Here is a 56,966-nt window from a genome sequence, read left to right as displayed (position 1 = left end):
CGGCAACGACTGCGCGGCATGTTGTGGTTGGCGGCCGCCCTGGCCGGCGCGTCCGCGTTCACCGGGCTGCATGCGAGCCTGTGGGTGGTCGGCATCGGCGCCTTCGGGATGTCCTGCGCCCTGTCCCTGGTCAACGGCGTCTACACGACCATCGTCCAGGTCAAGGTGCCGCAGCGGTTCCACGGCCGGGTGTTCGCGCTCAATACCCTCGTCGCGTGGTCCACGCTGCCGATCGGGCACGGGATCATCGCGCCGCTGGGCGCGAAGCTGTTCGAGCCGTTGATGTCCGACGACGGGCCGCTCGCAGGCTCCGTCGGCACCGTGATCGGCCACGGCGAGGGTCGCGGAATCGGCCTGCTGTACCTGGTGTTCGGCGCCGCGATGGTCGCGCTCGTGGTGATCGGCCTGCGGCTGCCGGTGCTGGCCCGCTTCGACCGGGACGTGCCGGACGCACCACCGGACGACGAGGTCGGCATCCAGGAACGCGAACGCCGGCTCCGGGCCCGGGCGGCCGATTCGGCGCCCGCCCTCGCGGAGGTGTCGAGATGAGCACCGGCACCCGCCCACGCCCGGTCCCGGCCGCCCGCCGGGCGCCGGAGAGCCTGTCCGCGCTGCTCACCCACCGCGCCGAGCTGGAGCCGGAGCAACCCGCGATCCTCAGCGGCCGGGAGAAGTTGACCTTCGGCTCGTGGCACGAACGCGCCGACGCCGTCGCCGCCGGGCTGAGCACGCGCGGCATCGGGCACGGCGACCGGGTCGCGCTGCTGTACGGCAACGGCGACTGGATCGACTACGCGACCGCCTACCTGGGCGCGCAGCGGGCCGGCGCGGTCGCGGTGCCGATGTCGGATCGTCTCGCGCCCGCCGAGGTGCGGCACCTGCTGCGGCACAGCGGAGCCGCGGCCGTGCTGCACCGCGCCGAGCTGACCCCGCCGGACGCCGGCACCGGCGCCTGGACCGCACCGGTCGAGGACATCGAGACCTACCCCGGAAGCGAACTCCCGCCGCCCGCACCCGGCGACCTCGCCCAGATCCTGTACACCTCCGGCACCACCGGCACGCCCAAGGGCGTGGCCGCAACGCACGCCAACCTCGCGCACGGCTGCACGCTGGACGCCCGCCGGCGCCCGCTGGGCCACTCGGCGCACTTCCTGCACGCGTTCCCGGTCGGCACCAACGCCGGGCAGACCATGCTGGTCAATGCCCTGGACGCGAAGGCGACCGCGATCGCCGCGCCGCGCTTCACTCCCGGCCACTTCGCCCGGCTGATCGAACGGCACGCGGTGGGCAGCGTGTTCGTGGTCCCGGCGATGGCGATCGAACTGCTCGGCGCGGAACAGGTGCGCCGCTGCGACCTCTCCGACGTGCGGCTGCTGGGCTCCACCGCCGCCGCCCTGCCGCAGAGTGTCGCGCTGGGCCTGTCCCGGCTGTTCCCGCAGGCCCAGATCGTCAACTACTACACCTCGACCGAGGCCGCGCCCGCGCAGACCACGATGCTCTTCGATCCCGAACACCCCGACTCGCCCGGGCGGCCCGCGTCGCTGCGCGACCTGCGGGTCACCGACGACGCGGGCCGGGTGTTGCCGGTGGGCGAGACCGGCGAGGTGTGGCTGCGCTCACCGACCACACCCAGGTCCTACTACGGCGAGGACCGCGATTCCGGGGTGTTCTCCGGGCGTTGGGTGCGGATGGGTGATCTCGGCTACCTGGACGCGGACGGCTTCCTGTACCTGGTCGACCGCGAGCGCGACGTGATCAAGTCCGGGGCCCACAAGGTCTCCACGCTGCAGGTCGAGGACGCCCTGCACGAGCACCCGGCGGTCGTCGACGCGGCCGCCTTCGGCGTGCCGCATCCCGTCCTCGGAATGACCGTCGCGGCGGCGGTGGTACCACTGGGCAATCTGACCGCGACCGAGCTGCGGGTGTTCCTGATGGAGCGCCTCGCCGCACACGAACTGCCCGGACACGTGCTGTTCCGGGAATCCCTGCCGCGCAACGAGGGCGGCAAGATCCTCAAGCGTGAGCTGCGCCGGCTCCTGGACGACGAGGTCCGACCATGACTGTCACCAACGATCAGATCCCCCCGACGACCGAGGGCGACGGCACACCCGCCGCCGCTGCGCTCGCCGCCGAGCCGCCCTTCGCGCCGCTGTCCGCCGCCCAGTTGGGCGTATGGGTGACCGAGCGCACGCTGCCCGCCGAGTCCGCCTACCACCTCTCGGTGCTGCTGCGCTTCGACGGCCCGCTGGACGTGACCGCGCTGGCGGCGGCCTGCGCGGCCACCATCGCCCGCCACCCCGTGCTCGCGACGGCCGTCGGCGAAGCCGACGGCGTCCCCGGGCTGGTGCCGGTCGCGCCCGCGCCGATGCGGCGCGTGCCGGCCGACGACGCCGCGATCGAGGCGCTGATCCGGGCCGAACTCGCCCGCCCGTTCGACCTGCTCGCCGGGCCTCTGGCGCGCTTCACCCTGTTCACCCTGGGCCCGGACCGCCACACGCTGCTGGTGACAGCGCATCACTTGGTCTTCGACGGGACCTCCAAGGAGATCGTCGTGGCCGGCCTGGCCCGGGCCTATCGGGCCGCCCGGGACGGCACGAACCCGGCGGGCACGGCGCCGGACGCGCGCGGGCCGGCGGAGGCGGTCGAGGCCGGTACCGCCCCGGACCGGCCGGTCACGGACGGCACCGGCGTGTGGGCCAGGCACCGCGAGGAGCCGGGACGGGCCGTACTGCCCGGCCTGCTGCCCGGTACGCGCGCCGGCAGCGAACCCGCGCCGGGCACCTCGATACCGTTCACCCTCGGCCCCGAGGCGGTCGCCGCACTGGAAGAGACCGCGCTGCGCCTGGGCGTCACCCACTTCGAACTGCTGCTGGCGGGCTGGCATGCGCTGCTGTTTCGCTACGGCAACGCGCGGGTGCGCACCGCACTGGAGTTGTCCACCCGCACGCCGGCCGACATCCGCCTGGTGGGCCTGTTCGTCAACGAGCTCCCGGTCTCCTCCAGGCCCCGCGCGGAACAGGAGTTCGGCGCCTTCGCCCGCGAACTGCGCGCGGAACTGCGGGCCGTCTACGCGTTCCGCGACGTGCCCTACAGCCACACCGTGCGCGGCCTGGGCCCCAGAACCGCGTTGACCGACCTGACCGTGAGCTACCGGCGACGCACCCGAGCGGTCGAACCGGTGTTCCCTGGTGTCGAGGTGCGGGTCGAGTGGATCGTCCTGCCGCCGACCGCACGCAACACCGCGCACCTGCAACTGGTCGAGGGCCGGGACCGGATCGACGGCGCGCTGAACGTGCCCACCGACGCGTTCGCCCCCGCCGTGGCCGCGCGCATCCCGGGCCACTTCGTCACGCTGCTCACCACCGCACTGGCCGACCCCGACCTGCCCATCGGCGACCTGCCGCTGCTGCCCGAGGCCGAACTGGTCCGGGTGCTGCACGCGGACAACGCCACCGACACGCCGTACCCGGCCCGGGACACCGTCGTCGACCTGTTCGCCGCCCGCGCCTGGGCCGCCCCCGACGCAGTCGCCGTGGTGTGTGCCGGTCGGTTCCTGACCTACCGCCAGGTGGCCTCCGCGGCCTACCTGTTCGCCCGGCGGCTGCGCGCGGCCGGCATCGGCGCGGGCGACCTGGTCGCGATCGAACTGGGACGCACCGGTGAGCAGGTGGCCGCCGTACTCGGCGTGTTCGCCGCCGGCGCCGCCTACCTGCCGCTGGACCCCGGCTATCCGGCCGAGCGGCTCGCCTTCATCCGCGCCGACGCCCGGATCGCGGCACTGGTCACCGACCGCGGCGAACGCCCCGCCGACACCGCCGCCGAGGTCCAGGTGCTGACCGGGCCCGATCTGTACGGCCCCGACCTGTTCGGGCCCGAACCCGCCCCGGTGGAACCGCCGGCCCGGCCCGAACCGGGCGATCCGGCCTACGTCATCTACACCTCCGGCTCCACCGGCCGGCCCAAGGGCGTCGAGGTCCCGCACCACGCCCTGGCCAACCTGCTGGCGAGCATGCGCGACCGGCTCGGCGCCGGCCCGGCCGACCACTGGCTCGGACTGACCTCGCTGTCCTTCGACATCTCCACCGTCGAACTTCTGCTGCCGCTGGTCACCGGTGCGCGCGTGGTGCTCGTGCCCGACGACCGGCACCGGGACGGCCCCGCGCAACTGGCCATCCTGGAGCGGTATGCGATCACCCACGTACAGGCCACGCCGAGCGGCTGGCGGGTGCTGCTCGCGGCCGGCCTGCACCGCCCCGGACTGACCGCGATCAGCGGCGGCGAGGCGCTGCCCGGCCCACTGGCCGGCGAACTGCGCCGCGCGGTGGGCCGTTTGATCAACGTGTACGGCCCCACCGAGACCACGGTGTGGTCCACCTACGCCGAACTGCACACCGACGAGCCACCCGGGATCGGCCGCCCGCTGGCCAACACCCGCGCGTACGTGCTCGATGCCCGGCTGCACCCGGTGCCCGAGGGCCTTCCGGGCGAGCTATTCCTGGGCGGCGACGGCGTGGCGCACGGCTACCTGGGCCGTCCGGGGCTGACCGCCGAGCGGTTCGTGGCCGACCCCTTCGGGCCGCCCGGTGCTCGGCTCTACCGCACGGGCGACCTGGTCCGGCACGCGCCCGGCGGCGGCCTGGACTACGTCGGCCGCACCGACGCGCAGGTCAAACTGCGCGGGCACCGCATCGAGATGGGCGAGATCGAGAGCCTGCTCGCCGCGCACCCGGGCATCGCCCAGGCGGCGGTCCGGCTGCTCGACCGGGACACCGAACACGCCCGCCTGGTCGGCTACGTGGTCCCCGAACCCGGGCAACCACCGGTGAAGTCGGACCGGTTGCGGACCCATCTCGCCCGTACCCTGCCGCCCGCGATGGTGCCCACCACCTTCCTCGTCCTGGACGCGTTTCCGCTCACCCCCAACGGCAAGCTGGACCGCGCCCGGTTGCCCGAACCGGTCCCGGTCCGCCCCGAACCGGTCGATCCCACCGATCCCGCCGGATCGCCGGGTGCGCCGGCCGACGAGGTCACCGAGATCGTCCGGGCGATCTGGGCCGAGGTGCTGCAGTTGGACGATCTCGGCGTGGACGAGGACCTGTTCGACCTCGGCGGCCACTCGCTGACCATCACCCGGATCGCCGCCCGCATCCGCAAGCGGCTCGGCGTCGAGGTCCCGCTCGACGTCTTCTTCGACACCCCGACCGTCACCGGCGTCACGGACGCCATTCGCGAACTCCAGGAGCAGCGATGAGCACCGACACCGAAACCAACGAGGAGCAGTACCGCGTGGTCGTCAACGACGAGGAGCAGCACTCGTTGTGGCCGCTGCGCACCGACCCGCCCGCCGGGTGGGTACCCACCGGCTTCGTCGGCACCCGCGAGGAGTGCTCGGCGCACATCGACCGGGTCTGGCCGGACATCCGTCCGCTGAGCCTGCGCCGGCGCCTGGCCGGGGACGCGGCATGAGTGCGGAGCGGTTGCGCGAGCGGGTGGCCACGCTGATCGCCGAGGTCAGCGACGGCGAGGTGAGCGCGCGCGAAGTGCTGGACAGCGAGGGCTCGTTGACCGCCGCCGGGGTGAGTTCGCTGACCTTCCTGCGGCTGATCGACGCGTTGGAGGGCGAGTTCGACGTGTTCTTCGACCTGGACGCCGATCTGGACTTCGTCGAGGACCTGGACACGCTGGTCGAACGATTGACCCGGCAGGGCGTGGCGGTGGGCGATGGTTGAGCGCGACGCGGCGAGAACCCCGGTCGCGGCCGGTGATCCGACCGCGGCCCCGCACGAGGTCCGGGCGCCGTTCGCGGTCGCCGCGGGCGGCCCGGTGGAGGCACCGCTGACCTGGGGTCAGCGGGCCATCTGGCAGGCCATTCGACGCACCGCACCCAGCGACCACTACTTCAACATGACCCGGGTGTTGCCGATCGCCGATCGCGGCGGGCCGGTGGACGTCGCGCAGGCGAGCGCCGCACTGGGCCGGCTGATGGAGCGGCACGACGCGTTGCGCACTCGCCTGGTGACCGGCGACGGCGAGCCCCGGCAGGTCCGGCACGCGGCGGGCAGCCTGCCGGTGCAGGTGTTCGAGGCCGCGCTGATCGAGGACGCGGACACGGTCGCGGCGGCGGTGGCGGAGCGGCTCGGCGCGACCCGCTTCGACTACTTCGGCGCGTGGCCGATCCGGGCCGGGCTGATCGTGCAGGGCGGCCGGGTCCGCTACGTGGCACTCGCCCTGTGCCATGTGGCCACCGACGGGCACGGCGTCGAGGTGCTGGTGCGCGACCTGCGGCTGCTGATCCGGCGCGGCTCGGCCGGCGGCCCGACCTCGGCCGGACCGCTGGATCTGGCCCATGAGCAGTCCTCGGCGACCGGGCTGCGCCGGGGTGAATCGGCGCTGGCGCATTGGGAGACGCACTACCGGCGGATCGCCCCGACAGTGTTCGCCGATGTGGTCGCCGAGCCCGCCGCGCCGCGTTTTCGCACCGTGCGCCTGGTGTCCGCGGCGCTGGCCCGGGCCACCGACGCGGTCGCGCTGCGGCACCGGATCAGTCCGTCCGCGGTACTGCTGGCCGGTGCGGCGGTGTTGGCCGCGCGTGCGGGTGGTCGGGACACGGCGGTGATGTTGCCGATCGTGGCCAATCGTTTCCGTGCGGACAGCCGCGACCTGGTGACCACGCTGTCCCAGGAGGGCCTGTTCGTGCTGGACCTGGACCCGGCCGCGTACTTCACCGACCTGCTGCCCGCCGCGTGGCAGGCGTCGTTGCGCGCCTACCGCAGCGCCGGCTACGACCCGGATCGGTGGAACGAGTTGATGCAGCGGATCGCGGCCGAGCGCGGCACGCCGATCCGGCCGTTCTGCTGCTTCAACGACATGCGCCTGGTGGACCGGCCGCCGACGGCCGGCCCGGCGCCGACCACCGCCGAACTGGACGCGGCGCGCAGCCACAGCCGGGTCGAACCGGCGGGCGGGCACGAGTTCATCGCGTGCCGGTACTGCATGCACGTGGTCTCCGAGGGCGATGCGCTGGTGGTCAGCGTCACCGGCGACACCGCGTATCTGCCGGTGCATGCGCTGGAGGCGCATCTGGTCGCGTTGGAGGACCTGTTGATCCGTGCGGCGAGCGGACGGGAGGTGCCGATCGGCGCGTTGACCGGCTTCGCGGAGCGGGTGGCGGAGCCGGTCGCATGAGCGTTCTGGCGTATGCCGGCGCAACGTCCGTGGTCGCGGGCGGACGGCTGCGCTTTCACCTCGCCTCGACCGACGGCGGCCCGGTGAACGGCGAGGTCACGGTGATCGACGCGACCACCGGACGCGTGCTCACCCGCGCCCGAGTCGACGGCGTGCTGTGGGAGTTGGCCGTGTCCGAGAACTGGCCCAGCTCGCTCTACCGGGCCGTGTTCGACGACGGCACCCCCCTCGCCGGGGTCGAACCGCTGGACCACGAGGCGTGGTTCGTGGTGCGTGCGGCCCGCCCGGGCACCACGGCCCGCATCCTGGTGTCCGTACCGTTCGCCACCTGGCAGGCGTACAACCGCTCCGGCGTGCCCGGACAGGGCCTGTACTACGCGGAACAACCGGACCGCGCCGCCCGGGTCTCCTTCGACCGGCCCGGCGGCGGCCCGCCGCCGGAGCGCTGGGAGGAGGGCCTGTTGCGCTGGTTGCGGGCCACCGGTCGGCGGGTCGAGTTCTGTTCCGGTCTGGATCTGCACGGCGGCGACGACCTGCTGGGGCACTACCGGCTGTTGGTGATCAACGGTCACGACGAGTACTGGTCGAAGGAACAGCGGGACACGGTGGAGGACTTCGTTCGCCGTGGCGGCAACCTGGCGATCTTCGCGGCCAACACGGCGTGGTGGCAGATGCGTCTGGAGGACGACGGGCGCACCATGGTGTGCCATCGGGACGCGGTCACCGACCCGATGGCGGCGATCGATCCCGAACGGGTCACCGTGGAGTGGTCCAGCGCTCCGGTGTACCGCCCGGAGAACAGCATGACCGGGCTCAGTTTCCGACGCGGTGCGGGCGCGTGGGGCGAGGGCATGAAGGTGATCCGGGAGGAGACCTACACCGCCCGGTTCACCGACCATTGGGTGTTCGCGGGCACCGGCCTCGCGGACGGCGACAAGTTCGCGCAGGGCGCGCTGGGCTACGAGACCGACGCGACCGAACTGGACTGGAGCGGCGGGGTGCCCCGTGCCACCGGGCGCGACGGTACGCCGGCGTCCTTCGTCGTGCTGGCCACCGCCGACCTGCGGCACTGGGCCCGCTACGGGCAGGGCGGGGACGCGGTGATGGGCACGTTCCGGCTGGGCGCGGGCACGGTGTTCAACGCGGGCACGATCAACTGGGGCAGTGCGCTGGCCGATCCGGTGGTGGACCGGGTCACCCGCAACGTGCTCGATCGGCTCGGCGCGGACCGGCAGCCGCAATGGGAGGTGATCGGGCCCTCCGGCGACATCCGCGCGCTGGCGGCCTGCGAGGACGTGCTGTTCGCGGTGGACACCGAGGGCGCGCTGGTCTGCCGCGAGGTGAGCGGGCAGAACCTGCCGTGGCGCACGATCGGCACCGCACGACCCGTGCTGGCACTGGCGGCGGCGCGCGAGGCGTCCGGGCCGCTGCCGTTGGTGCTGTACGCGGCCACGGCGGACGGCCGACTGTTGCGTCGGCCGCCGGTGACCGGGCCGGCGCCGTGGACCTGGGTGGCCCGGCTGCCGGCCGGCACGATCGCACTCGCCCTGTGCGACGGCGGCCTGTTCGCGGTGTGCGCCGACGACACGCTCCACCACGTGTACGCCGCCGACCTGCCCACCGACCCGGACGCGTCGGCGCCCTGGCGCGAACTGGGCTCCGCGGGCGGCGCGATCGTCCTCACCGCGATGAACGGCAGGTTGTACGCGGCCGATCGGCGCGGCCGATTGTCCACCCGCCTACCGATCACCGCCACCGCGCCCTTCACCCCGCTCCCCGGAGAGCCGGCCGCCCCCGACACATGCCGGGCACTCACCGGCCACGCAGGCAGCCTGATCGCCACGGCACCGGGCTCGCGGGTACGCCGCCGGGCGGCGGTGCCCACGGCGAGAGGGTAGGTGTCCGGCCCACCACGCCCGGCCGCCGCCGGCCCACGTCCCGTCCCGGCACGACCCGTCGGCATCCCCGGCCCACACCCACCCCGGGGCGCGCCGGCGTCCCCGACCCGGCCTCACCCGGCAGTCCCCCGGCGGGTCACCGCCGGGCCCTCGCCCTACCCGCCGAGGTCCACCCAGTGGTTGTCGTGCCGCAGGAAGAACTGCGCACGCTCCTTGTCCGTGAGATGTGCGAGCTCGGGCACACCCTCGAAGTACGCTTCGCGCGGCGCACCCGGGGCGAACTGGAGCAGCATCGAGGCCGGCTCGCCGGATTCGTTGCGGAACGCGTGCAGGCCGCCGACGGGCACGTACAGGAAGTCGCCGGCCTTGGCGTCGCGCCATGCGTTGCCGTCGAACAGCCGGATCGTGCCGGACAGCACGAAGAACGACTCGGAGATGGTCCGGTGGAAGTGCGTGCCCGGGCCGCTGGGCACGGCGTGCATGTCCACCCGGTACAGCCCGTACTCGCCGTCCGTGGAGTCGGTCGTGGCCAGGTAGTGGAAGCTCGCCCCGGCCGTGGTCAGTTCCGGCGGATGCCCGGCCGGGCGGAAGCGGGCACTGACTTCGCCGCCCTCGCCGTGGTAGCGGGCCTCGGGGTAGGTGGGATACGACATGTCGTGACTCCTCGTGAGCAGTGTCGGGCGGGGAGTGTGTGGCTCGCCGTCGGGGTGGGAACCTCCGAAGGATCCCTCCCGCACCGATGAGTTTCCGGCCGACCGGCGATCGAAGCGTGTGACGGCACGGAAACCACGAAGGCATTGCCACGAAGCTCGTCCTCACCACCTTCGGGGCCTGGCCGGCGCGCTGCTGCGGCTCGGCCCGATCGACGCGATGCAGCTGCTCACGTTCCGACCCACGATCTCCGCAACGGAGGGTGACCATCAGTCGCGGAACGTAAACGCCGCCGGACACGGCCTGGCCACCCCGCCGCCCGCGAGGCCCGGGCCGGATGGGCGGGCTGCCGCCCCGGCCGACGCGGCTCGGCCGACCGGCGGGCGGGAGGCCCGGGTCAGGGCGCCGTGTGCGGGGTGACCGTGCTCGCGAGAACGGGGGTGTTGCCGGGCGTGGGAGCGGCGGCTGCGTAGAGCACTTCGCGCAGGCCGGGGACGGACTCCCGGTCGGGGCGCCAGACCAGTCGCAGGGACAGATCGGGGGCGTCCAGGGCGAGTCGGATCAGCGTGCCGGAGGCGAGTTGGTCGGCGACCGCGAAGGTGGGCAACAGAGCGACACCCAGGCCCTGTTCGGCCCACGCCCGAATGACCGCCACGCCGCCGACCCGGACCTGTTCCACCTCCGCACCCAGGAGTCGATCGCCGGCCAGCCGGAACGTGCAGGCCGCCGCGTTGACCAGGAGCCGGTGGCCGCGCAGATCGTCGCCGGCGATCGGTGAACGGCCGCCGAGCGGGTGGCCCGGCGCGGCGACCAGGACCAGTCCGACCGGCTCCAGGTCGACGAACGCCAGTGCGGCGGGCGGTGGTTCGAAGCCCAGTTCGCCCAGCCAGGTACCGGTGTCCAGGATCAGGGCGGCATCGAGGCGGCCGGCGGCCACCGCGGCCAGCAGGTCGTCGCGCGTACCGTCCGAACGGACCTGGACCCGCAGGTCGGGCCGGCGCGCGCCGAGCCGGGCCAACACCGGGGGCACGTGCGTCGCGGCGATGCTCTCCAGCGCGCCCAGCCGCAGCAGCGGCGCGGCCTCGGCGACCTCGCGGCGGGCCTGTTCGGCCTGGTCGAGCAGGCGGTGCGCCCATTCCCGCATGCGCTCGCCGGCCGAGGTGAGCGTCATCCCCCTGGGGCCTCGGTCGAACAACGCGACGCCGACCGACTTCTCCAGAACCCGGATCTGTTCGGAGACCGACGAGGGCGCGATGCCGAGCACGTTGGCGGCGGCGGTGACGGTCCCGGTACGGGTGACCGTCTCGAACGTGCGGAGCTGGCGAAGTTCCATGGCCCGACAACCTCGGCAGCGCGTTCGGATATTCCGAACGCGGCATGCGGCACAGCCGGTCGAGCCGAATCCGCCGCGGCCGCACAGTGGTTGTCCTCGCACCGTTTCCTACCGCCGAAGCCCGGCTTCGGCGGTGCGTCCGTGTCGAGCCCTGCCGGCCGGACCGCGCGGGCTCGGACCGTCGCACGAGCGCCGCGCCGTGCGATGGCCCTGCCTTCGCCGGGTTCGCGCCCTTCCCGTGCTTGGAGAACTCTCGATGACTGTCGTCGATTCACCCGTTTCCACCCGGCCCACGCCGACGGCGCGCTCGCGTACGGTCGCCCTCCTCGGCATTGCGCTCGGCTACTTCATGGTGCTGCTCGACCTGACCGTGCTCTCGGTCGCCGAGCCGGATCTGGCGCGCTCGCTGGGCAGTTCGGTGGCGGGTCTGCAATGGGTGGTGTCCGGGTACACCGTCGTGTTCGGCGCGCTGCTGCTGACGGCGGGGGCGGTGTCCGACCGGTTCGGTGCCCATCGGGCGTTCCGGGTGGGCATCGTCGCGTTCGGCCTCGGCTCGCTGCTCAGTGCATGGGCACCGGACCTGTGGACCCTGGTGGCGCTGCGCGGACTGCTCGGCGTGGCCGCCGCCGCGTGCGTACCCGCGTCGATGGCGATGGTCACCACGCTGTATCCGGTGCCGGCGGAGCGGGCCAGGGCAGTCGCGGTGTGGGCCGCGCTCAGCGGCGCCGCACTCGCGGTGGGACCCATTGCCGGCGGACTGCTGGTCGACGCGTTCGGCTGGCGGGCCATCTTCCTGATCAACGTGCCGCTCGCCGCCCTCACCCTGGCCCTGACCGCCGGACGCACGGTGCACTGCCCGAAGGGCGTACGGCCGATCGACTGGACTTCCCAACTCGCCGCGTGCGTCGCGCTGGCACTGGCCACCGACGCCCTGATCGCGGCCGGCTCCGGCGGCGCGACGCACGCGGTCGCCTCGGGTGCGGGTGCGGCGCTGGCCGGGCTGCTGTTCGCCGGATCCGAGCGGCGCAGCGCCAACCCGGTGCTGGCCCGGGCGATCCTGCGCTCGCGGGGCACGGTGTCCGCGTTGCTCGCGGGGGCCGCGGTCAACTTCGCGATGACCGGGCTGCTGTTCGTCCTGCCACTGCTGTTTCGGCAGAACCTGCACATGTCGCCGCTGGAGACCGGTGTCGCGTTCCTGCCGATGACCCTGCCGTTCGCGGTCAACCCGCTGCTCACCGGCCGGATCGTGGCCCGGTCGGGAGCACGCGGGCCGATGCTGGCCGGGTTGGGTCTGCTGACCGCGGGCAGCGTCGTGTTCGCGGTGGCGGTGCTGACCGGTTCGGCGTACCCGGTCTTGGCCATCGGCCTGGTGTGCACCGGCTTCGGCGTCTCCTTCGCACTCCCCGCACTGGTCACCACGGTCATCACCACGGCCCCCGAGGGCACGGCCGGCGCCGCCGGGGGCCTGCTCAACGCGGTCCGCCAGATCGGCGCGACGGTCGGCGTCGCCGCGATGGGCGCCTTCGTCAGCGTCGACGGCGCGGCCGACCCGCACGACCTGGCCTGGGCTCTGCTGCTTCCGGCCGTACTGTGCGCGGCCGTGACCCTCGCGGTGTGCCGCCGCCGCTGACCCGCGGGGCACCGGCGGCGGTGGCGGCGGCCGGGGCGGCGGCAGTGGCGGTCGCGGCGCCGTCACCCGGTTCCGCCTCCCTTCCGCTCCCGCACCGGGACGTCACCGGCCCGGTGCGGGAGCGGGTGTTCGGCCGACCGGCCTCAGCAGCTCGTGAGGATGACGAGTTGCCGGGTCGCCCGGGTCATCGCGACGTAGCGGTCGACCGCTCCTTCGATACCCATGCCGAACGCCTCCGGGTCGATGAGGACGACCAGGTCGAACTCCAGCCCCTTCGACAGCTCCGGGGTCAGCGACCGCACCCGGGACGTCGCCCGGAACGTGGGATCGCCGATGACGCAGGCGATCCCCTCGGCATGTGCGGCGAGCCAGGTGTCCAGGATCGAGTGCAGTTCCGCGGTGGATCCGTGCACGACGGGGATGCCGCTGCTGCGAATGGAAGTCGGCACGTTGGCGTCCGGGAGCACCGCCCGAATGACCGGCTCGGCCTGCGTCATGACCTCCTCGGGTGTCCGGTAGTTGATGCTCAGGGAGGCCAGGTTGATCCGGTCCAGCCCGATCCGTTCGAGCCGTTCCTGCCACGACTCGGTGAACCCGTGCCGGGCCTGGGCCCGATCCCCGACGATGGTGAAACTGCGGGACGGGCACCGGAGCAGCAACATCTGCCACTCCGCGTCGGTCAGTTCCTGGGCCTCGTCCACGACCACGTGCGCGAACGGACCGGCGAGCAGGTCCGGTTCGATGCCGGGCCGGGCCGACTCGTCGACCAGGGAGGTCCGCAAGTCCTCCCCGCGCAGCATGGTCACCACGCCCTCACCGTCGTCGTCGGCCTCCAGCAGGGCGTCCACGACGTGCGACATCTGCTCGCGTTCGGCTGCGGCGGCGGCCTGGTGCCGGCGCCTGTGGCGCGCCGCGTCCGGGTCGCCGAGCCGCTGCCGCGCCGCGTCCAGGAGCGGCAGGTCGGACACCGTCCAGGCGTGGGCGTCCGCGCGCTGCAACGTGCGCACTTCGTCGGGTGCCAGCCAGGGAGCACACATCCGCAGGTAGGCGGGTACCGTCCACAGGTCCCCGACCACGTCGGCCGCTTCGAGCAGCGGCCACGCGCGGTTGAAGGCCGTGAGCAGTTCCCTGTCCCGCGCCAGGGACCTGCGAAGCAGGTCGGCCGGGACCTCGTCGTCGTCGTGCTTGTCCACCAGGATCGTGAGCAGTTCCTCCCACACCTGCTCACGCGCCTCGTTGTGCGCCGTACCGGGTTCCGCCGCCTCGAACGCCTCCGCCCAGTCGGCCGCGGTCAGCCGGATGTCCGACCAGTGGGTCGTGATCGTCATCCCCTTCGTGGGCGGCTCCTCATAGAAGGTGACGGCCTTCTCGATCGCCTTCACCAGGTCCGCGGACGACTTCAGGAGGGCCACCTCCGGGTCGGCCTCGATCCCCGCGTCGGCACCCTCGGCGACCAGGTCCCGCAGGGTGCAGGTCTGCACACCCTCCTCGCCGAGGCTGGGCAGGACGTCGGCGACGTAGCCCAGGTAGGGCTGGTGCGGTCCGACGAACAACACGCCGCCCCGGCGATGACCCAGGTGGGGGTCGGAGTACAGGAGGTAGGCGGAGCGGTGCAGCGCGACGACCGTCTTGCCCGTACCCGGCCCGCCGTCGACGACGAGAGCACCGCGGGAGCCGGCGCGGATGATGGCGTCCTGGTCGGCCTGGATGGTGCCGAGCACGTCGCGCATCCGACCCGACCGGTTGCCGCCCAGACTGGCGATGAAGGCGGACTGGTCGTCGAGCGCGGCGTGTCCGACGAACCCGTTCGCGGTGAACACCTCGTCCCAATAGTCGCTGATCCGGCCGCGGGTCCAGCGATACCGGCGGCGGCTCGCCAGACCCATCGGGTTGGCGTGGGTGGCTCCGAAGAACGGCTCGGCCGCGGGGGTGCGCCAGTCGATCAGCAGCTGACGACCCGTGTTGTCGGTGAGGCCGAGTCGTCCGACGTACACGGGCTCGGGGTCGTCCGTGCCGACCATGTGTCCCAGGCACAGGTCCAGCCCGAAGCGGCGCAGGGCCCGCAGCCGGGTGGTCAGCCGATGGATCTCGATGTCCCGGTCCATCGCCTGTCGGCCCTTGCCGCCGGGTGACTTGCGCTCGGCATCGAGGCGGTCGGTCAGGTCGGCGATCGATTGGTCGAGGCATTCCGCGATGGCCGCGAAGTGCCGCTCGTCACCGGCGATCAGCGTCGGGTCGGCCTTGGCGGAGAGGCGGTCGGGAAGGTCGAACGCGCTGGTGGCGGTCAGGGGGTTCACGGCATCGGCTCCGATCTGCGGTCGCGGTACGACCGTGGCGCGTGGCAAGGGGTTCGGACCGTCGGGACGAATCCGGTGGCCGGGACGGGCGGCACTTCGGCCGACGCGGCTCCATGGCTGCGGTCGGTCCCGGTCTCCGGGGAGTGCGGGTTCTCGTCCTCCTGGTCCCGGCTGGACCATCCCGCGTGGGTCACGCGGACATCGGCGGCCTGTCCCGGCCGGGCGCATCGAACGCGTCGGACGTATCGAACGCGTCGGGGGCGTCGAGCGCGTCAGGGGCGTCGAACGCGCCGCACGCGTCAAGGGCGTCGAACGCGATTCCCTGCACCGGTTGGACGTCCCCGCGCGACCCGAACGGCGACAACTGCACACGCACGTGATGACTCTCCTGTTTCCGCAGATTCCGCCCCATGCTCGGGCTCAGGTCGACGATTCTGCGGCACGACGGGGGCCTTGCCACAAGGCCCCCGGTGCGTTATAAGTTGTATATGGCGAGGAGTGGATGTTTCCCTCGCCATTTTCATGTCCGGCGTTCACGTCCGGCGTTCACGTCCGCTTTGATGTCGGGCTTTACCGTCCGGCGGACGGACGGCCTCCCGCGCGAAGCAACGGCGTACGCGCAGCAGTCGGCGGGTGCGGATTGCCGAGTCCATCGCCGGCGACCCGGTCGGCAGGCGACCCGGTGGACACCGGCGCGGGGAACACCGGCGCGGTGGGGACATGCTCTCGGCGAGCGACTGCTACGGCAACCCCGCCGCAGATATGGCCGTGGCGCGCCGCACCGGCAAGTCGGCAAGTCGGCGATTCAGTGGGCCGCGAGGGCTCCTACGTCCCGCACCACCCGCTCGGCCGAGCCGAAGCGCCCGGATCGGCGTGGCGGCGGGGCACGCTTGACCGGCCGTCCGACGGCGATCTAACCTCGCGTACGGAAAGCGCTTTCCGGTCAATGATCTGCCCGGCCGATCGGTGGCGCGGGGTCGGGCCAGGGAGTCGAGGACACACGTGAGCACACCCGAGCGTGCGAAACGATGGGCGTTCAGCACGCTCGGCGCGCCCGGCCGGCCCCTGTCCGAGCACCTCGCCCTGGCCCTGCGACACGGCTGCACGGGCCTCGAACTGCGGGTGCATCAGGACGAGTTCGTCCACTTGGAGCTACCCGTCGGGGAACGCCGGGACATCCGCGACCGAATCGCCGACGCCGACCTCGCCGTGCCGTGCCTGGCCGGCTACGCGGGCATCTGCGCGCCCACCCCCGACCCGGTCGTGCTGTCCACGATCAGCCGGCTCCTGGACCTCGCGCACGACCTGGGCGCACCGGCCGTCCGGATCTTCCCGGGCGGCACCGGCGAGGGCGACGCCGAACGCGCCTGGCACAGACTGGCAGTGCTGCTTCCGGAAGCCACCGCGCGCGGGGTGACCATGCTGGTCGAGACGCACGACTCGCACCCCACGGGCGCGGCGGTCGCTTCCCTGGTGCGACCGTTCGCCGGCGCGGTCGGGGTGATCTGGGACGCGTTGCACCCGTGGCGGCACGGCGAGCAGCCCGCCGACACGGCCGAGGCCCTCGCCGGGCTGCTGCGCTACGTGCAGATCAAGGATGCCGCATCCGCCATCGACACCACGCCGGTCCCTCTGGGCACCGGGTCCGTGCCGCTGACCGCCATCGGAACCATCCTGCGCGAACACGACTGGCGGGGCTGGGTGTCGTTGGAGTGGGAGAAGGCCTGGTACCCGGACGTGGCCTCGCTCGACGAGGTGTTGCCCGCCGCGGCCGACTGGGTGGACCGCTTCGGCTCGACGACCGAGTAGCGGAGCCGCCCGAGCACGGCGCGTGCGGTGGGCGAACGGGGCGAAGGCGTACAGCCGATGGCCGATCGCCCACGGGGCGCCGCACCGTCCGCGTGCGGTGCCTCGCGCCCACGGGGTGCCCCACCGTTCGCAAGGTGCCTCACCGTTCGCGCGGTGCGTGCCTCACCGGCCACGAGGTGCCTTACCAGCCGCCTTCGAAGAAGGCGGCGAGTCCCGGTCTCGGGTCTGTCGCGTTGCCCGTGTTCACCACCGCGACGACGATCAGGACCAGCGACGACAACACCGTGAGAACGCCGAACGCCCCCACCAGGCGCCTCGTTCGCCGGTCGGACGACTCCGTCCTCGCGAACCTCTGCCACGACACCGCACTCAACCCGATCAGGACGACCGCCAGGACCGCCCCGAGCACGGCCATCGCCAGGTGGTACCGGGCGAAGTCGTCGATCATCATGTCGAGGGGCGGCGGGGTCTGCTCGCCCGCACCCGAGGGGGCGGCCAGTCGCTGTCGGACCTGGCCCAGTGTGGCGGCGAGTTCCCCGTCTCGGGCACCGGTCGGCAACATCGACAACAGCGACGCGAAGGGCGCCACCGCACCCTGGATGTTGGCCACCGTCGTCACCGCCGCGAACAGCGCGAGGAGCGTGACGAGAACGCCGGCCGACGCGAGGCCGGCGCGCCGTCCCGCGCCGAGACCGCCGGCGCGCAGGAACGCCCTCCACACGAGAACGCCGAGCGCGACGAGCACGATCAGCAGGATCGCCGCGATCACGGCCTTGGCCACGTGGTAGCGGAACCAGTAGTCGACGACCCGTTCCATGCCCGGGGAGAAGTCCCGATTGCCGGCATTCCAGTATTCGACGAACGCCTTGCGGAAAGATTCGGCGAGGTTGCCCTCGTCCAGTGCGGCGCCCGACCCGGTCGCCGCCAACGCGCCGGGGCCGACGAAGAGGGCGACGAAGAGCGCCACGGTGAGGGCGACGAGCGCGGCGAGTGTGCGACCGGGCATACCTGCGAATCGGGGCGGGGTTGTGCGGCGTTGCCGCGGGCCCGTGGTGGGTGGTGTTGCTGTCATGCCGACCACGGTTTCGCACCGACGGCGCCCGGTCACCGGGGCAGGCCGGACACTCGGGGGTATGGCAGGCCACACCCCCGCGCCGCGCCGGCGGCCACCGGGGGGAGGCTGGAAGAGGGTCGAATCCGGATGAAGCCGACCGCCGTCGGCTCCCCGGAGGGTTCGGCCTCGGGGGGTTCGGCCACCGGGACTCGGCATCCGGGGCTCGGCAACCCGGGGTTCGGCAACCCGGGGCTCGGCATCCCGGGGCTCGGCAACCGAGACGGGTTCAGCCTCTGAGATAGGTGAGGACTGCGAGTACCCGGCGGTGCCGGGCGTCGTCGGGCAGCAGGCCGAGCTTGGCGAAGATGTTGCCGATGTGCTTCTCCACCGCGCTGGCGGAGACCACCAGTTGCCGGGTGATGGCGGTGTTGGAACAGCCCTCGGCCATCAGCGCCAGGATCTGCCGTTCTCGCGGGGTCAAGGTGCCCACGGGGCTGTCCCGGCGCTGCTCCGTCAACAACTGGGCGACGACCTGGGGGTCGAGTACCGTCGCGCCCTGGGCCACGCGCTCCAGTGCGTCCAGGAACTCGGCGACCCTGGCCACCCGGTCCTTGAGGAGGTATCCCACCGCGCCGGAACCGTCCGCGAGCAGGTCGCCGGCGTAGGAGGCCTCGACGTACTGGCTGAGCATCAGCACGGGGGTTCCGGGGAGGTGCGAGCGGGCGGTGATCGCCGCGCGCAGTCCCTCGTCCGTGTGGGTCGGCGGCATCCGCACATCGACGATGGACACGTCCGGACGGTGTGCGAGAACCGCCTCCACCAGGGAGGGGCCGTCGCCGACCGCGTCCACCACCTGGTGACCGTCCTCGACGAGCAGCCGGACCAGGCCCTCGCGCAGCAGCACCGAGTCGTCGGCCACGACGATCCGCAACGAACCGCGCACCGCACGGTCCGACGCCGATTCGGGCGCTCCTTCGTCCGGGGTCAGCAACACGGCAGCACGGCGGTGATCGTGGTCGGGCCTCCGGAGGGGCTATCGACCTCAAGCCGACCGCCGACCGCACGCAGCCGCTCGTCCAGCCCCCGCAGTCCGTGTCCCTTGGCCGGCGCCGCGCCGCCCACCCCGTCGTCCGTCACCCACACCCGCAAGGTTCCCCCACTGTGCCGTAGTGCGATCGTGCACCGCTGCGCATGGCTGTGCTTGGCCACGTTGGTCAGGGCCTCCGCGACCACGAAATACGCGGCCGTCTCGATGTCGGCGGCCGGCCGACGGTCCAGGGGAACCGTATCGAGTTCGGCCGGGACGGTGGAGCGCGCGGCCAGGGCGGTGAGCGCGTCGTTCAGGCCGCGGTCCACCAGGATCGGCGGGGCGATGCCGCGCGAGAGCGCCCGCAACTCCTCCAGCGCCTCCTGCGTCTGCACGATCGCGTCGGCGAGGGCCGCCCGGACGGTCTCCGGCCTGCTGTCCAGGTAGTGCTGGGCCCGCCCCAACTCCATCGCCAGGCGCACCAGTCGTTGCTGGGGACCGTCGTGGATGTCGCGCTCCAGTCGGCGCAGCGCGGTCGCCTCGGCCGTCACCGCGGCCACGGTCTGCGCGCGGGCGGTGTCGCGCTCCCGCTCCAGGCCGCTGATCCTGTGCTGCAACGCGGACGCGTGGGAGAGCAACGCCTGCCCCAACCCGACCTGGGCGGTGGTGCACGCCCGGGTCACCAGCGGCAGAGTGGCCAGCAACAGCAGGCCGACCGTGGTACCGAAGGCGACCCGATCGGTCGGCGACGACAACCCCAGGCTGACGGTGATGTGCGATTCGGCGCTGCCCGCATTCAGGGACAGCGGCCGCAGCGACCCGGGCGGTGCGTACCGGTAGCGCAGGCCGCACGTGACGCAGGCGAGTCCGACGAACCACCACAGTGCGATCACCGCCGACGTGACCAGAGCGACCGGGAACACCACCACCGCGTGGACCACTTCGAGCCACCGGCCGGGGGCGGACGCGGCGGCGCCTCCGGGCGGCCTCGACGGCACATCGCCGCGTTCCTCCGCCGCGGCCGGGGGACGAACCTTGGCAATGCGCCACCGTTCCAGATCGGCGCACCACCGCGCCGGCGCCAGGGCACGGACCACGACCGGCGATCCCCCGGGCACCAGCAGAGCGACCGCCGCGACGAACACTCCGCCGAGCACCGCCAGGAGCCCGGCCGCGGCGGTCACCGGCGCGGTGAGCAGGTAGAGCGATTGCACGAGCGTGTGCCGCCCCGTGCGGGAAACGACTCCCGCGCCCGACCACCACCACCGACCCCGGACCGCGGAGGAGAGCGAGTTGGTCATGGCCCTACGCTAATACGGCTGCGGAACGGCCTCCGCCGACCGTTCCGGCGTCGGCGTGGGCGTCGGCATCGGCATCGGCATCGGCGAAATGCCCAGTATCCGCGCGGCGGGCCAGGGCCGAACCCGCTCCAGGTTCAGGGCGACGTTCGCCTCGTGGTGTTCGACCCCGGCGCCCGGGGTGAGGGCGACGGCGGTCCGCGAACGTCAGCCCCGGGAACAACGCCTCGCGATGCTCGGCCAGGAACGCGAACACACTCGCGGCCGGGATCAGTTCCCGACACGTCGCCCACGCGTCCGGCCCGATCAACTCGCCCGATCATTCCCCCCGCACCATGAAAACGAGTCCGGTCCCGCCGCTGACGCGGCGGGACCGGAACGCAACATCTTCATGAGTTTTCTGGCTGGGCGGCCGTGTTCGGCCGGCAGGGCGTACCGGTGTGCATGTTGGCAGAGGCGCCGGCAACGACCGAGTCGAGCCGGTCTCGGGTGTGCGTGAGGTCCGCGATGTGCCGGTCTATGTGATCACGCTCTGCGGCCAGGCGCTCGAGAAGCTCCGGCGTGGCCTTGCCGTCGACGACGCAGGGTGTGAGTTCGGCAATGGTCTTGCTGGACAGACCGGCGGCATACAGCTCCCGGATCACGCGAACGCGGTCGACCGCAGCTTCCGTGTAGTGGCGCTGACCGCTCTCGCTGCGCTCGGCAACGAGCAGATTCTGCTCCCCGTAGTACCGAAGGGCCCTGGTGGTGACGCCCGTGCGGCGGGCGAGTTCCCCAATGCGCATTCCCAACTCCACGCCTATGTGATCCACCTCATACTTACTTGCCTTTGACGTCAACGTCAGGTCTTAGCGTAACCGAGGTGCCCTCCTCCGGGAGTTTCCTTCCGGAACACCCCGATATGCCACATCTCGATCGAACTGGAGCGTTCCATGCGTGAGCACGTCAGTGATCCGCCGCACGCACGACACTCTGGAAGAGACACAGGCATGACCACCAACCAGACGACCGGTCTCACCGGTCCCGCATCCACCCCGACCGTGGCGGTCAAGCCGCTCGTGCTGCCCGCACCGCAGCGCGGCGAGGACCTGCACGTACGCGTCTCCGCCCCGGTCACCGGCACCGATCTGCCGCTCGTGCTGTTCGCGCACGGATTCGGCTCGAACCTGGACGGCTACGCACCGCTGGTCGACCACTGGGCGTCCCATGGCTTCGTGGTCGTCCAGGCCACCCACCTCGACTCCAAGCGTTTCAACCTCGCCCCGGACGACCCCCGCAAGCCCCACATGTGGCGCCACCGCGTGCAGGACATGCAGCGCGTCCTGGATGAGCTCGAGACCCTGGAAGCGTCCGTGCCGGGCCTGGCGGGCCGGGTCGACCACAGCCGCATCGTCGCGGCGGGGCACTCCTTCGGCGGCCAGACCGCGGGCATCCTGGTGGGTCTGCGCGTCAAGGATCCGCAGACCGGCGTCGCCGAGGACCTGTCCGACTCGCGGGTCATGGCCAGCGTCCAGCTGGCCACCGCCGGCAAGGGCGGTGACGAACTGACCCCGTTCGCCCACGAGAACCTCCCGTGGCTGCGTGATCAGGACTTCTCCCACATCACCGCACCCGGACTGGTCGTCGCGGGGGACAGGGACGACCTCCCTCTCACCACCCGGGGGCCGGCGTGGACGAGTGACCCCTACACCCTCAGCCGCGGCAACAAGAGCCTGCTCACCGTCCACGGGGGCGAGCACTTCCTCGGAGGCATCTCCGGCTACCAGGTGGCGGAGACCACCGACGAAGACCCCAGCCGGGTCGCTCTCGTTCAGCAGGTCACCCTCGCGTACCTGCGCCACGTCACCGGGATCGATCACACCGACTGGGAGACGGCGCAGGGCGCACTCGCCGATTCCCACCCGCTGGGACGACTGGAGTCCAAGTAACCCCGGTGTGTGCGCGCTCGCCCCGGTCACCACAATCTCCTGTTGGCAACCGGGGCGGGAGCGGCCGCGCGACGACGGTCTCCGCACATGACAGGCGTCAGGCCCGAGTTCGTCGGTGGGCTGCCACTCGCTCGCGGGTGGCGCAGCGGCGGGAGCAGTAGCGGCGGGGCGGGCCGCTGCCCTCGTTGGTGAAGACGTGGTGGCAGGTGCCGGACGCGCACACGCCGCCGGGCGGCCGTTGTCGATCCCACACCAGGATGGTCAGCGCCAGGCAGGACGAGGCCAGGAACCACTCGCCCCACGGGGCGTCGTCGTCGCTGTCCAGATGCGGATGCCAGGGGCTGCGCCCGTCGTGCGAGGTGAGCCGGAGGGCACCTCGGCCACGACGCAGCAGCCGGTTGAGCGCGGCTGCGGCGCTGGCGACGTCCTCGGCGGCGAAGACCGTGCGCAGCAGTACGGCTGCGGCACGCAGGTCGGTGACGTCGGCCGGGGACAGGTCGATCGGGTCGGGCTCGCCATGGGCCCGCAACAGATCCGCGACGGCCGCCGGCGACGGCGTCGCCGGAGCCTGATCGGTCGCCGTAACCCGGTCCGCCGCCGGATCGTTCCCGGTCAGGGCGTTGACCAGGGCCACCGTCCGGCGGGCCACGGCCTGGACCGAGTGGCGGGTGGATCGATCGTCGTTCGTGGGAGGCACGTCTCGAATGTAACGCATCTGGCGAAGGTTTGAGTTACCTGCGTAACGTTCCGGACATGACAAAGCGTTACGGAATGTGGTCGTACACCGTAGGGGCGGCGGCCGCGCGTACGGGCGACGAGATGTCGGGGCCGGCGCTGCTCCTGGCCGGATTCGCGGTCACCGGGTCGGCGGCCACCGGGTCGGCGCTGCTCGCGGCCGTCACCGCGTCCGCGGCGCTCGGCGGCCCGCTCCTCGGTGTGCTGCTGGACCGGTCGGCACGGCCCGGCCGGCTGCTCACCGGGGCATTGGCCGGCTACGCGGTGGCGCTCGCGGTGATCGTGCTGTGCCTGGGACCGCTCCCGCTCCCGGTCGCCCTCCTGATCGCGGCGTGCGCGGGCCTGGCTGCTCCGGCCCTGGCCGGCGGCTGGACCGCGCAACTGCCGCGCGTGGTACCGGCTGCGAGGTTGCCCCGCGCCACCGCGCTCGACGCGATGACCTTCAACCTGGCCGGCCTGACCGGACCGGCCCTGGCCGGCGTCGTGGCCGGCCTGGCGGGTGCCCGCGCCGCGGTGGTCGCCTCGATCGCGCTGATCTGCCTCGCGCTGCCCGCGGCCCGGACGCTGCCCCCATCACGAGACCACACGCGGCGAGCGAGGTCGACCACGTCGATCGGTACCGACCTGGCCGCCGGCTTCCGGGCCGTCTTCCGCACTCCGCCACTGGCCCGGGCCACGGTCGCGTCGATGTCGTCCTGCGTGGGTCAGGGCATCCTGGTCGCGTACAGCCCGCTGTTGGGCGAGCAGGTCTTCGGCTCCGCCGCACACGGCACGATCCTGCTCTCGGTCGTGGCCGCCTCGGCCCTGACCACCAACGCACTCCTCGCCCGCCGGCCGCACGCCGTCCGCCCGGACACGGTGATGTGGTGCAGCGCGCTGATCCTGGCGGGGGCCTTCCTACTGGCGTCGACCGGCCGGCCGATGTTGCTGATCGCCGCGATGTTGCTCGCCGGCATCGGCGAAGGCCCGCAACTGACCGCGCTGTTCGCGATCCGCCACCGCGAGGCCCCGGACCGACTCCGCAGTCGGATCTTCACCACCGGCGCAAGCCTGAAGATCACCGCCTTCGCCCTCGGCGCGGCCCTCACCGGCCCACTGACCACCCACGCACACCCGATCCCCCTGTACGCGGCAACCACCTTCGAAGTCCTGGCGGCACTGACCTTCGCGCGCCTGCACCTGCGCCCGCGCCGACCCGACGTTCACGTGTGCTGCCGACCGACGCCGCCGGGCCCCGCGCCCGCACCCGCGCCGACCCGACCCGATTAACCCGACCCACGAACGCATGCCACCACCGCCCGCCGAGAGCCCGCAGAGCCCGCGACCGCCACCGCCACCGCCACCGAGGCTCAGCCGCTCACCTAGGCCGATTCTTCGATCCCACGCCGAGCACCGCAACGCCCGGCACCGCACCTCACCGCCCCGGGGAAACCCGAATAGAACCACCATGCGAGCGCTTCCCCGGCACACCGATACATGGCACCGGACGCCGCGGAGCCCGACCCGGGATTGCAGACCCGCCGTGGGGTGTCCGGCGGACACGGCCCAGCCCCGCCGCACCTCTACCGCGGCGCGGTCGTGGTGCTGCTGCGGACGACGAGTTCCGTGTCCAGGTCGAGGGTGCGGGGCTCGATGGTCGGGCCGGTGAGGATCATGTCCATCGCGCGGGCGCCGATGTCGGCCAGCGGCAGTCGGATGGTGGTCAATGGGGGATTCAGGTCGGCGGCGAACGGCAGATCGTCGAAGCCGACCACCGAGATGCGTTCCGGTACGCGCAATCCCAGGTCGTCGCGGAGCGCGGCCAGCACACCGGCGGCCATCACGTCGTTGAGGACCACGATCGCGGTCAGTTCGGGCGCGCGGGTCACGAGCGCGCGGGCGGCGGCCCGGGCCTGCTCGCGGGTGAAGCCGCCGTCGATCACCTGGGTCGCGGGCAACGCCACGCCCAGGGAGCGAAGTTGCCGGCGGGCGCCGTCCAACCGGTCGCGCACCGTGGTCAGCGCGCGCGGTCCGGAGACGATGCCGAAGTTGCGGTGGCCGAGGTCGTACAGGTGCCGCACGGCGAGCGCGGCGCCGGCCCGGTTGGCGGGGCGGACCGTGTCCGAGGCGATCCCGTGCGCGCCGACGGCGACCACGTGACCGCCGTCGGCGCGGTAGGCGTCCACCTCGGCGGCCAGGCGTCGGGTGAACTCGTGATCGGCGAAACCACTGCCGGCCAGCACCACCGCGCGGGCGCGTTGGGCGCGCAGCCGGGCCAGGTAGTCCAGTTCGAGTTCCGGGTCGCGAAAGGTCGCGGCGAGCATGACGAGCAGGCCGTGTTCGCGGGCGACGCCCATCGCGCCGGCGGCGATGGCGGCGAAGTACGGGTCGGCCACGTCGTGCACGACGACGCCGACCACCGTGGTCGTCGACCGGGCCAGGGCCTGGGCGGGCGCGTTGGAGACGTAGCGCAGTTCACGGGCGGCGTCCAGGACGCGGCGGCGCAACTCCTCCCCCACGATCCGGGTGCCGCTGCTGCCGTGCAGGGCGCGGGAGGCGGTGGCCGAGGACACGCCGGCACGCTCGGCCACCTGCTGCAGGGTGACGGGGCCTGCCGGGCGGGTCGCAGGCGGATCGGAGGTCGGATTCGGCATGGGCACACAGTAGCGATCGGAAAGCGCATACCCAACTTGTCGCGACGGGCATCGGCCCCCGAACCGCATGAATGCGGTGATCCCTTGACCTGATCGTCGCGCCGCCCTAACTTACGGGAAAGCGCTTTCCCAGCGGGAACCAAGGCCACGACCACCACACGCCGCGCCCGACGGCCCACCGCTTCCGTTCCGTCCGCTTCTGAGAGGCCCCCATGACCACCCACACCCTCGGCGTCGTGATGAACGGCGTCACCGGCCGGATGGGCTACCGCCAGCATCTGGTCCGTTCGATCCTGGCCATCCGCGACCAGGGCGGCGTCGCGCTCGCCGACGGGTCCAGGGTCCGGCTGGAACCGGTCCTGGTCGGCCGGGACGCGGAGAAGTTGCGCGCGATCGCCGAGCGGCACGGCATCGACGCGTGGACGACCGACCTGCACGGCGCGCTGGCCGACCCGGCCAACTCGATCTACTTCGACGCACAGGTGACCACGGCCCGCGAGCAGGCGATCCACGCGGCGATCGCGGCGGGCAAGCACGTGTACACCGAGAAGCCGACCGCCGAGACGCTCACCGGCGCTCTCGACCTGGCCCGGGCCGCCGACGCCGCCGGCGTCAAGCACGGCGTGGTGCAGGACAAGCTCTTCCTGCCCGGCCTGCTCAAGCTGCGTCGGCTGATCGAGGGCGGCTTCTTCGGCCGAATCCTCTCGGTACGCGGCGAGTTCGGCTACTGGGTGTTCGAGGGCGACTGGCAGCCCGCCCAGCGCCCGAGCTGGAACTACCGCTCCCAGGACGGCGGCGGCATCGTCGTGGACATGTTCTGCCACTGGTCCTACGTGCTGGAGAACCTGTTCGGCCGGGTCGAGGCGGTGACCGCGAAGGCGGTCACGCACATACCCACCCGGTGGGACGAGCAGGGGCGCGAGTACCCGGCGACCGCCGACGACGCCGCATACGGCATCTTCGAACTCGCAGGCGGAATCGTCGCGCAGATCAACTCCTCCTGGGCGGTGCGGGTCAACCGGGACGAACTGGTGGAGTTCCAGGTGGACGGCACCGAGGGCAGCGCGGTCGCGGGCTTGCGCCGCTGCCGGGTGCAGCACCGGTCGGCGACCCCGACTCCGGTGTGGAATCCCGACCTTCCGGTCACCGAGCCGTTCCGGGACCAGTGGCAGGAAGTGCCGGACAACGCCGGGGACGCCGGCTTCGACAACGGATTCAAGGTGCAGTGGGAGGACTTCGTCCGGCACGTGGTGGCCGACGAACCGTTCGCCTTCGACTTCCTCGCCGGGGCACGCGGCGTGCAGCTGGCCGAGTGCGGGCTGCGCTCGTCGGCCGAGGGGCGTCGGGTGGAGCTGCCCGTGCTGGACGGGAAGTCCGCATGACCGCCGACCTGTTGCTGCCCACCACGAGCGGCGCACTGGAGGCGTACCGGCCCACCGGGGTCTACCTCGGTGCAGCCCCCGGCGGGCCGGCCTTTCGTACCCGCACCGCGTACGCCGCCGCACACGTGGTGGCCGACCCGCTCGCGGACAACACCCCGGGCCGGCCGGCCGTGCCGGACTGGGACGCCACCCTCGCCTTCCGGCACCACCTGTGGTCGCACGGGTTCGCGGTCGCGGACGCGATGGACACCGCGCAGCGGAACATGGGCCTGAACTGGGCGGCCACCGCCGAACTGATCCGGCGCAGCGCCGCCGAGGCGGCCACCGTCGGCGATCCTTACACGCTGATCGCGTGCGGCGCGGGCACCGACCACGCCGACCCGGACCTGACCGTCGATCAGGTGATCGCCGCCTACACGGAACAGGTCGCGGTGGTCGAGGAATCGGGTGCCAAGGTGGTGCTGATGGCCAGCCGTCAGCTGGCCGCGGCCGCGCGCGGCGCAGAGGACTACCGCCGGGTGTACGGGGCGCTGCTCCGGCAGGTGCGGCGTCCGGTCGTACTGCACTGGCTGGGCGAGGTGTTCGACCCGGCGCTGGCCGGCTACTGGGGATCGGCCGACGTGGACGCGGCGACCGAAGTGTTCCTGGAGCTGGTGCGCGAGCACGCGGACCGTGTCGACGGGGTCAAGGTCTCGCTGCTCGACCGCGACCACGAGATCCGGTTGCGCGCAGAACTCCCGCCGGGTGTACGGCTCTACACCGGGGACGACTTCCACTACCCGGAGCTGATCCGGGGCGACGACCGGCACTTCAGCCACGCGTTGCTCGGCATCTTCGACGCGATCGCCCCGGTTGCGGCGGGCGCACTGCGCGCCCTGGACGCGGGCGACTCGGCGGGATACGACGCCCTGTTCGCGCCGACGGTCCCGCTGTCCCGGCATCTGTTCGCCGCCCCCACGTACCACTACAAGACCGGCATCGTCTTCCTGGCCTGGCTCACCGGCCACCAGCCCGCGTTCACCATGATCGCCGGCGCCCAATCGGCCCGCTCGCTCCCTCACTTGGCGCAGGCATATCGCCTCGCGGACGCGGCGGGCCTGCTCCCGGACGCCGACCTGGCGGCCGACCGCATGCGGGCGCTGCTCGCGGTGGCGGGGGTGCGCGCGTGAGGCGGGCGGGCGCACTCGGCGCGGGGCGGCCGGTGTTCGTCCTCCTTGGCGGAGGCGGAGGCGGATGCGGACGCGAGCCGCGCACGACTACGGAGACGGCCACGGAAGTGGGCACGGAGACGGGCCGGGAACGGCGTACGGCAGTGGGCACAGGCACGGGGGCGCCGGCATGAGCACGTTGGATGTACCGAGCGGACGACCCGCCACCACGGCCACTCCCGAGGCCGGTGACCCGCGGCTGGCGCGGCTCTCGCTGAACCAGTGGACGACGCGCGAATGGTCGTTGCGCGAGGCGGTGGACGGGTGTGTGCGGGCGGGGCTGCCCGCGATCGGGTTGTGGCGGGACAAGGTCGCCGACGCGGGCCCGGCCGAGGCGGCGAAGCTGGTGCGCGACGCCGGGTTGCGGGTGTCGTCGCTGTGCCGCGGCGGGTTTCTGACGGCGCGTGAGCCGGACGCGTGGGCCGAGGCGATCGCGGACAACCGCCGTGCGATCGAGGAGGCCGCGGCGGTGGAGGCGGCGTGCCTGGTGCTGGTCGTGGGCGGGCTGCCCGACGGGGACCGGGATCTGTTGGGCGCACGGGAGCGGGTGGCCGAGGCGCTGGCCGAACTCGCGCCGTACGCCGGTGCGCACGGCGTGCGACTCGCGTTGGAGCCGCTGCACCCGATGTACTGCGCCGACCGCGCGGTGTTGTCCACCCTCGACCAGGCGCTCGACCTGGCCGAGCCGCATCCGGTCGGGCAGGTGGGCGTCGTGGTGGACGCGTTCCATGTGTGGTGGGACCCGTACCTGTTCGCGGCGATCGCCCGGGCGGGCGAGCGGATCGCCTCGTACCAGGTCTGCGACTGGGTGTTGCCGCTGCCGGCCGACAACCTGCTCGCCCGGGGGATGATGGGCGACGGCGTGATCGACTTCCGGACGCTGACGGCGGCGGTCGACAGGGCCGGTTACACCGGCGACATCGAGGTGGAAATCTTCAACGCGGACGTCTGGGCCGCGAACGGCGACGCGGTGGTCGACACCATGAAGCGCCGCTACGTGACGGAGGTCCTCGCCTGACACCACCACCGACCGCGAACCGCCCCGGGGGCCGGGGTCGTTGCCGCAGCCGTGGTCCCGGGCGACCGGCCGCCCCGGTCACCCCGGCCGCCCCGGTCACCGACTCTGCACATCCGTCGGGACCACCACCCGGTCGGCTCGACGTCGAAGCCGAGAAGCGGGTACGCGTCGCCGCATGTACGCCCTCGCGTCGGTGCGCCATGCACGCCCTACCGTTGGTGGGTCATGTAGCCGTCGTGATCGTTTCGGCCCGTGCGTTCGGGACGGTGCCTCCCGACGAACCCGTCGCCCCATTCCCGGTCGCCATGGCGGCCGGCGAGCAAGAAGGTGGAATGCGTGATGCGCATCGTGATCGCTCCCGACGCGTTCAAGGGCACCGTCGCCGCCGATGCGGCCGCAGGCGCGTTGGCCGAGGGGTGGCTGGGGGTGCGGCCCGGGGACGAGGTGGTGGGGCTGCCGCTGGCCGACGGTGGTGAGGGCACGCTCGACGCCGTGGCGCGGGCGGTACCCGGAGCCGTGCGGGTGCCGGTGCTCGGTGCGCCCGGTCCGGACGGGCGGCCCGTCGACACGGCCTGGTTGCGGCTGCCGGACGGTACGGGCGTCGTCGAGTTGGCCGCCGTATCCGGGCTGCCGCTGATGGCCGCGCCGGACCCGATGGGCGCCCACACCGCCGGTCTCGGCATGGTCGTCGGCGCGGCGCTGCGGGCGGGGGTGTCCGCCCTGGTGGTCGCGGTGGGCGGCTCGGCCTCGACGGACGGCGGAGCGGGCGCACTGGCCGCGCTCGGCGCCCGCTTCCGCGACCTCGACGACAACGAACTACCGTACGGCGGACGGGCTTTGGCCCGCCTCTCGGCGATCGACACGACCGGCTTGGCGACGCCTCCACCCGGCGGCGTGCAGATCCTCACCGACGTCACCAATCCGCTGCTGGGCCCGACCGGGGCGGCAGCCGTGTTCGGCCCGCAGAAGGGCGCGTCCGCCGCCGACGTCGCCGCCTTGGACGCGGGCCTCGCGCGCCTGGCCGCCCTCCTCGGCGGCAACCCGGCCGCCGCCGGAGCCGGTGCAGCCGGTGGTACGGCGTACGGGTTCGCCACCGCGTGGAAGGCCTCGATCGTCCCCGGCGCCATCCGCGTGGCCGAACTGGCCGGCCTGCCCGACGCGCTGGCCGGCGCGGACCTCGTGATCACCGGCGAGGGCCGCTTCGACGCCACGTCCACGCACGGGAAGGTGGTCGGCACGGTGCTCGACCTCGCCCACCACGGCTCCGGCGTGCCGGTGGCCCTGGTCGCCGGATCGGTGGCCGCACCGCTGCCGGCCGGCGTCGTGGCCGCCACCGACCTGACCCGCCTTGCCGGATCGACGGCCGCGGCCCAGGCCGACGCCACACACTGGCTGCGCCGGGCCGGCGCCGTACTGGCGGAGCGCTTCGACCTCGGCAACGCGGACTGACGCTCCGACGAAGCGCCCGGGCGGATCGCCGCCGCCGGCGGTGCACCGCGCGCCGCGCACCGCACCGTGCTCCCCGCCGACCCGGGCTCGGAGGTGGCCCGCCCGCTCGGGCCCGGCCCCACCGCTCGCAGGCGGCCCCCAGGGTGACGGCTCCGATCGCTGGGCGGCCGAGTTCGGCCCCATCGACCGGCGCCCGGATCGCCGGCCCCGTCCGACCCGTCCCGCGGCGGAGCGACCGCACCCCGGCCCGACGCGCGGCCGGGGGTCGGCCCGGGCCCGGCTAGGCTGGGTGGACAATGAACCGTTTCTCTGCGCCTTCCGGCGAGTTCGAGCTCACCCGTTACCCCGAGGATCCCCGCGATCTGCTGCGCGCGTGGGACGCGGCCGACGAGTACGTGCTTCGGCACCTCGCCGGGATCGACGACGACAAGCCGACGGATCTGTCCGGCAGTGTCGTGGTGGTGGGCGACCGGTGGGGCGCGCTGGTCACCGCGCTGGCCGAGTCCCGGCCGGTACAGATCAGCGACTCCTTCCTCGGCCAGGAGGCCACCCGGGCCAACCTGGCACGGAACGAGGCGGACCCCGACTGGGTGCGGTTGTTGTCCACCCGGGACGCACCGCCGGAGCGCATCGACGTACTGATCGTCCGGGTCCCGAAGAACCTGGCCCTGTTGGAGGACCAGCTGCACCGGCTCGCGCCGAGCGTGCACGCGGACACCGTCGTGGTCGGTACCGGGATGACCACCGAGATCCACACCTCGACGCTCAAGCTGTTCGAGCGCATCATCGGCCCGACCCGGACCTCGCTCGCGGTCAAGAAAGCCCGACTGATCTTCAGCACGCCCGACCCCACGCTCCCGCGTACCGCAAGCCCCTGGCCACGCAGCTACACGCTGCCCGCCGACGTCGGCGCGGGATCCGGGATCGTGGTCACCAACCACGCGGGCATCTTCTGCGGCGACCGACTCGACATCGGTACCCGCTTCCTGCTGCGCAACCTCCCGCGCCGCACCGGTCGCGACCGGGTGGTGGACCTGGGCTGCGGCAACGGCGTGGTGGGTACCGCGGTGATGCTGGCCAACCCGCGCTCGGACGTGTTGTTCGTGGACGAGTCGCATCAGGCCGTCGCCTCGGCGCGGGCCACGTTCCAGGAGAACCTGGGATCGGATGCCGGTGCCGAGTTCGTGGTCGGCGACGGTCTGACGAACGTGGCGGCCGAGAGCGTCGATCTGGTCCTGAACAACCCGCCGTTCCACACCCATCGGGCCACCACCGAGGCCATCTCGTGGCGGATGTTCGCCGGTTCGCGTGCGGCACTGCGCTCCGGCGGCGAACTGTGGGTGATCGGCAATCGACACCTGGGTTACCACGTCAAGCTGCGCCGGCTGTTCGGCAACTGCGAGATCGTGGCCAGCGACCCGAAGTTCGTGGTGCTGCGGGCCGTCAAGAACTGACCGGAGCCGACCCGGGGGCATGCGGGGCCGGGCGCCCCGGCCCCGCATGCCGACCGCGTACGTCCCCGCCCCCGTCCCACCTCAGCCGGCGTTCTCCACCCGCAGCAACATCCGCTTCAGCAGCGCGATCAGTACGTCCTGATCCGGCCCGTCCAAGGGATCGACCATCGCGCGTTCGGCCCGGTCGAGCAGTTTCATCGCGGCCGTCCAGCGCGCGCGGCCCGACTCGGTGAGTTCGACATCGACCCGGCGACGGTCGTCGGTGCCGCGGATGCGCCGGATCGAACCGGCCTCCTCCAGGGTGTCCAGCCGGCCGGTGATCCCCGCCGGCGACACCATGAGCTCCGCGGCCAGTTCGGACGGTGTGGCCCGGTAGGGCGTACCCCGCGAGGCCAGTCGGTGCAGCGTGTCGAACTCGAAGGCCTGGAGCCCGACCTCGGCGAGCGCACGTCCCTTGACCTGTGCCAGGTGCTTGGTCAGCATCTGGATCCGGGTGACGATCCCCTCCACGCGCTCGTCGAACGGCGCCTTGCGCCGCCACCGGGCGATGTGCCGGTCGACCGAATCCTCGACGGCGATCCCCGCCTCGGCCTCGGCGGAGACGTCGACGGCACCCGCGCCGCCGGCCTCGCCCTCGGGTCCGGCCGGACCGTCGGCGCCGCCGTCTCGTGCCCGTCTCTGTTCCCGGCCCTCACCGTGCATGCGGCCATTATGCTCGGCCGATGATACTTCGTTGACGAATGATTCGCTGCCGAAATACATTCCGTGCCATGACCCCAGCCACGCGCCGGCTCCTCCTCGGCCGCACCTTCGCCGCCCTTGCGACGGCCCTGATCCCCACCACGCTGACCCTGGCTCTCGTACACACCGGCTCGGGCACCGATCTGGGTCTGGTACTGGCCTGCGAACTGCTGCCGATGTTGCTGCTGCTCCCGGTCGCGGGCGTGATCGCCGACGGCTTCCCCCCGCACCGGGTGATCCTGGCCGCCGACCTGGTCCGTGCCGGCGCCCAGCTGGCGATCGGCGCCGAACTGCTCGCGGGCCCGGTGCGCATCCCGGACCTGGCGATCCTGTCCGCACTCACCGGCGCCGCCGTGGCCTTCGGCACCTCGCCGATCCACACGCTGGTGGTCGCGGTGGTGCCCGAGTCGGAGCGGCTGCGGGTCAACGCCCGGCTCGGCGTCGCGCAGGGCCTCGCCCAGGTGGCGGCCCCCGCTGCCGCCGGCACCCTGATGCTCGCCGTCGGGGCCGGCTGGTCCTCGCTGCTGACCGGCCTGCTGTTCGTCGCGTCCGCCGCCACGTTCGGCGGCCTGCGCCCCGAACGCGTCGTGCGCAAGACCGAACGTGGGCCATTCCTCGCCGAGTTGCGCGCGGGTTGGGTGGAGACCCGGCGCCATCCCTGGTTCCTGGCCAACGTCGTCGCGCACGGCGTATGGCACCTGGCGGCCGGCTTCCTGCTCACCCTCGGCCCGATCATCGCGGTGGACCGACTCGGCGGCGACCGCTCGTGGGTGATCATCGCCCAGGTCGGCACCGTGGGCGTACTGCTCGGCGCCCTGATCGCGTCCCGGCTGCCCGTGCGCCGCCCACTGGTGGCCACCTCGATCGGCGCCGCCCTGTACGGCCTCCCGCTCGCCGCCCTCGCGCTGCGGGCACCGCTGACGGTCGTCGCCACCGCCTACTTCCTGGCCATGCTCGGTCTGGGCGTGCTGAGCCCGTTGTGGCAGACCACGCTGCAACACCGCATCCCGTCGGAAGCACTGGGCCGGGTCGGCTCGTTCGACACGCTGATCTCCTTCGCCACGCGCCCGCTGGGCCTGGCGATCGCCGCCCCCGTCGCGGCGGCGATCGGCACGAGCACCCCGCTGCTGGTCGGCGCGGTGTTGGTGGTGGCCACGAACGCGGGGTTGCTGCTGCTGCCGGACGTACGCGCGATCGCGTCCGCGCCGAAGGCCACCCCCGCCCCCGGCGCCGAATTGCACTTGCCCTCGTCCCCCGGCCGCACCTGGCGTGTGAGCGACGACAGCGGCGTGTAGCTCAGCAGTAGAGCACCGGACTTCGGATCGGCGCCTGGCGAGGTGGGCCAGGGCGGGCATTGGACGCGCGCGATGTAGCGGGCGGTGGGTGCGGGGCGTGGTCGCCTCGTCCGGTCCGTCAGGTCCGTCCGGCCCGTCAGGTTCATCCGGTCCGTCCGTTCCGGGCGGTGGGCGCGGTGGTCGCCGGTGGTGGGGCGGGTCAGCGCATCCGGGTTCCGTTGCGCCACACGCCTCGGATGCGTTGGTCGAGTGCGGTCGGGTCCAGGGTGGTGCCGGCGAGCAGGACCAGGTCGGCGCGTTTGCCGACGGCGATCTCGCCCCGGTCGTCGGCCAGGCCGAGCAGCCGCGCCGCGTCGTGGGTGGCCGCGCGGAAGGCACCGGCGGGGCCGAGGCCGAACCGGGACAGGTGCTCGATCTCGCGGAGCACCTCGGTATGCGGCCGGACCGGGTTGTCGCTGCCCATGGCGATCGGGACACCCGCCCGGATCGCCAGGCCGACCGCGTGCCGGTGGGCCTCGGCCGCGCCCTCGGGCGCCGCCGCGGGGTCGGTCTGCGTACACGACAACGTCGGCACCAGCCAGGTCCCGCACTCGGCCATCGCGTCCACCGCGGCGGCGTCGAGCCAGGTGCCGTGTTCGACGCTGCGCGCACCCGCGCGGGCCGCGAGTTCCCCCGCCCGCGCGCCGTGCGCGTGCGCCATGACGCCGCGTCCGCCGAGCCGGGCGGCCTCGTCGACGAGCGCGGCCATCTCGCCGGCGGTGAACCGGACGTCGTGCACGCCTTGTCCGCAGGCCATCGACCCGGACGGCGTCGCCTTGATCCAGTCGGCCCCGGCCCGCACCATCCGCCGCACCACGGCACGCGCGGAATCCGGGCCGTCGAAGACGGGGTCGGGCATCGCCGGGTCGGCGAAGAAGTCCACCGCACCCACCCTGGGCGTCCAGTGATCCCCGATCCCGCCGGTGGTGCACACCTGCCGCACGCTGATCAACACCTGCGGTCCCTCGATCCACCCCCGCTCGACCGCCATCCGCACGCCCGCATCGGCGCCCCAGGCATCGCGCACGGTGGTCACGCCGAGCCGCAACAGCGTCCGCAGGACCGGTACCGCCGACAACGGCCGTACCGAGCGCGGCAGTTCAAAGGGATCCCGCAGGGTCTGGGTCAGGCACACGTGGGTATGGCAGTCGATGAACCCGGGGACCACCAACTGCTCGGCGCAGTCCACCACTTCGTCCCCGTCGAGGCCGGTCCCGACGGCCACGATCCGACCACCCGCGACCGCCACATCGGCCGCGCCGACCACACCGGAGCGGACGTCCAACACCGATCCGCCCCGCAACACCACACGTCCCATGCACCCATCCTGCCTCGCTCGCAACGGTGCCGGCCGAACGACGACGGTCCGCGGGGGCTCGGCTGTCGAGATCGCCCGGGTGACGTCGCCCCGGATGCGGCCGGCAGCGCGGGCAAATCACGCACCGGTGATGGCCTCAGAGCGGGGGAGGCACGTCGCCCGCCAGGTCCGAACGGGCCTCCTCGACCATGCGCACGATGCCCTCGGCGCCGGCGGACTTCGCGATCGTGCCCGCCTCCTCGATCAGCGTCCACGCGTCGTCGCGGCGATCCTGCCCGGCCGCGATGTACGCCAGCCCGACCAGGTTGGCCGCCACGCCGGGCAGGAAGCCCAATTCGCGGCGCAACCGTAGCGATTCCTCCAACCGTTCGCGTGCCACCGGCAACCGGCCGGCGATGTGCGCCGCAATGCCCAGGTGGCGAAGCGCGTACGACATGGTCGCTTTGTCGTCGGCGCTCGTGGCCAGCTCCAGGGACCGCTCCAGCGCGGGCAGCGCGGAGGCATGGTCGCCCCGGACCACCTGATGGAACGTGCCGACCCAGAACAGCGCTTCGCCCTCGCCCCGCGCATCGCCGAGCGATCGGTAGAGCTCCGCGGCCCGTTCGAACAGGGCCCCCTCGCGGGGATCCTCGGCGCTGCGATCGGCCAGGAAGCGCGCGTGCGCCACCCGGCCTCGGGCCAGCGCCAAGTCCGCCTCCACGGCGTCCAGTTCCCGGTCGGCCACCGGAAGCCCGGTCGGGTCGCCTCCGAAGACCGCCCGTTCGTAGCACAACCCGGCCCGTTCGATCCGTTCGTCCGTGCCCATCGTCGCTCCAGCCACCCGAATCCCACGCCCCATCGGGCACGGCGCACCGCGGCAAAAACGGCGTCCCCCGCCCGAATCGAGCCGTCCGAGCGGCGAGTCTAGGCCGTGTCCGGCGAATCCTGGTGGAACGGGCGGTGCGGTCGGCCGCCGAGACGGTCGATCGATGTAAAGAAAACTAGACCTGGTGTCAGCATTGCTTTACATTGACTGCGTCCGTATGGATGTACATCGGCTCGTCTTCGCAGGGTTTCTCCGCGTCCGCTTGCGTCCGCGGGGCCTTGCATCCATGTCCACCATGTTCGAGCCGGGAGTCGCTGCGTGGCTTTTGAAGAGAAACGTGCATGGATCATGGCGGTGGTCACGGTCTGCGCATACGCGACCTACCTCGCCGTCGTGGTCGGGCGAGCGGGCGATGCCCCACTCGCCGAGGTGTCGTACGCCTCGACCCTGCTGTGGACCATCGGCGCCGCGATCCTGGCTGCGATCGTGCTGCACATCGTGGTGTCGATCGTCTCCCCCGAGGGCGCCAACCAAAAGGACCAACGCGACCGGGAGATCGGCCGGTTCGCCGAGTTCGTCGGCCAATCCTTCGTCGTCGTCGGCGCCGTGGCGGCGCTGGCCATGGCGCTGGCCGAGTTCGACCACTTCTGGATCGCCAACACGATCTACCTGGCGTTCGTACTGTCCGCCATCCTGGGCTCCGGAACCCGGATCGTCGCCTACCGCCGGGGCTTCCAACCATGGTGAAGAAGCCGCCGACCCGGGTCACCAACACGATCCGCGCCCTGCGCTTCACGCACGGCGAGATGACCCAGGCCGAACTGGCCGAGCGGGTGGGCGTCACCCGACAGACCGTCATCGCCATCGAACAGGGCCGCTACTCGCCGTCCCTGGAGATGGCTTTCCTGATCGCCCGGGTCTTCGGCGTGCCTCTCGACGAGGTCTTCCAATACCCGGACCCGGCAAGGGAGAAGCCGTGAAGGCATTCGTTCAGGACACCTACGGGCCGCTCGACGTGCTGCGACTCGCCGACATCGAGCAACCGGCGGTGGGCGAGGACGACGTGCTGGTCCGGGTACACGCGGCCGGTGTCGATCCGGGCGTGTGGCATCTCGTGACGGGCCGTCCGTACCTGCTTCGGCTCACCGGTTACGGCCTGCGCGCGCCCAAGGACCGCGTACGGGGCATGGATGTCGCGGGCAGCGTGCATGCGGTGGGCCGCAATGTGACCCGATTCCGGCCCGGTGACGAGGTATTCGGCACGTGCCGGGGCTCCTTCGCCGAGTACGCGTGCGCGCCGCAGAGCAGGCTCGCCACGAAGCCGGCGAACCTCGACGCGGTCCAGGCTGCGGCCGTACCGACCTCCGCGTTCACCGCCCTTCAGGCGCTCCGGGACAGCGGCCGGGTGCGGCCCGGGCAGCGCGTCCTGATCATCGGCGCGGGGGGCGGCGTGGGCACGTTCGCGGTGCAACTGGCCGCCAACGTGTTCGAGGCGCACGTGAGCGGGGTGTGCAGCACGGGCAAGGTCGAGTCGGTCCGCTCGCTGGGCGCGGACGAGGTGATCGACTACACGCGCGAGGACTTCGCCGACGGCACACGGCGATGGGACCTCATCCTCGACACCGCAGGCAATCGGCCCGTCGGGCTGCTCCGGCGAGCGCTCACTCCGCGGGGGACCCTCGTCATCGTCGGCAGCGAAACGAACGGGCGTTGGTTCGGCGGCGTCGACCGCATGCTCCGGGCACTGGCACTGGGCCCGTTCGTACGGCACCGGCTGTGCGGGGTGATGTCCACCGAACGCGCCGAGGATCTGGACCTGTTGCGGACGTACCTCGAAGACGGCCGACTCACACCGATCATCGATCGCACGTATACGTTCGCCGAGATTCCCGAGGCGATTCGGTACATCCACGAGGGTCGCGCACGTGGGAAGGTCGTGGCGACGGTGGCGTGAGGGATGCGGGGAGGCATCGATGCAACGACTGGTGCTCTTCGACCTGGACAACACCTTGATCGACCGATCCGCGACCTTTGCCCGGTGGTCGGCGGAGTTCGCCGACGAGCGCCGTCTCGGCGACGGGGCCGCGCAATGGCTCGCATCCGTGGACGGGGACGGCTTCAGGCCTCGGGAGCACTTCTTCGCGTCCGTACGAAGTCGATTTCGACTGCCGGAATCGGTCGAGGTGATGTGCTCGATGTACCGGGCGCGGATGCCGGAGTTGGCCCGGTGCCGCGATGAAGTCCTGGCCGGCCTCGCGGACTTGCGGGCGTCGGGTCGGCGGATCGGTGTGGTGACGAACGGCCATCCGTCGCAACAGGTGGCCACGATGCGCAGCACCGGTCTGGCCGCGCACCTCGACGGGTGGGCCGTCTCCGAGCAGGAGGGTGTCCGCAAGCCCGATCCGAGATTGTTCGAGATCGCCGCGGCCCGGTGTGGCGGGCTGTCCCCGGCCGACGGTGGCTGGTGCGTCGGGGACGACCCGGTGGCCGACATCGGCGGCGGGAGGGCGGCCGGGCTGACGACCATCTGGGTACAGCGGCTCCCGGAGTGGCCGACCGGTCCGACGGACCCGCCCGACCATCGGGTCACCGACGTGACGGATGCCTTCGAACTCCTCTCCTCCGACGGGCCATAGCGCAATCTGCCATCAGCCGACGGCAGGCCGCGCCGGTCCGAAGTCGTCGTGTTCACCACGGTCTTCCTGACCGCCACGTGGCCGCCGCCGCGATTGACGCCCCCACCTGTCGAGCCCCGGCAAGAGGAAACGCGGCAGCCCTGCGGGCTCGCGTGCGGGAGGGTCTCCGGACGCCGGTAGGGTCCGTGCCGGGAAGGGGAATTGCATGGAGCGGGCTCGGATTCTGCTGTTGGATGCGGCTCCCGGTGATTTGCTCGGTCGGGAGTTGGAGCGTCTGCTCGGGCACGGGCTGGTCGTCACGCTGAATCTTCGGCGGGTGGCCGATCGGGCCGGGGCGCGGGCTGCGTGGGCCGGCCGGGTGGACTTCACCGATTTCGATGCCTTCGACGAGTCCGCGCTGGTGGCCGAGTTCGTCCGGGACGGACTCGGCCACCACGCGGTCAAGTCGCGTGCCGGTGTACCGTTGCGCGCCGCGTTCCTCGCGGCGGCGACCGACACCGCCCTGGCCCATCGGCTCCGCGTGGTCGGCCGGGCCGGCGCGGGCACCGACCACGTCGACTCGGCAGCCGCAGCCCGGCACGGCGTCGCCGTCACCCATACCCCGGGTTCCAACGCGAACGCGGTCGCCGAGTTCGCCCTGGCCCAACTGCTCGCCCTGACCCGGGATCTCCCGGCACACAACGCGGCCGCACACCGTGGCACCTGGCGCGCACCGGCCGTACCGGCGGTGGAGCTGTCGGAATCGACCCTGGGCATCGTCGGGGCGGGACGGATCGGACTGGCCCTGGCCCAGCGGGCAACCGCCCTGGGCATGCAGGTCCAGGCCCTCTCCCGGCGCCCGGCCGAGATACCGCTCCCCTCGGCCCGCTCGCTCACCGCACTGCTGACCACCAGCGACGTGGTCTCCCTGCACCTGCCGCTCACCGCGCAGACCCGGGGGCTGATCGGCAGGGCGGAGCTGGCGCTGATGCGTCCGGGGTCGATCCTGCTGATACACCGCCCGCGGCGGGATCGTCGACGAACAGGCACTCGCCGACGCCCTGCGCGACCCCGCACACCCACTCGCAGCCGCCGCCGTCGACACCTTCGAGCACGAACACGCCGCCTTCGCCTCGCCCCTGTTCGGCCTGCCGAACGCCCTGCTCACCCCGCATATCGCCGGAATGACCAGGAACGCCATGGCCGTGGCCGCGCTCCGCTGCGCAGACCACATCGCAGCCCTGCTCGCCCACCGCCCGGACGGCGTACCCGTGGTGACCGCGTGACGACGAGCGGCTCTTCGCCGCTCCGTGCGGCGTCGGAGATTGCCGACTATTCGGCTGGGCGGCGCCGGTAGAGCACGGTGGCCGGGGGAACGAAGACGACCGGAACCCCGATCGACCAGATGAGCGTGGCGTAGACGGGGTGTTGCATGGGCCAGGCGTCGATCGAGGCCGAGGGGTTGGGGTTGCCGAGCAGTTTCCGGGCGGCGGCGGTGACGGCGCTGGGGGGCCGTGCCGACGCGGGACGGACCGGGGCCGAACCGTCGCCACGGGCGGGAACGGGCGGGAACCGGAGGCCGCAGGGCCTCCGGTCCCCGCCGGCACGGCATGGGTGCCCTCCGGCACACCCTGCGCGCGCGTGTTGTGCGATGTATGCCGGAGGGCTGCCGGGTCACATGTTGATCATGTGGCCGGCCAGGCCGTGGATGGCTTCCTTGACGGCTTCGCCGAGGGTGGGGTGGGCGTGGATGTTGCGGGCCACCTCGTGGACGGTGAGGTCCCACTGTTGGGCCAGGGTGAGTTCGGGGAGGAGTTCGGTGACCTCGGGGCCGATCAGGTGGGCGCCGAGGAGTTCGCCGTGGGTACGGTCGCTGATCACCTTGACGAAGCCGACCGGGTCGCCGAGGCCGTGGGCCTTGCCGTTGGCGGTGAACGGGAACTTGGCGACCTGGACGTCGAAGCCCTGCTCCCGGGCCTGGGCCTCGGTCCAGCCGAAGCTGGCGATCTGCGGCTGGCAGTAGGTGGCGCGCGGGATCATCACGAAGTCGAGTTCCATCGTCTCGGCGCCCGCGATCGTCTCGGCGGCGATCATCGCCATCGACTCGGCCGCGTGTGCGAGCATCAGCTTCGCGGTGACGTCGCCGATCGCGTAGATGTGCGGGATGTTGGTGCGGCCCCGGCCGTCCACGTCGATCGCGCCACGCTCGGTGAGTCGTACGCCGATGGTCTCCAGGCCGTAGCCGGTCACGCGCGGGGCGAAGCCGATCGCCTGGAGGACCTTGTCGGCCTCCAGGACCTGCTGCTGCCCGTCGCGGGTCACGGTGACCCGGACCTTGGCGTTCGGGTCGCTGTCGTCGATCGACTCGACCCGGGTCGAGGTCAGCACCTCGATGCCCAACCGGCGGTAGCGCTTGGCGAGTTCGGTGGAGACCTCGACGTCCTCCAGCGGAACGACCCGGTCGAGGAACTCGACGATGGTCACCTTCACGCCGTAGTTGTGCAGCACGTAGGCGAACTCGACGCCGATCGCGCCGGCGCCCGCGATGATGATGCTCTCCGGCAGCCGGTCGGTGAGGATCTGCTCCTCGTAGGTGACCACCCGCTCACTGAGCGAGGTGCCCGGCAGCAGGCGCGTGGTCGCGCCCGCCGCGATGATGCAGTGGTCGAACGTGACGGTCTCGACACCGCCGCCCGTGAGCGAGACGTCCAGCGTGTGCGCGTCGGTGAACGAGCCGCGGCCGTCGTACTCGGTGATGTTGTTCTTCTTCATCAGGTAGTGCACGCCGTTGACCCGGCCGTCTGCGACCTTGCGGCTGCGCTTGAACGCGGCTTCGTAGTCGAACGTCACCGAACCCTCGACGCGGATCCCGAAGGTCTTGGCCTCCTGCGTGAAGATGTGCGCGAGTTCCGCGTTGCGCAGCAGTGCCTTCGACGGGATGCAGCCGACGTTCAGGCAGACGCCGCCCCAGTACTTCTGCTCGACGACTGCGACCCGCAGCCCGAGCTGTGCGCTGCGAACCGCTGCGGTGTATCCGCCCGGACCGGCGCCCAGGACAACGACGTCAAAGTGTGTACTCATGATCCACACGATATGCGGCCGGCGCCGATGCCGGCGCGCCGCCCGGGCCCGCTCGCTACCCCGCTCCCTCGCCCACCCTCGGCCGCACCCGCCGACCCGTCACGTGCTCCGCCCGGATCCGGATGCAGACGTCCCGCCGGTCGGCCGGCCACGGGGCCTCGGCGGCCGACGGGATCTCCGTCGGGTCCGAGTCCCGCTCCGCCGTGCCGCGGATCAGGACGCTCCAGCCGATCCGGGCCGCGTCGACGATGTCGTCCACCTCGAACAGGACCGGGCCCTCGACCCGGGCCAGGACCGAGTCGGCGGCCGTACAGAACATCACGTCGCGGCCGAGCATCACGTAGTTGACCGGCAACACGAACGGGTCGGGCCCGTCCAGCGCGGCGATCCGGCCGACCAGTTGCAGCAGCAGGTGGGCCTGACACTCCTCGTCGGTCATCTCCACCAACTCCCGCCCCGGGCCCGGGTCCTGACCCGGCGGACGAGGTGGGACCCGGTGTGTGAAGCCGGCCGTTGGCGCGGAGAGCAGGTCGTCGACGGTGGTTTCGAGCGCGTCGGCGAGTCGGGACAGCGCGGGCGCGGACGGTGCGGTGGATCCGTTCTCGACGGAGCTCACCCATGTTCCGGGCAATCCCGTACGGCGGGCGATGTCCGCCACGGAGAGCCCGAGTTCGCGGCGCCGGACGGCCAGCCGGCCGGGCAGCGCATCGACGGATGGACGGACGGTACCCGCAGTCTCCTCGGTCATCCCACCAGCCCACCCCCCACGAACCGGTTTCGGCGGGCATTGCGCCGATCGGCGGCGCGCCCCGGCGACGTCCCTACGGCGCCGCGAGGGGCGCACCGCCGGCGTCCCGACGCCGCCCCGATCACCTCGCGACGCATGGGGCGCCGGCCGCGCCCGCCGGCACCCGGGACCCGCGCGCCCTCGCCGCCCCGCGCTATTCGGCCGCGGCCAGGCGGGCCGGGAAGCCGCCGGTGGCGATCGGGCCCCAACGATCGATGTGGATGCGGATCAGCGACTTGTCCTGCCTGCGCATCGCCTCCCGATACTCGTCCCAGTCGGGGTGCTCGCCCGAGATGCACCGGAAGTAGTCCACCAGCGGCTCCAGCGCCTCCGGCATGTCCAACACCTCGGCGCGGCCGTCCACCTGCACGTACGGGCCGTCCCATTCGTCGGACACGACGCAGATGGACACCCGCTCGTCCCGACGGGCGTTGCGGGCCTTGGCCCGGTCGGGGTACGTGGACACGACGATCCGGCCCGCCCCGTCCACCCCGCAGGACACCGGCGACATCTGCGGACGCCCGTCGGCGCGGGTCGTGGCCAACAGTCCGCGATGGCGCGGGCGCAGGAATGCCAGGAGTTCGTCGAGGTCGGGGTGACGCGCGGTCGCGACGGCCATGAATCTGCCCTTCGAGTGGCTCGGAACGTGTTCCTCGGGTCTCCCAACCCTAGGCATCGCGGCCCGCTTCACCGGGGCCGCAACACACCCACCCACGCGGCGCCGTTCGCATGCGGCCCGCTACAGACATCGCCCGCCCGCCGCGCTACGGTGCCCCGAACCCGTGACCGGACATCACCGAAGCCCGGCCGGGGACGAATCCGGACCCGGTACGGGAGACCCGGAACTCGGAACGGCAGGCGCAAACAGCAGTGGGCAGTGGCCGCCGCGTTCGCAGCAGCAGCCGCCGCATCGGCAGTCGCAGTCGCGGCAGCAGCCGCGTTCACAGTCGGGGAGGCACGCGTGGGCATGTTCGCGGACGGCCGGCCGGTGGCCGAGGTGCTGGCGGAGTTGACGGCCATGCACGCCGGGGACGAACCGGGACGCGGGCGGCCCGGAGTGGCCAATACGTTCGATTCAGGCGCGGCCTCCGTCGAAGCGCTCGCCGTTCGGGCGTTCGAGCTGTACCTGCACGTGAACGGCCTGTACCCGACCTCCTTCCCGAGCGTCGCGACGCTGGAGCACCAAGTGGTCGCGGCCGTCGGCGAGATGCTGCACGCACCCGCGGGTGCGGCCGGCAGCTGGACCAGCGGCGGTACCGAGAGCTGCCTGCTGGCCGCCAAGGCGGCTCGGGACGCGCGGCCCGACCTGGCGCGCCCGCAGATCGTCTTCGCCCGTTCGGCGCATGCGGCCTGGGCCAAGGCGGCGAAGTACTTCGGGCTCGACCCGGTGATCGTGGACATCGACCCGATCCACCTGACCGCCGACGTCGCCGAGATCGAGCGCGCGATCACCGACGACACCGTCCTGGTGGTCGCCTCCGCACCCTCCTACGGGCACGGCGTCGTGGACACGATCCCCGAAATCGCCGCGATCTGCGCGCGGCGCGGCGTGCGCTGCCACGTGGACGCGTGCATCGGCGGCTGGGTGCTGCCGTTCGCCGAACAGCTCGGACACGCCGTGCCACCTTGGGACTTCCGGGTGCCGGGAGTGGATTCGATCTCGGTGGATCTGCACAAGTACGGTTACGCGCGCAAGGGTTGCTCGATCGTGCTCTACCGCACCGCGGCGCTGCGTCGGACCCAGTACTTCGTCGCATCCGACTGGACCGGCTATCCGGTGGTCAATTCGACGATGCAAAGCTCGAAGTCCGGCGGCCTGATCGCCGCCGCGTGGGCGGTGCTGCGCCACCTCGGTGCGGACGGCTACCGCGACCTGGTCACCCGTACGCTGGCCGCCACCGCCGATCTGGTCGACGGCATCGCGAAGATCGCGGGCCTGCGCGTGCTCGGCGCGCCTGCGGCGAGCCTGGTCGCGGTGACCACGGACGGCGTGGACTTCTTCGCGTTCCTGGACGAGTTGGAGCGCCTGGGATGGGCCGTGCAACCCCAGCTGTCCCAGCCCGGCATCCCGCCGACGATCCACCTCACGATGACCGCCACGCACGGTCCGCACATACCCGAACTGCTCACCGCGCTGCGCTCGGCGGTACACGCGGCCGGCGAACGCGATCCGCTGCCCACCCCCGAGCAACTGGGTGCGGTCGCCGAGCTCACCACCCTGGCCGACTCCGAGGTGGGGGTGAGCGCCGACGCGCTGACCGAACTCATGCTCAAGACGGGCCTGTTGACCGACGGCCGATTGGCGCCGGTACACGCGCTCCTTGACCACCTCCCGGCGCACCTGCGGGAAGCGGCGCTCCTCGCCTTCTTCGAGGGCCTCAATCCGCCGCTGTGACACCGCCGGGCGCGGCATCCACGCCACGCGGTGGGGTACGGCCCGGACTCGCCCTCCACCGCTCCAATCGCCGGGCACACCGATTCGCCACGCTTCGCCACCCGTGACGGGTCGGCCACGTCCTACCGCCGGGACCTGGGCTCCTATTAGCGTTTCCCGTACGACAGGAGCCGGTGTCGGGTCGGTGGCCCCCAGGCGCAGACGGCCGGACCGGTACGCGCGAACTCCCCACATCGGCGCCGGAATGCTCGTGTCGACGTGCCGATTCACCTCGGACATCCCGCGCCTGGGACGCATCCATGACCCGTCAAGGAGCCTCATCATGCCCGTGAACGCCACCCTTCTCGACGAGATCGTCGATCAGACCGCCCGACTCGTCTCCCTCGACATCTCCCGGGTCGACCCGGACGACACGTGGGCGGAACTCGGTGTGGACGCGGCCCTCGCGGCCGAGTTCGCGGACGTGCTCGGCAAGCGGTACGGCATCGCCGTCGAGCCGAAGGTGATCCTGGAACGCGCCACCCCCAGCGGTTTGGCCGAGTTCGTCGCCCAGGCCCGGGCGGGCCGCAGCGGGTGAGCGGCGCAGCCGGGTCGCGGCGCCCGGTCCGGCGGACCCCTGCGGCCTGCGCGGACGGCAATCGACCGTTCCGTCTCCGCGTGGCTCGCCCGGCTCGGCGCGCCGTCGACCTCGACCGGCCGATCCGGGCGACGCATCGTGCGATCCGACACCGCTCCCGTCCTCCGACCGCACGGCGCGCGTCGCCGGCCCGGATCCGCCGGAGCGCGGCACAGCGCGCGGCCCCGGCCGTCGTCGTTCGGATCCGCACCGAACCCGACGTGGTACAGCGTCGGTTCGGCCCGCCGGTCGGGCGCGTGCTCGAGCGTGCCACGAGACGGATGCGCCCGGCCCGTACACCCGTACGCCCTGTCCGATCCGCCGGGCCGGCGGGCAGCATGTGCGGTCGTCGGGCAACACCTCGGGATCGAAGAGGAACGTGGTCACCTTGGCAACGGCACCATCGCGAGTCACGCCTTTCCGTACGCCTGCGCACGCGCCCGTACCGGCCCGCCGGCACCCGCACAATCCTCCCTGGGAGGCCCGGTGAAGTTTCGTCGACGGGCGCCCGCGCGGCGGACGATTCCGGTGTCCGAGTCCGAACAGCTGCTGTTCGGCGGCGCGTTGCGCTACGACATGTCCTTCACCGATCATGAACAACCACTGCTTCGCGTGTCGTTCTGGGCGATGGCGCGGCAACTGCCGAGCATGGTCGCGGTGGTCACGCGCGCCGCCTGGTCGGTGGATCGGCCCGCGGTGCTCGCGCTGCTCGTGGCCGAGATCGGTCAGGGGCTCGCGGCCGGGCTGGGGCTGCTCGCCACCAATCGCGCGCTGGTGGCGTTGTTCGCCGACGTGCCGACCACCGATCGTTTGCGTGACGCCGCGCCGGCCCTGCTGTTCATCATGGTCGTCACCGCCCTGTCCGCACTGCTCGCGGCGGTCTCGGTGGGTGCGACCAGCCGGCTCGAACCGCAGGTCGAGCGGGTCTGTACGGCCCGCTACTACCGGCTCGCCGCCCGAGTGGAACTCCAGGCGTTCGAGGAGGCGCGCTTCCATCGCATGCTGGACGCGGGCCGGTTCGGCACCGACTCGGTGCGGCGCATGATCGGCGCCTCGGTCGCGGTGATCAACGCGCTGGTCGGCCTGGTCGCCACCGGCAGCGTGTTGACCCTGTTGAATCCGCTCCTGCTGCCGTTGTTGTTCCTGGTCGCGGCCCCCAAGGGCTGGGGAGCGGTCCGATCCGCGCGCCGCCAACACGAATCCGTGCACGCCTGGCTGGAGCACCGGCGTGCGATCGAGATCCTCGGGCAGAGCCTGATCGATCCGGCGCCGGCGGCCGAGGTGCGGGCGCACCGGGCGGGTCGGCTGGTGCTGGACGCGTTCGAGGACATGTCCGCGACGATGGAGACCGAGCACCGCCGACTCGCGCACGCCAAGGGCCTGACCCAGGCGACCGCGTCCGCGATGTCCGGAGTCGGCGCGCTGCTGGTGTATGCGGCGTTGTGGCTGCTGCTCACCGAGGGCGGCATGCCGCTGGCCGCGGGCGGTACCGCGGTGATCGCGATCCGTACCTGTACCAGCGGCCTCACCGCGCTGGTCATGCAGGTCAACCGGCTGTACGAGGAGTCCCTGTACCTGCGCGACCTGGAGGATGCCTGCGCCGAGTCGGAGCGGCGGGCGATCCCGACCGGCGGACTTCCGCTGCCGCATGTGGTGGACGAGGTGCGGCTGGATCACGTCTCGTACCGTTACCCCGGCAACGACACGCCGGCGCTGGACCGGGTCAGTCTGCGTATCCCGGCGGGCAAGGTGGTCGCGCTGGTCGGCGAGAACGGCTCGGGCAAGACCACGCTGTCCAAGCTGGTCGCCGGGCTGCTGCTGCCCAGTGAGGGCACGCTGAGCTGGGGCGGCGTGGACGTTCGCGACGCCGATCGGGACCGGATCTTCGACCGGGTGGCGGTCCTCGGGCAGGACTTCCCGCGCTGGGCGATGACCGCGCGGGCGAACGTGTTCATCGGCCGTCCGGACCGTCCGCTCGACCAGGCCCGGGTGGAGGGGGCGGTCGATCGGGCCGATGCGAGCGACCTGGTAGGCGCGTTGCCGCACGGTTGGGACACGCTGATCGTCAAGGGCTACCAACGCGGTTCGCAGATCTCCGGTGGCCAGTGGCAGAAGATCGGCAACGCCCGGACCCGGTACCGCGGCGCGCCGTTCGTGATCGTCGACGAGCCGACCTCCGCGCTTGATCCGGAGGCGGAGATCGCCGCGTTCGCCGCGCTGCGGTCGATGACCGAGGACGGGACGACGGTGCTGCTGATCACCCATCGGCTGGCCGCGACCGCCACCGCCGACCTCATCTACGTGCTGGAGGGCGGGCGGTTGATCGAACAGGGTGACCACGACGGCCTGATGGCGCTCGACGCGGGTCGGTATCGGGCCATGTACACGGCCCAGGCGGCGCAGTACGGCATCCGCTCGGAGCCGGCCGTGTCGCCCATTCCGCATGCGCGGACGGCAGGGGTGGAGAGTTGACGCCGACCGGGTCGAACGGCCTCGCTCGACACCCGCGGGAGCCGGCGATCGGCCCGCGTCGGCGTGTTCGGCACCCGGCCGGCGGGTGTTCCGGCTGGTGTCGCCGGCGGGACTCGGAGGGCTGTCGCCCGGCGACCGTCCTGGTCGGCGTCGCCGCACTGTCCCACCCGGACATGCCGATCGAGATCGAGGGCCTGGCGGTCCGCTGAACGGCGCTCCGGGCGCGTTCGGCACGAGGGGCAACCCCCGTGCCGAACGCGGCCGATCACGAAGACGGCCGCTACGGCCGGGTCACCTCGATGGCGCGGAGATTGCGCAGCCGGCCGTCGCCGGCGTCGAACCGGGGCTTGTGAAACGACTTGTACAACATCTGTACGACCGATCAATGCCCGCCGACCCACCGGACGCCGGGCCGGCGGGTGCGCTCGCGCCGGCCCGGCCCGGTCCGTTGGCCGTCAGCCGTCGGCCGTCAGCTGTGCAGGGCGACTGCCTCCTCCAAGGCGGGGATGCCGTCGCGGGCGCGGCCGACGGCGGCCAGGAGGAGGGCGTGGTCGGTGAGCGCGCGGGCCAACAGGGGCTTGGCCATGGCCGGTTCGGCGATCGCGAGCGAGCGGGCGTGGTCGACGGCCTTGGCGTACGCGGGCAGGAGCAGGCGGGCGGCGGCCGTGCGGGACATCGGCGCGAAGGTCGCCCGGACGTTGAGTCGGCGTTCGAGCACGAGGCGCTGTGCGGGCGTGGTGGTCGGTGCGTCGAGCGCGGCGCGGAGCGCGGGTTCGGCCTCGGTGTGCCGGATCAGGCGGGTCGGCGACCAGTGGTCGGACGTGGTGGCGTGCGCGATGTCGTCCGGTTCGTCGGCCGCGCCGAGAACCGCGAGGTGGTGGGCGAGCAGGTCGTGCCGCAGGCCCCGGGTGGGGCTGTGCGCGGCGCGCGTGCGATACGCCTCGACCGCGCGTGCCAGCACCGTCCTGCTCTCGGCCGGGCGATTCGCGGCGGCGAGCAGGTGCGCGCCGTACAGCAGGATCGGGACTTGGCGGTCGTCGTGGGTCGTCTCCAGGAGCGGCCGGTACGCGTCGGCCGCGTCGGCGAATAGGCCGCGGGTGGCGAGCCGGCCCGCCTGCGCGGTGATGTACCAGTGTCGGTCGGCGTTGGGAAAGTAGCCTCGGCCGAGGCCGTCGGTGACCGCGACCGCCTCGGCGAACAGCGGTTCGGCCTCGTCGTCGCGGCCGTCCTCGACCAGTGCGACGGCGACTTCGAGGAGCGCCTCGGCCAGGGACCACCGACCGCCGGAGCCGGCAGCGGTACGGGCACCGGCGCGGGCCAGGGTGAGGATTTCGTGTCGTACGGCGAGCGCCTCGGCCCGTCGGTCGTAGCGGTACAGCGCCCACTGGTAGGTGGCCAGGATGCCTCGCAACACCGCGTCCCGGTCCCGGTGTTCGGCCGGGTCCAGACCGCGGCACAGCCGGATCGCCTCGGTCAACCGGCCGAGCGTGAGGCCCATGTCGGCCCCGTGGCGCGCGAAGACGCGCCCGGTCGTGTGCAGCGCCACGGCCAACCGCCGGGCGTAGTGCTCGGGTCCGTCGACCTCCCCCAGGACGCGATAGATCCCGACCAGTCGTTCCGCCGACACCCGGTCGACGTCGAACAGCATGACTCGCGCGCGAGCCACGACATCGGCATTCGCCACATGCACCCCTGTCTCTGTTTCCACCCCGCCGCACCGAATGGCACGACGCCGACACGAGCCCCGGATTCGGGCCCACGCGTGCTCGGGAACCACCGGACTCCCCCGGTGGCTCGAATCGGCATGTCATGGACGACATCCGACGCCGCGTCCCGTCCCGGCGGCTCGTTGTCGCGGAACCGTACAGCGCACGATGCTCCTTCAGAGTGTGTGCGAATTGGCTTAGGGTGAGGGCGTATCAACCCCGGGCCGGATGGGCCGGGCAGGCCGGACCGGCCCCGGTGCCGCGGGTTCGGGTGGGTCGAGGGCCCGACGGGCACGACCAAGGTTGGTCCATCCTTCGCCCCGGGACCGCAAAAAGGGCCTGCGACCCGGTGCTTGCATGGCGAGATGCATCGCGGGATGCATGGCGACCCGCACGGGGACATGGCACGGAAGTCGCAACACGGGCTGTGACGCGCGGGGTTGGACCCGTCATGGCAATGCGCATGGACGAACAGGCGTGCGACGAACCGATGTTCCGCGACCGCAGCCCGCCGCAGGCCGGGGTCGACGCCCGATATACCACCAACGGGTCGGGCTGGGACGGAAATCGTGGTATCTGACGCGATCCGCTGCCGATCCTGGTGAGGTACGGGCCATCAGGTCGCGTGCGCCGACGCGACGGGAGGACATCCGGCCCTCCCGGGGCCATCTGGCGACCTGCGGAGGCTGTTCTGATGAGAAAGACGTCCTGGTATCTCGGCGCCGCCGCCACATTGCTCGTCGCGACGAGCGCGGTGACCCGGTTCGTCGTGCTGCCCGGCGTGCACCAGGTGCCCGACGACGCCGACTTCACGATGCACTTCGCCGGCGGCATGACCCTGTTGGACGCACAGGCGTTGCAGGCGGGCAACCTGCCCGGGGCCATCGTGCGCGACCTGCCGGTCACCGTGGACCGGCATGTGCGTGCGGTGCACACGTCCGGGACGACCGTCGTACTGAACGACCGCACCGTGGTGTCCGGCCCGCAGAAGCAGGCGCTCACCACGGTCGAGAAGCGGTGGTCGGTGGACCGCAAGACCCTGCTCGACCGGCCGATCCCCAAGGGCGTGGCGGCCGAACCGCATCGGGGCCTGACCGCGGGCTTCCCATTGGAGCCCGAGAAGAAGAACTATCCGTACTGGGATTCGCCGACGCAGACCACCATCCCGGCCACGTACGTGCGGACCGAGCGCCGCGCGGGCCGCGAGACGTACGTCTTCTCGATTCGTACCAGCGGCCCGCTGGCCGACCCGGGGTCGCTGCGGACGCTGCCGCCGGCCATGCCGCGAGCGGCGGTGCAGGGCCTGGCCGGGGTCGCCTTCCCGGGTCGCCCCCTGGAACTGGCCGGGCAGGCCGATCCGGTCCCACTGGCCTACACCGCGACCACCGACCTCACCGGCTGGGTCGACACCGAGACCGGGGTGACCGTGGACCTGGAGTCCACCCAGGGCGTCACCGCGACCGCCGTGTCGGCCTCCGGCGCGCAGGCCGAGGTCTTCCCGGTGTTGTCGCTGAAGATGACCACGACACCGGCCTCGCGCGCGGAGTTGGCCGACACCGCCGCCGACGGCGCCCAGGCGCTCTGGCTGCTCGGCGTGGTGGCACCGCTGGTCGCGCTCCTGCTCGGCCTGGCCCTGCTCGGCCTGGCCGGCTATCTGGAACACCGGTCCCGTCGAGGCCGCTCCGACGCGACACTGCCCGGCCCGCGGTCCGAGGCCACGTCGGATGCGGCCTCCGCCGCGGGTCCGCCCCCGGCCGCCGCACCCGCGTCGGGCGCCGCAACCGGATCGGGTTCCGGGTCCGGGTCGGGATCCGGGTCCGGGTCGGGATCCGGGTCCGAACCCGGGTCGGGGTCGGGGTCCGATTCGGAATCCGGTTCCGCATCGCGTGCCGGTTCCGCCGATTCCGACTCGGAGACCAACGCGCCGACCACCGGCTAGCGCGCACCCGGTCCGCCGGTGGCATCGAGACCCACGACGTCATCGGCATCCGACGCCCGGCTCGGAGTTTCCCGAAACTCCGGTGCCGGGCCTTTCCATGCCGCGCACCCGGTCGGCCCCGCCAGGCCGTGTCCGGCGGATCTTGGTGGGGCCTAGCACATTTCATGGCGGTTTCATCGGCGCGACCGCTCTGCCATGATCGCCGGCACCCGATCGAGGGGATGTGGAGGCGTGTCGGCGGAATACCCGAAACCGGCGAAACAGGCGGAAGACGCCATGTCGGTGGAATCGACCGGACCGATCGAGGCGGCAGTGCCGTTCGGGGCCGGGTCGGTCTCGCTGCGGATCTATCCGCACGACGGGCTCGACGCCTCGGGCGTGGCCGCGGAGGCGATCGAACAGGCCGTACTGGCTGCGACCCACGGGTTCGACGGCGTGATGACCAGTGAGCACCACGGCGGTTTCGCCGGCTACCTGCCCAATCCGCTCCAGGTGGCCGGCTGGATGCTGGACCGGATGCCGTCCGGGTGGGCCGCCGCGGCGCCCGTGCTGTTGCCGTTGCGGCCGACCGCGCTGCTCGCCGAGGAGGTGGCCTGGCTGGCCGCCCTGCATCCCGGCCGGGTGGGCATCGGGGTCGCGATCGGCGGGCTGGAGCTGGATTTCCGGGTCATGGGGCTCGACTTCGCGGCTCGGGCCGCCGGGTTCCGGGTGGCGCTGCCCCGGTTGGCCGCGCTGCTGCGCGGCGCGGAGTTGGGCGAACTGGCCGGTGACCGGGCCCTGTTCGAGTGTGCCGCACGACCGGTGCCGGTGGTGAGCGCGGCGATGAGTCCGGGCGCGGTGCGGCGGGCGGCACAGGTCGGTGCCGGGATCCTCTTCGACGGCGGCTCCGAGGCCACTCGACTCCGCGAACTGACGGATCGTTACCTCGACGCCGGAGGCGTGGGCCCGCGCGTGCTGATCCGCCGGGTGTGGCTCGGCGACCCACCCCGCGAGGCGTTCGAGCGGCAGTTGCAGGTGTATCGCGGCTACTCCCCCGCGGCAGCACTGCGTCACTGGCGCGGCACGGGGTTCGTCTGCCACTCCGACCCCACGGCGCTGGCCGACGAACTCGCGGCGCTGCGTGCGGAGATCGGCGCCACGTGTCTCAACCTGCGGATCCACGTGCCCGGCGTATCCGTCGAGGCGGCCCGCGAGCAGATCGCCGCCCTCGGCCGGGAGGTACTGCCACGGTTGCGGACCACCGCCACCTCCCAACGCACACGTGACACCGAAGCCGGCACCGGCACCGGCACCGGCACCAGCACCAGCACCAGCACTGGCACTGGCACGGAAGCGGAAACGGCAGCGGCACGCGGCGGCGTCGAAGTCGATCCGCCCGGCGCGGCCGGCGCACGTGTGGTGCCCGGCGCGGCCCACCCACGCCCGGTGCGCGATCCGGTGCCCGGTAACGACACGAACACACAGGGAGCACAGCGGTGATAGCCGAACGCATGAGGTTGACCGGCCGAACGGTGATCGTCTCCGGCGCCGGTGGCGGCGGGATCGGCACGACCTGCGCACGCGGGCTGCTCGAAGCCGGGGCCACCGTGCTGGGCGTGGATCGCGACGCCGAGCGACTGGCCGCGATAGAGAGCGAGTTGGCCGAGCCGACCGGCCTGGGCGGGCCGGCCGGCACGCTGCTGACGGCGTGTGCGGACGTGTCCACCGCCGACGGCGTCGCGACCGTGGTGGAGCGGGCCACCGCCGCGCCGGGCGAGTTGTACGGACTGGTCAACGTCGTCGGCGGCAGCCTGTTGCCACACTGGGCGCCCGCGCTCGACTTCGACCGCGAACAGTGGGACCGCTCCCTGGATCTGAACCTGCATCACGTGATGTGGCTGTCCCAGGCCGTGGCCCGGCACCTGGTCGCCCACGAGGCGCCCGGCTCGATCGTGACCATCAATTCCACCGGCGGCGTGGTCGCGGCGCCCTACCACGTGGGCTACGGCACGGCGAAGGCCGCGGTGCTCGGGCTGACCCGGACGCTGGCCCTGGAGTGGGGCCGCTACGGGATCCGGGTCAACGGCGTCGCGGCCGGCTCGATCACCACGCCGCGGGCGACCGCCGCCGCACAGGATCCGGCGCTCGCGGGCCGCGGCGTACCGCTGCGCCGGCGGGGGACGCCGGCCGACGTGGCGGCGGCCGTACTGTTCCTGATCTCCGACCTGTCCGCGTACACGACCGGCGCGGTGATCCCGGTCGAGGGCGGCGCCCTGCACCGGCTCGGCCTGTTCGACGAGGACAACGTCCCGGTACATGTGAGCAATCCGCAGATCCTGGCCCGGATCCACGGGGACTGAGGGCCCCCGCCGGCACGTCGGCCGTGTCCGCGGGCATCCCGCAACCTCCGGACGTCACGGGCCCGCCCGCGGATGTCACGGGCCCGCCCGGCCCACGGCCGTCCCGGAGTCCACTTCCGGGCCGACGCGGCCCCGGCCGTACCCCGAGCGCGGCGGCGTCCCGGCGGACCCGCATTGGACCGATGGCATACCCACACCCCACGATGGCGCCATGGAAGCCGACCTCGTCACCACCGCGACCGACCCCACCTTCGCCGACGTCGTGGCCGCCCGCGCGTTCCTCGACGGCCACCTTCCGCCGACCCCGATGTGGTCGTATCCCGCCCTCGACGCGGCCACCGGTGCGCACATATTCGTCAAGCACGAGAACGTGCAGCCGGTCGGCGCCTTCAAGATCCGGGGCGGGCTGACCCTGTTGGCCGGCCTGAGCCCGGCGGAGCGGGCCCGGGGTCTGGTCACCTACTCGACGGGCAACCACGCGCAGTCGATCGCCTACGCGTGTGCCGCGTTCGACGCGTCGTGCACGGTGGTGATGCCGGCCGAGGCGAACCCGGCGAAGGTACGGGCGGTGCGTGCGCTCGGCGCCGAGGTACTGCTGCACGGCGCGGACATGGCCGGCGCACAGGCGCGGGCCGAGGCGTACGCGGCTGCCGAGGGCCGGCTCCTGGTCAGCCCCGGCGACACCGCCGCACTGGTGGCCGGGGTCGGCACGACGTACCTGGAGATCCTCACCGCCGAGCCCGACCTGGACGCGGTGCTGGTCCCGGTGGGCAGTGGTACCGGAGCCGCCGGTGCGGTGCTGGTCGCCGCCGAACTCGCGCCGAGCTGCCGGGTGATCGCCGTGCAGTCGACCGCCGCGCCGGCCGCGCACGACTCGTGACGGGCCGGCGCATGCGTCACGCGCGCCAACACCACGGTGGTGGACGGCTTGGCCACCGGCCGGGGGTTCGAGCTCCCGCAGCGCGTGCTGCGGTCCGGGCTCGCCGACTTCCTGCTGGTCTCGGACGCCGACATCGCGCACGCACAGCGCCTGCTCGCGACGCACGCACACACGCTCGCCGAGGGCGCGGGCGCCGCCGCGCTGGCCGCCGTACTGGCCCACCCGAGCGAGTTCACGGGCCGGCGGATCGCCGTCGTGTGCTCGGGCGGCAACGCCTCCCCGGCCGAGATCGCGGCGCTGGGGCGGGACGGGGGCTGACGCCGTTCCGGCGTTCCGGCGTCCGGTCTGCGGCCTCCGGTCTCCGGTCTGCGGTCTGCGGTCTGCGGTCTGCGGTCGTGGAGCGGAGCCCGAGCCGGGTCCGGGTCCCGAGTCCGACCCCCCGGATCCGGATTCGGATACCCCCGCGCGGCCCGCCCGCGTCGTGCCGTTCGCCGACAGCCGCCACCGTGCGCCGATGCCCGCCATACTGGGGAGTCATCGGATCTCTGGAGGGTCAGCGGCGTGGCGGTCACAGACGAGGCCATCGACAAGATCAAGGGCATGATCGTGTCCGGGGAGCTGCAACCGGGCGAGAAGCTGCCCAAGGAAGCCGACCTGGCCGCCAGGCTCGGGCTGTCCCGGAATTCGCTGCGCGAGGCGGTCAAGGCGCTGTCGCTGATCCGGATCCTGGATGTGCGCCAGGGCGACGGTACCTACGTGACCAGCCTGGAGCCGACACTGCTGCTCGGCGCGATCTCGTTCGTGGTCGACTTCCACCACGACAAGAGCGTGCTCGACTTCCTCCAGGTCCGGCGGATCCTGGAGCCGGCGGCCACCGCGCTGGCCGCCGAGCTGGTCGACGCCGAGGGCATCGCGACGCTGCGCGCGCTGGCCGATCCGCCGAGTCCGGATGCCGGGCACGACGCGCTGATCGAGCAGGACCTGCGCTTCCATCACCAGATCGCCGTGTTCGGCGGCAATCAGGTGTTGTGCTCGCTGCTGGAGACTCTCTCCGGCCCGACCATGCGGGCGCGGACCTGGCGCGGTCTGACCGAGGACGACTCGTGGCAGCGCACGATCCGCGAGCACCACGCGATCGTGGACGCGCTGGAGAGCCGGGACGCGAGCGCGGCACACGCGTGGTCGACGGTACACATCAGCGGCGTCGAGCAGTGGCTGCGGCGAATGACCTGAGTCCAACCGGGCGTTCGGAAATACGGCTGCGCGGATGCCGAGGACGGGACCTGGCGGCAACCCACACGGTGACGAGCGACATACCGAGCGGATACGGCAGGGAGTCGAAGGCCGTTGGTTGCCCATCCCGGCCGAACCGGCAAGGATCGAACACGATATCGATCCACAGCGGAGGTTGTTGTGAAGGTCCTCGTGGTCGGCGCCACCGGCGTCCTGGGTACGGCGGTCACCGAGCTGTTGTCCGCACGGCACGACGTGGTCACCGCCTCCCGGAGCGGGAAGACCGATGTCGCGGTGGACATCACCGACCCCGACTCGGTGGCGGCGATGTACGCGCAGGTCGGCCGGGTGGACGCGGTCGCGTGTGCGGCCGGTGGTGTGCCGTTCAAGACGATCGGCGACCTGACGCACGCCGAGGTCAAGAGCGCGGCGCTGGACAAGCTGCTCGGTCAGGTCGAACTGGTCCGGGGCGGACTGGACTTCGTCACGGACAACGGTTCGTTCACGTTGATCACCGGCATCCTGTCCGGCGAGGCGATCCCGACCGGGTCGATGGCCTCGATGGCCAACGGCGGCATCGACGCGTTCGTGCGCGGCGTCGCGATCGAACTGCCGCGCGGGTTGCGGATCAACTCGGTCAGCCCGACCGTGTTCACCGAGTCGTTGGAGGCATACGACTCGTTCTTCCCGGGCTTCCCGCCGGTCGACGTCGCAAC

48 protein-coding genes and 2 pseudogenes (2 of these 50 running past the window's edge) are annotated in these 56,966 nt (G+C 72.4%); 33 read left to right on the top strand and 17 right to left on the bottom strand.

What is annotated here, in order from left to right; all coding sequences use genetic code 11:
* The 7 genes in view from ACZOOI_RS38890 to ACZOOI_RS38860 are tightly spaced (each overlapping or abutting the next) and all read left to right on the top strand, a layout consistent with a single transcriptional unit that may run on beyond the window.
* A protein-coding gene (locus tag ACZOOI_RS38890; RefSeq protein ID WP_465281529.1) for an amino acid adenylation domain-containing protein crosses the window boundary here: on the top strand, positions 1-549 show its 3' portion. 5,049 nt of this gene lie to the left of the window's left edge; only the last 549 of its 5,598 coding nucleotides appear in the window; the start codon falls outside the window, past its left edge; the stop codon is at positions 547-549.
* Entirely contained in the window at positions 546-2,060 is a 1,515-nt protein-coding gene (locus ACZOOI_RS38885) for a class I adenylate-forming enzyme family protein (protein WP_465281528.1), read from the top strand. Before ACZOOI_RS38890 ends, ACZOOI_RS38885 begins: the two co-directional genes overlap by 4 nt.
* Positions 2,057-5,251 (top strand): non-ribosomal peptide synthetase, encoded by a 3,195-nt coding sequence (locus ACZOOI_RS38880; protein ID WP_465281527.1) that lies wholly within the window; start codon positions 2,057-2,059, stop codon positions 5,249-5,251. Before ACZOOI_RS38885 ends, ACZOOI_RS38880 begins: the two co-directional genes overlap by 4 nt.
* The gene (locus ACZOOI_RS38875; RefSeq protein WP_465281526.1) at positions 5,248-5,466 is read left to right on the top strand and encodes an MbtH family protein; all 219 of its coding nucleotides are present in this window, start codon (positions 5,248-5,250) and stop codon (positions 5,464-5,466) included. Before ACZOOI_RS38880 ends, ACZOOI_RS38875 begins: the two co-directional genes overlap by 4 nt.
* Positions 5,463-5,729, top strand: a complete 267-nt coding sequence (locus ACZOOI_RS38870) for an acyl carrier protein (RefSeq protein ID WP_465281525.1) — start codon at positions 5,463-5,465, stop codon at positions 5,727-5,729. The genes ACZOOI_RS38875 and ACZOOI_RS38870 overlap by 4 nt, the downstream gene beginning before the upstream one ends.
* Complete coding sequence (locus ACZOOI_RS38865) at positions 5,722-7,185, top strand: condensation domain-containing protein (protein ID WP_465281524.1); 1,464 nt, start codon at positions 5,722-5,724, stop codon at positions 7,183-7,185. The genes ACZOOI_RS38870 and ACZOOI_RS38865 overlap by 8 nt, the downstream gene beginning before the upstream one ends.
* The gene (locus ACZOOI_RS38860) at positions 7,182-9,083 is read left to right on the top strand and encodes a N,N-dimethylformamidase beta subunit family domain-containing protein (protein ID WP_465281523.1); all 1,902 of its coding nucleotides are present in this window, start codon (positions 7,182-7,184) and stop codon (positions 9,081-9,083) included. The genes ACZOOI_RS38865 and ACZOOI_RS38860 overlap by 4 nt, the downstream gene beginning before the upstream one ends.
* Positions 9,084-9,238: 155 nt before the next feature.
* On the opposite strand, the gene ACZOOI_RS38855 is transcribed toward ACZOOI_RS38860, so the two are convergent.
* The gene (locus ACZOOI_RS38855; RefSeq protein ID WP_391585678.1) at positions 9,239-9,736 is read right to left on the bottom strand and encodes a cupin domain-containing protein; all 498 of its coding nucleotides are present in this window, start codon (positions 9,734-9,736) and stop codon (positions 9,239-9,241) included.
* 395 nt (positions 9,737-10,131) lie between these two features.
* Entirely contained in the window at positions 10,132-11,067 is a 936-nt protein-coding gene (locus ACZOOI_RS38850) for a LysR family transcriptional regulator (protein WP_465281522.1), read from the bottom strand.
* A gap of 256 nt (positions 11,068-11,323) precedes the next feature.
* Here ACZOOI_RS38850 and ACZOOI_RS38845 point away from each other — a divergent pair, with 256 nt between their 5' ends.
* Positions 11,324-12,697, top strand: coding sequence for an MFS transporter (locus tag ACZOOI_RS38845; RefSeq protein ID WP_465281521.1), 1,374 nt, complete (start codon positions 11,324-11,326; stop codon positions 12,695-12,697).
* Between the two features lie 143 nt (positions 12,698-12,840).
* On the opposite strand, the gene helR is transcribed toward ACZOOI_RS38845, so the two are convergent.
* Entirely contained in the window at positions 12,841-14,994 is a 2,154-nt protein-coding gene (helR, locus tag ACZOOI_RS38840; protein WP_465281520.1) for an RNA polymerase recycling motor ATPase HelR, read from the bottom strand.
* A gap of 190 nt (positions 14,995-15,184) precedes the next feature.
* The gene (locus ACZOOI_RS38835) at positions 15,185-15,370 is read right to left on the bottom strand and encodes a hypothetical protein (RefSeq protein ID WP_465281519.1); all 186 of its coding nucleotides are present in this window, start codon (positions 15,368-15,370) and stop codon (positions 15,185-15,187) included.
* A gap of 626 nt (positions 15,371-15,996) precedes the next feature.
* Between ACZOOI_RS38835 and ACZOOI_RS38830 the strand changes: the two genes are divergently transcribed.
* Entirely contained in the window at positions 15,997-16,803 is an 807-nt protein-coding gene (locus tag ACZOOI_RS38830) for a sugar phosphate isomerase/epimerase family protein (protein WP_465281518.1), read from the top strand.
* Between the two features lie 181 nt (positions 16,804-16,984).
* Here the strand turns inward: ACZOOI_RS38830 and ACZOOI_RS38825 are convergent, their stop codons facing one another.
* The 4 genes from ACZOOI_RS38825 to ACZOOI_RS38810 form a co-directional block, all read right to left on the bottom strand.
* The gene (locus tag ACZOOI_RS38825; RefSeq protein WP_465281517.1) at positions 16,985-17,809 is read right to left on the bottom strand and encodes a hypothetical protein; all 825 of its coding nucleotides are present in this window, start codon (positions 17,807-17,809) and stop codon (positions 16,985-16,987) included.
* Between the two features lie 334 nt (positions 17,810-18,143).
* Positions 18,144-18,788 (bottom strand): response regulator transcription factor, encoded by a 645-nt coding sequence (locus ACZOOI_RS38820; protein WP_465284135.1) that lies wholly within the window; start codon positions 18,786-18,788, stop codon positions 18,144-18,146.
* A gap of 53 nt (positions 18,789-18,841) precedes the next feature.
* Positions 18,842-20,185: a sensor histidine kinase gene (locus tag ACZOOI_RS38815; RefSeq protein ID WP_465281516.1), complete on the bottom strand. Its 1,344-nt coding sequence runs from the start codon at positions 20,183-20,185 to the stop codon at positions 18,842-18,844.
* A gap of 386 nt (positions 20,186-20,571) precedes the next feature.
* Positions 20,572-20,967 (bottom strand): MerR family transcriptional regulator, encoded by a 396-nt coding sequence (locus tag ACZOOI_RS38810; RefSeq protein ID WP_465281515.1) that lies wholly within the window; start codon positions 20,965-20,967, stop codon positions 20,572-20,574.
* 204 nt (positions 20,968-21,171) lie between these two features.
* On the opposite strand from ACZOOI_RS38810, the gene ACZOOI_RS38805 reads away from it, so the two are divergent.
* Positions 21,172-22,110 carry an alpha/beta hydrolase family protein gene (locus ACZOOI_RS38805; RefSeq protein WP_465281514.1) on the top strand — a complete coding sequence of 313 codons (939 nt, stop codon included), beginning with the start codon at positions 21,172-21,174 and terminating at the stop codon, positions 22,108-22,110.
* A gap of 97 nt (positions 22,111-22,207) precedes the next feature.
* Here the strand turns inward: ACZOOI_RS38805 and ACZOOI_RS38800 are convergent, their stop codons facing one another.
* Entirely contained in the window at positions 22,208-22,825 is a 618-nt protein-coding gene (locus ACZOOI_RS38800) for a CGNR zinc finger domain-containing protein (RefSeq protein WP_465281513.1), read from the bottom strand.
* A gap of 38 nt (positions 22,826-22,863) precedes the next feature.
* Between ACZOOI_RS38800 and ACZOOI_RS38795 the strand changes: the two genes are divergently transcribed.
* Positions 22,864-24,114, top strand: coding sequence for an MFS transporter (locus tag ACZOOI_RS38795; RefSeq protein WP_465281512.1), 1,251 nt, complete (start codon positions 22,864-22,866; stop codon positions 24,112-24,114).
* Positions 24,115-24,407: 293 nt separating this feature from the next.
* On the opposite strand, the gene ACZOOI_RS38790 is transcribed toward ACZOOI_RS38795, so the two are convergent.
* Positions 24,408-25,478, bottom strand: coding sequence for a LacI family DNA-binding transcriptional regulator (locus ACZOOI_RS38790; protein ID WP_465281511.1), 1,071 nt, complete (start codon positions 25,476-25,478; stop codon positions 24,408-24,410).
* Between the two features lie 212 nt (positions 25,479-25,690).
* Here ACZOOI_RS38790 and ACZOOI_RS38785 point away from each other — a divergent pair, with 212 nt between their 5' ends.
* The 5 genes from ACZOOI_RS38785 (at position 25,691) to ACZOOI_RS38765 (ending at position 31,989) form a co-directional block, all read left to right on the top strand.
* Positions 25,691-26,860, top strand: a complete 1,170-nt coding sequence (locus ACZOOI_RS38785; protein ID WP_465281510.1) for a Gfo/Idh/MocA family protein — start codon at positions 25,691-25,693, stop codon at positions 26,858-26,860.
* Positions 26,857-28,029, top strand: coding sequence for a dihydrodipicolinate synthase family protein (locus ACZOOI_RS38780; protein ID WP_465281509.1), 1,173 nt, complete (start codon positions 26,857-26,859; stop codon positions 28,027-28,029). The genes ACZOOI_RS38785 and ACZOOI_RS38780 overlap by 4 nt, the downstream gene beginning before the upstream one ends.
* 169 nt (positions 28,030-28,198) lie before the next feature.
* On the top strand, positions 28,199-29,086 hold the full coding sequence (locus ACZOOI_RS38775) for a sugar phosphate isomerase/epimerase family protein (protein WP_465281508.1): 888 nt from the start codon (positions 28,199-28,201) through the stop codon (positions 29,084-29,086).
* 339 nt (positions 29,087-29,425) lie between these two features.
* The gene (locus tag ACZOOI_RS38770; protein ID WP_465281507.1) at positions 29,426-30,535 is read left to right on the top strand and encodes a glycerate kinase; all 1,110 of its coding nucleotides are present in this window, start codon (positions 29,426-29,428) and stop codon (positions 30,533-30,535) included.
* A 296-nt stretch (positions 30,536-30,831) separates the two neighbouring features.
* Positions 30,832-31,989: a methyltransferase gene (locus tag ACZOOI_RS38765; protein ID WP_465281506.1), complete on the top strand. Its 1,158-nt coding sequence runs from the start codon at positions 30,832-30,834 to the stop codon at positions 31,987-31,989.
* Positions 31,990-32,070: 81 nt separating this feature from the next.
* Here ACZOOI_RS38765 and ACZOOI_RS38760 read toward each other — a convergent pair whose 3' ends face one another.
* Entirely contained in the window at positions 32,071-32,691 is a 621-nt protein-coding gene (locus tag ACZOOI_RS38760; protein ID WP_465281505.1) for a MarR family winged helix-turn-helix transcriptional regulator, read from the bottom strand.
* 68 nt (positions 32,692-32,759) lie between these two features.
* Here ACZOOI_RS38760 and ACZOOI_RS38755 point away from each other — a divergent pair, with 68 nt between their 5' ends.
* Positions 32,760-34,025 (top strand): MFS transporter, encoded by a 1,266-nt coding sequence (locus tag ACZOOI_RS38755; RefSeq protein ID WP_465281504.1) that lies wholly within the window; start codon positions 32,760-32,762, stop codon positions 34,023-34,025.
* Between the two features lie 199 nt (positions 34,026-34,224).
* Here the strand turns inward: ACZOOI_RS38755 and ACZOOI_RS38750 are convergent, their stop codons facing one another.
* Both ACZOOI_RS38750 and ACZOOI_RS38745 read right to left on the bottom strand, forming a co-directional pair.
* Complete coding sequence (locus tag ACZOOI_RS38750; RefSeq protein WP_465281503.1) at positions 34,225-35,382, bottom strand: metal-dependent hydrolase family protein; 1,158 nt, start codon at positions 35,380-35,382, stop codon at positions 34,225-34,227.
* A 136-nt stretch (positions 35,383-35,518) separates the two neighbouring features.
* The gene (locus ACZOOI_RS38745) at positions 35,519-36,187 is read right to left on the bottom strand and encodes a tetratricopeptide repeat protein (protein ID WP_465281502.1); all 669 of its coding nucleotides are present in this window, start codon (positions 36,185-36,187) and stop codon (positions 35,519-35,521) included.
* A 318-nt stretch (positions 36,188-36,505) separates the two neighbouring features.
* Here ACZOOI_RS38745 and ACZOOI_RS38740 point away from each other — a divergent pair, with 318 nt between their 5' ends.
* From ACZOOI_RS38740 to ACZOOI_RS38720, 5 genes are all read left to right on the top strand, one after another.
* Positions 36,506-36,934: a hypothetical protein gene (locus ACZOOI_RS38740; RefSeq protein ID WP_465281501.1), complete on the top strand. Its 429-nt coding sequence runs from the start codon at positions 36,506-36,508 to the stop codon at positions 36,932-36,934.
* Positions 36,928-37,167: a helix-turn-helix transcriptional regulator gene (locus ACZOOI_RS38735; protein WP_465281500.1), complete on the top strand. Its 240-nt coding sequence runs from the start codon at positions 36,928-36,930 to the stop codon at positions 37,165-37,167. The genes ACZOOI_RS38740 and ACZOOI_RS38735 overlap by 7 nt, the downstream gene beginning before the upstream one ends.
* Positions 37,164-38,141: an NAD(P)-dependent alcohol dehydrogenase gene (locus tag ACZOOI_RS38730; protein ID WP_465281499.1), complete on the top strand. Its 978-nt coding sequence runs from the start codon at positions 37,164-37,166 to the stop codon at positions 38,139-38,141. Before ACZOOI_RS38735 ends, ACZOOI_RS38730 begins: the two co-directional genes overlap by 4 nt.
* 19 nt (positions 38,142-38,160) lie before the next feature.
* On the top strand, positions 38,161-38,823 hold the full coding sequence (locus ACZOOI_RS38725) for an HAD family hydrolase (protein WP_465281498.1): 663 nt from the start codon (positions 38,161-38,163) through the stop codon (positions 38,821-38,823).
* Between the two features lie 205 nt (positions 38,824-39,028).
* Complete coding sequence (locus ACZOOI_RS38720; RefSeq protein ID WP_465281497.1) at positions 39,029-40,159, top strand: NAD(P)-dependent oxidoreductase; 1,131 nt, start codon at positions 39,029-39,031, stop codon at positions 40,157-40,159.
* Between the two features lie 317 nt (positions 40,160-40,476).
* On the opposite strand, the gene lpdA is transcribed toward ACZOOI_RS38720, so the two are convergent.
* The 3 genes from lpdA to ACZOOI_RS38705 form a co-directional block, all read right to left on the bottom strand.
* Positions 40,477-41,883 (bottom strand): dihydrolipoyl dehydrogenase, encoded by a 1,407-nt coding sequence (lpdA, locus tag ACZOOI_RS38715; protein WP_465281496.1) that lies wholly within the window; start codon positions 41,881-41,883, stop codon positions 40,477-40,479.
* Positions 41,884-41,938: 55 nt separating this feature from the next.
* On the bottom strand, positions 41,939-42,631 hold the full coding sequence (locus ACZOOI_RS38710) for a helix-turn-helix domain-containing protein (RefSeq protein WP_465281495.1): 693 nt from the start codon (positions 42,629-42,631) through the stop codon (positions 41,939-41,941).
* Positions 42,632-42,824: 193 nt separating this feature from the next.
* Positions 42,825-43,289, bottom strand: coding sequence for a PPOX class F420-dependent oxidoreductase (locus tag ACZOOI_RS38705; protein ID WP_465281494.1), 465 nt, complete (start codon positions 43,287-43,289; stop codon positions 42,825-42,827).
* A 348-nt stretch (positions 43,290-43,637) separates the two neighbouring features.
* On the opposite strand from ACZOOI_RS38705, the gene ACZOOI_RS38700 reads away from it, so the two are divergent.
* From ACZOOI_RS38700 to ACZOOI_RS38690, 3 genes are all read left to right on the top strand, one after another.
* Complete coding sequence (locus ACZOOI_RS38700) at positions 43,638-45,065, top strand: pyridoxal phosphate-dependent decarboxylase family protein (protein ID WP_465284134.1); 1,428 nt, start codon at positions 43,638-43,640, stop codon at positions 45,063-45,065.
* Between the two features lie 322 nt (positions 45,066-45,387).
* Positions 45,388-45,642 carry an acyl carrier protein gene (locus ACZOOI_RS38695; protein ID WP_465281493.1) on the top strand — a complete coding sequence of 85 codons (255 nt, stop codon included), beginning with the start codon at positions 45,388-45,390 and terminating at the stop codon, positions 45,640-45,642.
* A gap of 567 nt (positions 45,643-46,209) precedes the next feature.
* The gene (locus ACZOOI_RS38690) at positions 46,210-48,153 is read left to right on the top strand and encodes an ABC transporter ATP-binding protein (RefSeq protein ID WP_465281492.1); all 1,944 of its coding nucleotides are present in this window, start codon (positions 46,210-46,212) and stop codon (positions 48,151-48,153) included.
* 469 nt (positions 48,154-48,622) lie between these two features.
* Here the strand turns inward: ACZOOI_RS38690 and ACZOOI_RS38685 are convergent, their stop codons facing one another.
* Complete coding sequence (locus ACZOOI_RS38685) at positions 48,623-49,819, bottom strand: hypothetical protein (protein ID WP_465281491.1); 1,197 nt, start codon at positions 49,817-49,819, stop codon at positions 48,623-48,625.
* Positions 49,820-50,310: 491 nt separating this feature from the next.
* On the opposite strand from ACZOOI_RS38685, the gene ACZOOI_RS38680 reads away from it, so the two are divergent.
* The 8 genes and pseudogenes from ACZOOI_RS38680 to ACZOOI_RS38645 all read left to right on the top strand — a co-directional run.
* Positions 50,311-50,439 (top strand): hypothetical protein, encoded by a 129-nt coding sequence (locus ACZOOI_RS38680; RefSeq protein ID WP_465281490.1) that lies wholly within the window; start codon positions 50,311-50,313, stop codon positions 50,437-50,439.
* Between the two features lie 114 nt (positions 50,440-50,553).
* Positions 50,554-51,798, top strand: coding sequence for a porin PorA family protein (locus tag ACZOOI_RS38675; protein ID WP_465281489.1), 1,245 nt, complete (start codon positions 50,554-50,556; stop codon positions 51,796-51,798).
* A gap of 276 nt (positions 51,799-52,074) precedes the next feature.
* Positions 52,075-53,277, top strand: coding sequence for an LLM class flavin-dependent oxidoreductase (locus ACZOOI_RS38670; RefSeq protein ID WP_465281488.1), 1,203 nt, complete (start codon positions 52,075-52,077; stop codon positions 53,275-53,277).
* Positions 53,278-53,288: 11 nt separating this feature from the next.
* Complete coding sequence (locus ACZOOI_RS38665; RefSeq protein WP_465281487.1) at positions 53,289-54,137, top strand: SDR family NAD(P)-dependent oxidoreductase; 849 nt, start codon at positions 53,289-53,291, stop codon at positions 54,135-54,137.
* A 211-nt stretch (positions 54,138-54,348) separates the two neighbouring features.
* A pseudogene (locus ACZOOI_RS38660) lies at positions 54,349-55,335 on the top strand (threonine ammonia-lyase).
* A 243-nt stretch (positions 55,336-55,578) separates the two neighbouring features.
* Positions 55,579-55,903: pseudogene (locus ACZOOI_RS38655) on the top strand (FadR/GntR family transcriptional regulator); the annotation flags it as partial.
* Positions 55,876-56,250 (top strand): FadR/GntR family transcriptional regulator, encoded by a 375-nt coding sequence (locus ACZOOI_RS38650; RefSeq protein WP_396012137.1) that lies wholly within the window; start codon positions 55,876-55,878, stop codon positions 56,248-56,250. The pseudogene ACZOOI_RS38655 and the gene ACZOOI_RS38650, both read left to right, overlap by 28 nt.
* Before the next feature lie 180 nt (positions 56,251-56,430).
* A protein-coding gene (locus ACZOOI_RS38645) for a short chain dehydrogenase (RefSeq protein ID WP_465281486.1) crosses the window boundary here: on the top strand, positions 56,431-56,966 show its 5' portion. It continues 70 nt past the right edge of the window; 536 of the gene's 606 nt are visible here — the first part of the coding sequence; its start codon is at positions 56,431-56,433; its stop codon lies beyond the right edge, outside the window.

The sequence above is a fragment of the Embleya sp. L77 genome, assembly GCF_055557415.1.
This window is presented reverse-complemented; position numbering and strand designations above follow the sequence as displayed.

What these genes read in the sequence shown, in the direction of transcription:
- ACZOOI_RS38720 (WP_465281497.1), top strand. Translation starts at nt 39,029, where the DNA reads ATGGAGCGGGCTCGGATTCTGCTGTTGGATGCGGCTCCCGGTGATTTG.
- ACZOOI_RS38750 (WP_465281503.1), bottom strand. Translation starts at nt 35,382, where the DNA reads ATGGGACGTGTGGTGTTGCGGGGCGGATCGGTGTTGGACGTCCGCTCC.
- ACZOOI_RS38785 (WP_465281510.1), top strand. Translation starts at nt 25,691, where the DNA reads ATGACCACCCACACCCTCGGCGTCGTGATGAACGGCGTCACCGGCCGG.
- ACZOOI_RS38795 (WP_465281512.1), top strand. Translation starts at nt 22,864, where the DNA reads ATGACAAAGCGTTACGGAATGTGGTCGTACACCGTAGGGGCGGCGGCC.
- ACZOOI_RS38790 (WP_465281511.1), bottom strand. Translation starts at nt 25,478, where the DNA reads ATGCCGAATCCGACCTCCGATCCGCCTGCGACCCGCCCGGCAGGCCCC.
- ACZOOI_RS38815 (WP_465281516.1), bottom strand. Translation starts at nt 20,185, where the DNA reads ATGACCAACTCGCTCTCCTCCGCGGTCCGGGGTCGGTGGTGGTGGTCG.
- ACZOOI_RS38800 (WP_465281513.1), bottom strand. Translation starts at nt 22,825, where the DNA reads ATGCGTTACATTCGAGACGTGCCTCCCACGAACGACGATCGATCCACC.
- ACZOOI_RS38695 (WP_465281493.1), top strand. Translation starts at nt 45,388, where the DNA reads ATGCCCGTGAACGCCACCCTTCTCGACGAGATCGTCGATCAGACCGCC.
- ACZOOI_RS38665 (WP_465281487.1), top strand. Translation starts at nt 53,289, where the DNA reads ATGAGGTTGACCGGCCGAACGGTGATCGTCTCCGGCGCCGGTGGCGGC.
- ACZOOI_RS38885 (WP_465281528.1), top strand. Translation starts at nt 546, where the DNA reads ATGAGCACCGGCACCCGCCCACGCCCGGTCCCGGCCGCCCGCCGGGCG.
- ACZOOI_RS38770 (WP_465281507.1), top strand. Translation starts at nt 29,426, where the DNA reads ATGCGCATCGTGATCGCTCCCGACGCGTTCAAGGGCACCGTCGCCGCC.
- ACZOOI_RS38810 (WP_465281515.1), bottom strand. Translation starts at nt 20,967, where the DNA reads ATGCGCATTGGGGAACTCGCCCGCCGCACGGGCGTCACCACCAGGGCC.
- ACZOOI_RS38880 (WP_465281527.1), top strand. Translation starts at nt 2,057, where the DNA reads ATGACTGTCACCAACGATCAGATCCCCCCGACGACCGAGGGCGACGGC.
- ACZOOI_RS38670 (WP_465281488.1), top strand. Translation starts at nt 52,075, where the DNA reads ATGTCGGTGGAATCGACCGGACCGATCGAGGCGGCAGTGCCGTTCGGG.
- ACZOOI_RS38705 (WP_465281494.1), bottom strand. Translation starts at nt 43,289, where the DNA reads ATGGCCGTCGCGACCGCGCGTCACCCCGACCTCGACGAACTCCTGGCA.
- ACZOOI_RS38865 (WP_465281524.1), top strand. Translation starts at nt 5,722, where the DNA reads ATGGTTGAGCGCGACGCGGCGAGAACCCCGGTCGCGGCCGGTGATCCG.
- ACZOOI_RS38860 (WP_465281523.1), top strand. Translation starts at nt 7,182, where the DNA reads ATGAGCGTTCTGGCGTATGCCGGCGCAACGTCCGTGGTCGCGGGCGGA.
- ACZOOI_RS38845 (WP_465281521.1), top strand. Translation starts at nt 11,324, where the DNA reads ATGACTGTCGTCGATTCACCCGTTTCCACCCGGCCCACGCCGACGGCG.
- ACZOOI_RS38825 (WP_465281517.1), bottom strand. Translation starts at nt 17,809, where the DNA reads ATGCCCGGTCGCACACTCGCCGCGCTCGTCGCCCTCACCGTGGCGCTC.
- ACZOOI_RS38850 (WP_465281522.1), bottom strand. Translation starts at nt 11,067, where the DNA reads ATGGAACTTCGCCAGCTCCGCACGTTCGAGACGGTCACCCGTACCGGG.
- ACZOOI_RS38680 (WP_465281490.1), top strand. Translation starts at nt 50,311, where the DNA reads ATGGCAATGCGCATGGACGAACAGGCGTGCGACGAACCGATGTTCCGC.
- ACZOOI_RS38775 (WP_465281508.1), top strand. Translation starts at nt 28,199, where the DNA reads ATGAGCACGTTGGATGTACCGAGCGGACGACCCGCCACCACGGCCACT.
- lpdA (WP_465281496.1), bottom strand. Translation starts at nt 41,883, where the DNA reads ATGAGTACACACTTTGACGTCGTTGTCCTGGGCGCCGGTCCGGGCGGA.
- ACZOOI_RS38780 (WP_465281509.1), top strand. Translation starts at nt 26,857, where the DNA reads ATGACCGCCGACCTGTTGCTGCCCACCACGAGCGGCGCACTGGAGGCG.
- ACZOOI_RS38855 (WP_391585678.1), bottom strand. Translation starts at nt 9,736, where the DNA reads ATGTCGTATCCCACCTACCCCGAGGCCCGCTACCACGGCGAGGGCGGC.
- ACZOOI_RS38870 (WP_465281525.1), top strand. Translation starts at nt 5,463, where the DNA reads ATGAGTGCGGAGCGGTTGCGCGAGCGGGTGGCCACGCTGATCGCCGAG.
- ACZOOI_RS38765 (WP_465281506.1), top strand. Translation starts at nt 30,832, where the DNA reads ATGAACCGTTTCTCTGCGCCTTCCGGCGAGTTCGAGCTCACCCGTTAC.
- ACZOOI_RS38755 (WP_465281504.1), top strand. Translation starts at nt 32,760, where the DNA reads ATGACCCCAGCCACGCGCCGGCTCCTCCTCGGCCGCACCTTCGCCGCC.
- ACZOOI_RS38735 (WP_465281500.1), top strand. Translation starts at nt 36,928, where the DNA reads ATGGTGAAGAAGCCGCCGACCCGGGTCACCAACACGATCCGCGCCCTG.
- ACZOOI_RS38700 (WP_465284134.1), top strand. Translation starts at nt 43,638, where the DNA reads ATGTTCGCGGACGGCCGGCCGGTGGCCGAGGTGCTGGCGGAGTTGACG.
- ACZOOI_RS38675 (WP_465281489.1), top strand. Translation starts at nt 50,554, where the DNA reads ATGAGAAAGACGTCCTGGTATCTCGGCGCCGCCGCCACATTGCTCGTC.
- ACZOOI_RS38745 (WP_465281502.1), bottom strand. Translation starts at nt 36,187, where the DNA reads ATGGGCACGGACGAACGGATCGAACGGGCCGGGTTGTGCTACGAACGG.
- ACZOOI_RS38805 (WP_465281514.1), top strand. Translation starts at nt 21,172, where the DNA reads ATGACCACCAACCAGACGACCGGTCTCACCGGTCCCGCATCCACCCCG.
- ACZOOI_RS38725 (WP_465281498.1), top strand. Translation starts at nt 38,161, where the DNA reads ATGCAACGACTGGTGCTCTTCGACCTGGACAACACCTTGATCGACCGA.
- ACZOOI_RS38710 (WP_465281495.1), bottom strand. Translation starts at nt 42,631, where the DNA reads ATGACCGAGGAGACTGCGGGTACCGTCCGTCCATCCGTCGATGCGCTG.
- ACZOOI_RS38760 (WP_465281505.1), bottom strand. Translation starts at nt 32,691, where the DNA reads ATGCACGGTGAGGGCCGGGAACAGAGACGGGCACGAGACGGCGGCGCC.
- ACZOOI_RS38875 (WP_465281526.1), top strand. Translation starts at nt 5,248, where the DNA reads ATGAGCACCGACACCGAAACCAACGAGGAGCAGTACCGCGTGGTCGTC.